The organism is Phreatobacter sp. AB_2022a, from assembly GCF_026847585.1.
GTDB lineage: Bacteria > Pseudomonadota > Alphaproteobacteria > Rhizobiales > Phreatobacteraceae > Phreatobacter.
Genome location: NZ_JAPSET010000020.1, coordinates 1 through 55,219 on the forward strand (window position 1 = coordinate 1; position 55,219 = coordinate 55,219).

The following is a 55,219-nucleotide window of genomic DNA, read 5'->3' on the forward strand; positions in this document are numbered from 1 at the left end:
TTGCGCACGAGGAGGATGGTGGCGGCGATGCCGAGCACGGCGGTGCCGACGAGGCCGGCGGCGACCGGCATCAACGCCGGCAGTCGCCGCGGTCGTCCGGCTTCGGGTCTGGTCTCGACCCCGAGCGGGGCATTGAGGTCATCGGTCATGGCGCGCCGGCTTGCGGCAAGGGTTTTGCGGCTCCACCTTCATCGGACGGCAAGTCTTAAGCGGCAGTTAACCAAAGCCTCCCAATGCGCGTATGTCGTCGCTGCGCGCGGAGATTTTGCGGCGCGGAAGCTGTCGTGTTAGGCAAGGCGCCCCCGGAGGACCGTCATCGTGTCGACGCAGACTGTGCTGGATCAGACATCGCCCCCGCTGGCGGCCGTCGACGCCGACGGCATCGCGCCGGCCATGATGGCGATCGGCACGGCCGCCAAGGCGGCGGCCCGGCGGCTGGCCCTGGCCTCGACGCAGCAGAAGAATGCCGCGCTCGATGCCATCGCCGAGGCGATCCGGGCTTCGGCCGGGTCCATTCTCGAGGCCAATGCCGAGGACCTCGCCGATGCCCGCCGCCAGGGCATGGCCGGCTCCTTCATCGACCGCCTGACATTGACCCCGGCGCGCATCGCGGCGATGGCCGAGGGCGTCGCGGTGGTGCGCGACCTCGACGATCCCGTCGGCACGGTCATCGCCGCCTGGGACCGGCCGAACGGCCTGCATTTCGAGCGCGTGCGCGTGCCGCTCGGGGTGATCGGCGTCATCTACGAAAGCCGCCCCAACGTGACGGCCGATGCTGGCGCCCTGGCGCTGAAGGCCGGCAATGCGGTGATCCTGCGCGGCGGTTCCGACAGCTTCCGCTCGTCGCGGGCGATCCATGCCGCGATCGTCGCGGGTCTCGAGGCGGCGGGCCTGCCGGCTGCGGCGGTCTCGCTGGTGCCGACCCGCGACCGCGCGGCGGTCGGTCTCATGCTCCAGGGCCTCGGCGGGACGATCGACGTCATCGTGCCGCGCGGCGGCAAGAGCCTCGTCGCCCGCGTCCAGACCGAGGCGCGCGTGCCGGTCTTCGCCCATCTCGACGGCAACTGCCACGTCTATGTCCACGCCGGAGCCGATCTCGCCATGGCCGAGGCGATCGCCGTCAACGCCAAGATGCGGCGCACCGGCGTCTGCGGCGCGGCCGAGACATTGCTGGTCGACCGGGCGGTGGCCGCGACCCATCTGAAGCCGCTGGTCGCGGCGCTGATCGCCGCCGGCTGCGCGGTTCGCGGCGATGCCGCGGCCCGCGCCGCCGACCCGCGGATCGAGGCGGCCGGCGAGGCCGACTGGGCGACCGAATTCCTCGATGCGATCATCGCGGTGAAGGTGGTCGACGGGCTCGATGCCGCCATCGCGCATATCGAGCGCTACGGTTCGCACCATACCGACGCCATCGTCACGGCGGATGCCGCGGCGGCCGAGCGTTTCATGGCCGAGGTCGACAGCGCCATCGTCCTGCACAATGCCTCGACCCAGTTCGCCGACGGCGGCGAATTCGGCTTCGGCGCGGAGATCGGCATCGCCACGGGCAAGATGCATGCCCGCGGGCCGGTCGGGGTCGAGCAGCTCACCTCGTTCAAATATCGCGTGCGCGGCAGCGGGCAACTGCGTCCGTGAGAGCCGCTCCGCTGATCGGGCCGCGGCCGCGGCGGGGCGACGCGCGCCTTGTCCTGCCGCCGCATGCGCCGGGACTGCGCATCGGCCTGTTCGGCGGCTCGTTCAACCCGCCGCACGAGGCGCATCGCATGGTCGCGCTGACGGCCCTGAAGCGGCTCGGCCTCGACGCCGTCTGGTGGCTGGTGACGCCGGGCAATCCCCTGAAGGCCCATGGCGGGCTCGCCCCGCTGGCCGAGCGCATCGCGGCGGCGCAGAGGCTGGCCGCGCATCCCGCCATCCATGTCACCGACATCGAGGCGCGGCTCGGCACGCGCTACACCTACGACACGCTCGCCGCGCTGACCGAGCGCTGCCGCGGCGTCCGTTTCGTCTGGATCATGGGCGCCGACAATCTCGCCCAGTTCCACCGCTGGCAGAACTGGCGCGGCATCGCCCGGCTGATGCCGATGGCGATCGTCGACCGGCCGGGCGCGAGCCTGCGCGCGGTCGCCGGCGTCGCCGGCACGACGCTGGCGCGCTATCGCCTCAGCGAGAGCGACGGCCTGCTTCTCGCCACCGCGCCGCCGCCGGCCTGGATCTTCCTGCATGGCCTGAAGTCACCGCTCTCCTCGACAGCGATCCGCGCCGGATCCGCTGCCCGGTGACCGGTTCCGGTCGATAAAATTAAGACTGTCCGTTTAAACGGCGTTCAAAGGCGCGGGCCTATCCTGTCACCGGAAGCGTGCAACAACTGAGGCGAACGGGATGAACGGTCTGATGTCTAAGAAGGTCGAGCAGCTCCTGTCGAGCGTCGACGTCTTGGTGGTCGACGACAATCAGTTCATGCGCAAGGTTGTCCGCAACCTCCTCAACAATATCGGCGTCAAGACCGTGCACGAGGCGGCCGACGGCCTCGCCGGCCTCGAATATATCCGCCTGCATGCCCCCGACATCGTCATTCTCGATTGGGAAATGCCGATGCTGAACGGCGCCGAGATGCTGCGCATCGTGCGCAATCCCAAGACCTTTCCGGTCCCCGACGTGCCGATCATCATGCTGACCTCGCATCTGGAGCGCTGGCGCGTGGTCGAGGCGAACAAGCTCGGCGTCAACGAGTTCTGCGCCAAGCCGATCTCCGGCAAGGCGCTGCTCGAACGCATCGTTTCGATCATCGCAAGGCCGCGGCCCATGGTGCAGCTCGACGGCTATTACGGGCCGGAGCCGCGCAAGCTCGTCACCGACCGCCTGCGCCTGCAGAAGCCGCCGGACGCCGCCAATCTGGCCTGATCCGCCGGTCCTGCCGCCTTCCGGCGGAGCGGATGCCGGCCGACGCGGGGACAACCGGTCAGGACGGGAGCCCGACCGGCACTGCCGACCGCTGCCGGTGGCGCGGGGCGCGCATGCGTCTCTCCCGCTTTGCGCTGCCGCCCGGCTGTGCTTTCCTGTCCGAGATTAAAGTCGTTCTAAGGAAGCAGCCCATGGCCGACGCCAATGCCCCCGCCCACATCAAGGGCCTGTCGATGATCGACAAGCGCCGGATCGAGGCCGAAATCCTCAAGCACGTCTACGACGAGCTGAAGGCGAGCCACGGCGTCGCGGTGGCCCAGCGCACCATCGGCGAGGCGGTGCGCCGCTCGGCGGTCGAGCAGGCCGAGCGCTTTGCCGCCCAGTCGCCGGAGGGCACGTCGCTCCAGGCCTTCATCGACATGCAGGCGCTGTGGACGCAGGACGGCGCGCTGGAGATCGAGGAGGTCGGCCGCAGCGCCGACACCTATGCCTTCAACGTCACCCGCTGCCGCTATTCGGAAATGTACAAGGCCATGGGCCTCGGCGAGATCGGCCATCTCCTGTCGTGCCAGCGCGACGGCACCTTCTGCGAAGGCTACGACAAGCGCCTGAAGCTCGACCGGACGCAAACCATCATGCAGGGCGCGAGCCACTGCGATTTCCGCTTCCGCTACGAGGACGGCAAGGCGGGCTGACGGCCCGCCGCCGCACGTTCCGTCAGGCCGGCAGCTTGCCGACGTAATCGCGCTTGCCGATGTCGAGGCCGTTCTCGCGCAGGATGGCGTAGGCCATGGTGACGTGGAAATAGAAGTTCGGCAGCGCCATATGGGCGAGATAGGCCTTGCCCTTGAAGGTCATCGGCTGGCCGCCGATCGTGATGGTGACGTCCTTGTCGTCGGCCGCGTCGATCACCGCCTTGTCGAGGCCGGTGACGAAGGCGATCGTCTTCGCGATCCGTCCCTTGAGCTCGGCAATGGTCGTCTCGACGTCCGGATATTTCGGCGGCTCCATGCCGGCGAGCCGGGCGCAGGGGCCCTTGGCGAAGTCGGTGGCGAGCTGCACCTGGCGGGTGAAGGGGAACATGTCGGGTGCGAGCCGGCTCTCCAGCAGCACCTTCGCATCGATCTTTTTCGCCTCCGCGAAGGTGGCGGCCTTGTCGAGCAGCGCCGAAAGGCTGGTCAGCATCTGCACGAAGATCGGCACGGAGAGGTCGGAGAGCTTCGTCGTCATCGGAGAACCTTTTTGGAGAATCAGGTGCCATCGGCAGCCCGCTGCACGACATGGATTTAGGCGCTGCGGTGCGGCCGCGCCAAGAGGCTGTCGAGCGACTATAAGGTGCGCATGCCTGCCGCGATTCTCGACCCAACCGACCCGACCGGACCCGTCCAGGGCCGCGTGACGCGGCTCGCGCTCTCGCGTTTCCGCAGCTATGCGGCCGCCGAGATCCGGCCGCAGGCGCCGCTCGTCGTGCTTGCCGGCTCCAATGGCGCCGGCAAGACCAATGTGCTGGAGGCCCTGTCGCTGCTGACGCCCGGCCGCGGGCTGCGCCGGGCGACGCTCGGCGAGATCGCGCTCGACCGCGGCGATGGCGGCTGGGCGATCAGCGCCGGCGTCGAGGGTGCCTATGGCGAGGCGCAGCTCGGCACCGGCATCGAGGCGGGCGAGACCGAGGCGCGCACGCGGCTCTGCCGCATCGATCGCGTGCCGGTCGGATCCGCCGCGGCTTTCGCCGAACATGTCAGGGTGGTCTGGCTGACGCCGGCCATGGACGGGCTGTTCCTCGGCTCGGGCGGCGAGCGCCGCCGCTTCCTCGACCGGCTGGTGCTGGCCGTCGATGCCGAGCACGGCACCAGGGTCAACGCTCTGGAGCGCTCGCTGCGCGCGCGCAACCGCCTGCTCGAGGAGATGGCTCCCGATCCGGCCTGGCTGGAGGCGGTCGAGCACGAGACGGCCGAGCTCGCGGTCGCGGTCGCGGCCGCGCGCGCCGAGACGGTGCGGCGGCTCGCCGGCCTGATCGAGGCGACCAAGGATCCGGCTTCGCCCTTCCCCTGGGCGGCGCTGGCGCTCGACGGTGCGGTCGAGGCGGCGGTGCTGACGCAGCCGGCGGTCGAGGTCGAGGACGACTATCGCGCCGTGCTGCGTGACTATCGCGCCCGCGACCGGGCGGCCGGCCGCACGACGCAGGGGCCGCATCTGACCGATCTCCTGGCCGTGCACGGGCCATCGGGAGCACCTGCCGAGCGCTGTTCCACCGGCCAGCAGAAGGCCCTGCTCATCGGCCTCGTGCTGGCCCATGCGCGCCTTGTCGCGGAGATGGCCGGCTTCACGCCCATCGTGCTGCTCGACGAGGTCGCCGCCCATCTCGATCCGGAGCGGCGGGCGGCGCTCTACGATGCCCTCGCGAAACTCGGCGCCCAGGTCTGGATGACCGGCGCCGATCCCGCGGCGTTCGACGCCTTGAAGGGCCGCGCCGATCTCTATGCGGTCACTCCGGGAGCGATCGCCCCGGCGTGACCGCCCGCCGGTTCAGGCGTGCTCGGCCTTCGTGTGGTTGCGGCGCAGCAGGAGGCCGACCAGGATCACGCCGACGGCGCCGACGATCGCCGCGACATAGTGCGGCCAGGGGCCAGCCTTGATGCCGATCGCCGGGTTGGGATCGGTCACGATGAAGGCCGGGTTCCAGGCGGCGAGCTGCTTCAGGACGACGGGGTCGTTGACCAGCATGTCGCCGGCGATCCAGCCGAGCAGCGCGGCGCCCGCCCAGACGAAGATCGGGAAGCGCTGGATCAGTGCCAGCACCATGCCCGAGCCGGCGACGATCAGCGGGATGGTGAGGGCAAGGCCGAAGATGAACAGCCAGACATTGCCGTGCGAGGCGGCGGCGATCGCCAGGACGTTGTCGAGGCTCATCACCGCGTCGGCGATCGCGATGGTCCTGACCGCCCGCCAGAGATTGTCGGTCTCCTCGAGATCGGCGTGTTCGTCGCCGCCCTCGTCGGCGGCGAGCTTCACCGCGACCCACAGCAGCAGGAGGCCGCCGACCAGCTTCAGGAAGGGGATGGCGAGCAGATAGGTGATGATCAGGGCGAACAGGATGCGCAGGCCGACGGCGGCACCGGCGCCGAGGATGATGCCGATCTTGCGCTGTCTTTCAGGAAGGCCGCGGCAGGCCAGGGCGATGACCACGGCGTTGTCGCCGGACAGAAGGAGGTCGATCCAGATGATCTGGAGCAGGCCGATCCAGAATGTGCTGTCCATTGATGTCCCGTTCCCCTGGCGCTCGTCATGCTGCGGCGCGTCAACTGACACGGCCACATAGTACGCATTTGGACGTATGCCAGGGGGGGCTTGCGCTTTTTTGCCGGGTGTTGCGCTCAGGCCGCAGCCTGAGCTTCCCTGCGCTTCAGCAGATAGGCGATGGCCAGCACCAGCACCGCGCCGACCACTTCGGCCGGCAATTCGAGCCGGTGGGCGAAGTCGCTGCCCAGGAACTTGATGGTCATCGGGTCGTGCAGCATCATGTCGCCGGCGAGCCAGCCGAGCAGCGCGGCGCCGGCCCAGACCAGGATCGGCAGCTTTTCGAGCAGCTTCATGATCAGCGAGGCGCCGGCGACGATCAGCGGGATCGAGATGACGAGGCCGATGACCAGCATGGCGGTGTTGCTCTTGGCCACCGCAGCGATCGCCAGCACGTTGTCGAGGCTCATCACGGCGTCGGCGATCGCGACGGTGCGGACCGCGTACCAGAGCTGGTCGGAGGCCTTGATCTCGTCGCCGCCGTGACCGTCGTCGGTGATCAGCTTGACCGCGATCCAGAGCAGCAGCAGGCCGCCGACGAGCCGCAGGAACGGCATGTCGAGCAGACTGGCGACGAACAGCGTGAAGACGACGCGCAGCAGGATGGCGACGCCGGCGCCCAGCACCATGCCGATCAGCCGCTGCCGTTCGGGCAGGCCGCGGCAGGCGAGCGCGATGACCACCGCGTTGTCGCCCGACAGGATGATGTTGATCCAGATCACCTGGATGATGCCGACAAGGCTCAGCGAGCTGAAGTCCATCGCGGTGCGGCCCTTTGGGGGTTCTGTGGTTGGTCGGGAAGAACGATGCTGTCTGCGCGTCGGGCGCGGCGCGAACCCTAAGGTCCGCGCCTATAGGCCGATATTGGTGTTTTTGCGTAAGATGCACGCCCGCAGCCAGCCGTGGCGGGCATGAGAGCCATGAGCCAGGGTCAGGCCACGGCGTCGGCGATGGCCTGACCGCAGGCCACCGTATTCGCCTTGCCGCCGAGATCACCGGTCCGGTACTCGGCCTTTGCCAGCACCTCCTCGATGGCGCGCACGATCGCGGCCGCGGCCTCGGTCTCGCCGAGGTGGTCGAGCATCATCGCCGCCGACCAGATCTGGCCGACGGGATTGGCGATGCCCTTGCCGGCAATGTCGGGCGCCGAGCCGTGCACCGGCTCGAACAGCGAGGGGAATTTGCGGTCCGGATTGATGTTGCCCGACGGTGCGATGCCGATCGTGCCGGTGCAGGCCGGCCCGAGATCGGACAGGATGTCGCCGAACAGGTTGGAGGCCACCACCACGTCGAACCGGTCGGGGTTGAGCACGAAATGGGCGGTGAGAATGTCGATGTGATACTGGTCGACGCTCACCTCCGGATAGGCCTTCTTCATTTCGGCCACCCGCTCGTCCCAGTAGGGCATGGTGATGGCGATGCCGTTCGACTTGGTGGCGCTGGTCACCTTCTTGCGCGGCCGGCGTTTGGCGAGCTCGAAGGCATATTTCAGGATGCGGTCGACGCCGACGCGTGTCATCACCGTTTCCTGCACCACGAATTCGCGCTCTGTGCCGGGGAACATGCGGCCGCCGATCGAGGAATATTCACCCTCGGTGTTCTCGCGCACCACGAAGAAGTCGATGTCGCCGGGCTTGCGGTTGGCGAGCGGCGCCGGCACGCCGGGCATCAGCTTCACCGGCCTGAGATTGACGTACTGGTCGAACTCCCGGCGCATCAGGAGAAGTGAACCCCAGAGCGAGATGTGGTCGGGGATCTTGGCGGGCAGGCCGACCGCGCCGAAGAAGATTGCGTCGTGGCTGCCGATGCGCTCCTTCCAGTCCTCCGGCATCATCCGTCCGTGCTTCTCGTAGTAGTCGTAGGACGAGAAGTCGAAATGGTCGAGCGCGACCGAGAACTTGTATTTCCGCGCCGCAGCCTCCAGCACGCGCACGCCTTCGGGCATGACCTCCTTGCCGATGCCGTCGCCGGGAATGACGGCGAGCCTGTAGGTGTTCGAGCGGGCCATGGATCGTCTCCTCGTGAACGCGTTGCGCCTTCGATAGGCCTTCAGCGGTGCCTGTCGCAACCGGGCCGGCCGGCATGGCCTCCATGATCGTATCGGCAGACCGCGCCGACCGCTCTCAATTGTTGTCGGCGGCGATCGCCGCGATCACCGCGTCGGTGACGGCGCGGGTCGTCGCCGTGCCGCCGAGATCGGGCGTATGCAGCGCCGGATCGGCGGTCGCCCGCTCGATCGCCCGCATCAGGCGGTCGGCGGCCGGCCGCTCGCCGAGATGATCGAGCATCAGCGTCGCCGTCCAGAAGGTGCCGATCGGATTGGCGATGCCCTTGCTGGCAATGTCGAAGGCCGAGCCGTGGATCGGCTCGAACATGGAGGGGAACTGCCGCTCCGGATTGAGATTGGCGGTCGGCGCGATGCCGATGGAGCCGGCGAGCGCGGCGGCGAGATCGGACAGGATGTCGGCGTGCAGGTTGGTCGCCACCACCGTGTCGATCGTCTCCGGCTTCATGGTCATGCGCATGGTCATGGCGTCGACCAGCATCTTGTCCCAGGTCACGTCGGGATAGTCGGCCGCGACCTCCGCCGCGATCTCGTCCCACATCACCATGGCATGGCGCTGGGCGTTCGACTTGGTGACGACGGTCAAGAGGCGGCGCGGCCGCGACCGGGCGAGCCGGAAGGCGAAATGCATGATGCGCCGCACTCCGCTGCGGGTCATCATCGATACGTCGGTCGCCACCTCCTCGGGCAGGCCGCGATGCACGCGGCCGCCGACCCCGGCATATTCGCCTTCGGAATTCTCGCGCACGATGACCCAGTCGAGCTCCGGCCCGGAGACGTGGCGCAGCGGGCTGACGATGCCCGGCAGCACCCGGGTCGGCCGGACGTTGGCATACTGGTCGAAGGGCTGGCAGATCGCCAGTCTCAGGCCCCAGAGCGAGACATGATCGGGCACGTCGGGCGCCCCGACCGCGCCGAAAAAGATCGCGTCGTGGCCGCGGATCTCAGCGCGCCCGTTTTCCGGCATCATCACGCCGTGGCGCTTGTAATAGTCCGAGCCCCAGTCGAAATGGTCGAAGGCGAGGCCGAAGCCGCCGTCGCGGCGGCAGAGCGCCTGCAGCACCTCGATGCCGGCCGCGATCACTTCCTTGCCGATGCCGTCGCCCGGAATCGCCGCGATCCGGTAGGTCTTCATGGCCTGCATCCTTTTCAAAAACGGTCCCGTCCGGCATGCGTGACGCGCGCCTTTGCGGCTGTCCGTCGGCATTGGCCCCGGATTCGTCGCGGTGTCAATAATCCATTGCAGCTTCCATGGAAGATGATATGCCTGTTGCAGCCACGAGGAGAAACGCGATGGCCAGGAGCGCCAAGGCCGCGGCCGCCGCCGGCGAGCGACGTCCGTCGCTGGTCGACGATGCCTATGCCGCGATGAAGGAGGCGATCCGCGAGAGCACCTTCGCGCCCGGTTACCAGGCCTCCGAGCAGGAGATCGCACTGCGCCTCGGCATGAGCCGCACGCCCGTGCACGAAGCCTCCATCCGGCTGCAGGAGGAGGGGCTCGTCCGCATCGTGCCGAAGCGCGGCATCGTCATCTGCGCCCTCGTCCCCGACGACATCAGGGAGATCTACGAGGTCATCATCGCGCTCGAGGCGAGCGCCGCCGAGCTTCTGGCGCAGCGGTCGGCCGAGGAGCGCGCGGCGGTCGCGGCCGAGCTTTCCGAGGCGACCGACCGGATGGAGGCGGCCCATGCCGCCGGCATCCTGAAGGACTGGGGCAAGGCCGACGAAGCCTTCCACCGCATCCTGGTCGAGCGCTGCGGCAACCGGCGCATTCAGCGCATCATCCAGACGGTCAACGACCAGTCGCACCGGGCGCGCATGCTGACCTTGAAGCTGCGCCGGCAATTGCCGGCCTCGGTCGCCGAGCATCGCGCCCTCGTCGCGGCGATCGGTGCGGGCGAGGCGGCGGCAGCCCACGCGGCGGCGCGCGCCCATCGGAGCCATGCCCGAGACGAGCTGGTGCCGCTGCTGCAGGAGTTCGGCCTGAAACATTTCTGACGGCGCCGGCGGCCGCGCGGCCGCCGGCCTCCCGAGACCCGCGAACAATGCGGCCGGGACCGATGGTGGGAGGAGACCATGCGACGACTTCTGATGGGCCTTGCGGCCCTGTTCACGCTCGCGCCGGCGGCGGCGCCGGCCCAGCCCTATCCGAACCGCGCGATCACCATGGTCGTGCCCTTCGCGGCCGGTGGCACCACCGACATCATCGCCCGCATCATGGCCGAGCACATGTCGCGCACGCTCGGCCAGTCGATCGTCGTGGAAAACGTCGCCGGGGCCGGCGGCACCACGGGGTCGCTGCGCGTGGCCCGCGCGGCGCCGGACGGCTATACGGTGATCATGGGCAATATGGGCACGCATTCGGCTTCGGTCGGGCTCTATCCCAATCTGGGCTATGACCCGCGCACCGACTTCGAGCCGGTCATGAACGCGGCCGGCACGCCGATGATGATCGCCGCGCGCAAGGACTTTCCGGCCCGCACGCTCGCCGAGTTCATCGCGCTCCTGAAGGCGGAGCCCGCGCGCTACAATTACGGCCATGGCGGCGTCGGCTCGACCTCCCACCTGACCTGCGTATTCTTCCATCACCTGATCGGCGCGCCGGTCCAGCACGTGCCGTTCCGCGGTTCGGGGCCGGCGCTCGCGGCGCTGCTCGGCAAGCAGCTTGACTATGTCTGCGACCAGACCGTGACCATCATCCCGCAGCTGACCAGCCTCAACACCCTGGTCATCGCGACGCCAGCCCGCTCGCCGGCCGCCCCCGACGTGCCGACCGCCGCCGAAGCCGGCCTGCCGGTGTTCCAGGTGGTCGGCTGGAACGCCATGTTCGCGCCGAAGGGCACGCCGCGCGACATCGTCCAGCGGCTCAATGCCGCCGGCCGGGCCGCGCTCGCCGACGACACTGTGCGCAGGCGCCTGCTCGAGCTCGGCTGCGAGATTCCCGACGCGGCCGGCCAGACGGCCGAGGCCCTGGGCGCGCATGTCCGCGCCGAGGTCGACAAATGGACGCCGGTCATCAAGGCGGCCGGCGTGACCGCGGGCAACTGACGGCCGGCCTCAGGCGGTCCGGAAGAACTGCTCGAGCTCGTGGGCGACGAGGTCGGGCAGTTCCTCGGCCAGATAGTGCCCGCCGGGCAGGGCATGGCCGCGCACGTCGCTCGCCCGCTGGCGCCAGAGCGCCAGGGCGTCGAAGCACTTTTCGATGACGCCGTTGCGCCCCCACAGCACGAGCAGCGGCGCCGACAGCTTGCGGCCGGCATCGCCGTCGTCGTGGGCGATGTCGATCGAGGCCGCGGCGCGATAGTCCTCGCAGCTCGCGTGAATGGTGGCGGGATCGCGGAAGCAGCGCAGGTAGTGATCGAGGGCCGCCGGCGCGAAAGGCGCGAGCCCGGCCGATCCGGAACCGCATTTCTTCAGCCAGTAGGCATCCGGATCGGCGCCGATCATGCGCTCCGGGAACGGCGCCGGCGTGATCAGGAAGAACCAGTGCCAATAGGCGCGGGCGAAGGCTTCCGTCGTGTTGCGGTACATTTCGCGGGTCGGGGCGATGTCCAGCACGGCGATCTTCGTGACGCGCTCGGCATGGTCGAGGGCCAGGCGATGGGCGACCCGCCCGCCGCGGTCATGGCCGCAGACGAAGAAGCGGTCGTGGCCGAGCGCCGTCATCACCTCCGCCATGTCCAGCGCCATGGCGCGCTTGGAATAGGGAGAATGGTCTTCCGTGGTTTCCGGCTTGCCGCTGTCGCCATAGCCGCGCAGGTCGGCCGCCACCACGGTGAAGCGTCGGGCAAGCCGCGGCGCGACCTTGTGCCAGAGCGCATGGGTTTGCGGATAGCCGTGCAGCAGCAGCAGCGGCGGGCCCGAACCGCCCGTGCGCAGGCGGATGGTGGTGCCCGACGTCGCGACGTCGAGCATGCGGAAGCCTTCGAACAGCGTGTCGGTGGCCGGCAACTCCGCGATCATGATGGACCTCTTGCGGTGTTCTGACGTTGCGCTATGTGCAGGCCATAGCCCGGGCGCGAAATTCGGGCTAGGTAGGACAAAGCAAGTTGAACCTGCGAATTTTCTCGATGCGAAACGCGGGTCATCACCGGAGGACGGACATGAACAGACGTAACCTGCTCGCCGCGGCCGCGGCGGCCCTGGTTGCCGGGGCGAGCCCCGTCGCCGCCCAGACCTATCCCACGCGGCCGATCACCATGATCATCCCGTTCGCGGCTGGCGGGCCTACCGACGTGGTGGCGCGGATCGTCGCCGAGTCCATGAGCCGCAATCTCGGCCAGGCCATCGTGATCGAAAACGTCTCGGGCGCCGGCGGCACCACGGGCTCGACCCGGCTGACCACGCAGGCCGCCGACGGCTATTCCATCATGATCGGCCATACCGGCACCCATGCCGCCTCGGTCGCACTCTATCCGAACCTGCGCTACCACCCGGTGAACGATTTCGCGCCGATCGGCCTCGTCAACACCAACGCCATCCTGATCACCGCCAAGAACGCGCTGCCGGCCAACAATCTCGCCGAATTCGTCGCCTGGCTGAAGGCCAACGAGCGCAACGCCAACAACGCCCATGCCGGCATCGGCTCGGTGAGTCACACGACCTGCCTGCTGCTCAACTCGATCATCGGCGTCAATCCGCAGACCGTGCCCTATCGCGGCACGGGCCCGGCCATGAACGACCTCGTCGCCGGCCAGGTCGACTATCTCTGCGACCAGGTGGTCAATGTCGCGCCGCAGGTCCGCGCCGGCACGATCAAGGCCTTCGCCGTTGCCCAGCAGCAGCGCAACCCGGCGCTGCCCAACGTGCCGACCACCGTCGAGGCGGGCCTGCCCGGCTATCAGGTGGTGGTCTGGAACGCCATGCTGGCGCCGAAGGGGACGCCGGAAGCGGTCGTCACGCGGCTGAACGAGGCGTTGCGCGCGGCCCTCGCCGATCCCAACGTCAAGTCCCGCCTCGCCGAGCTGGGCGCCGACCTGCCGACCGACGTCCAGGCGACGCCCGCGGGCCTGCGCGCCTTCCTGGAATCGGAGATCGCCCGCTGGACCCCGGTCATCAAGGCGGCCGGCGTCACCGCGACCAACTGACCCCGGACCGGCGCAACGGTCCCGTGCGACGCCCGGCCATCGGCCGGGCGTCGTCGTTTCCGGCTTCGGGCTCGCCGCGCCGCGGTCCAGATCAGGCCGGCCTCGCCAGGACGTCGAGAATGAAGGCCACGCGGCTTTCGACCGGCGCGCGCGGCAGCTCGACCAGCGCGTAGCCGTAGCGCCCATAGGTCCGCACCATCGCCTCGCAGGTGCGCGCGGCCTCGTCGAGATCCTGCCTGCGCTCGCCGTCATTGCGATAGATCTCGGGCCAGGGCGGCGCGATGAAGACGCGCCGGTTGTAGCGCAGGCGCCGCGCCGCCCGGTCCATGTGGTCGGGCACGGGAAGGCCGATGAGATCGAGGTAGCCGATCACGTCGGGTACGCCGCGGTCGAACAGGACCGGCCCGGGCCGCCGCGAGGCCGCCGCATGATGGGTCATTTCGAAGGCCAGCATCAGCTCGGCGAACAGGCCGCGGTCGCGCCAGGGCAAGGCCGGGCCGTCGACCGCCTGCTGGTCCTGGATGATGCGCCGGCCGACCTCGGGCGAAGTGTCGAGGCCGGCCGCGACCAGCGCTTCGATCAGGGTGGTCTTGCCGGAGCCCGGCCCGCCGGTGATGACGAAGAGGTGGTCGGAATCGGTTGTGGCTGTCGCGGTCATGGCATGTCCGGTGGGGTCTGGAGGGTGTGACGGCACGGTGCGCCGCGCCATGCGGCGGGACGATTGGCTGGGGAAGGCGAGGGGCGGCGGCCGGGCGTGCAAAGACAAGGCACGCCCCGGGGCGGGCGAGTGGCGATCGTCGGGCCGCGGCGGCGGCAATGATGGCGGCGGTAGCGCGGCCTGCTCAGGCGATCAGGATAGCCCTGAAATCATTGACATTGGTATGGGTCGGGCCGGTGACCACCAGGCCGTCGAGCTCGGCGAAGAAGCCGAAGCCGTCGTGACGGTCGAGAAAGGTCCGCGGATTGAGACCGCGCGCGGCGGCCGCGTCGAGCAGCGCCGGGGTCACCACGGCGCCGGCATTGGACTCGATGCCGTCGATGCCGTCGGTGTCGATGGCGAGGGCATGGACCCGCGCCCGCTGCTCGGCCGAAAAGCCCTGCAGCGCGACGGCGAGGGCCAGGGCGAATTCGGAATTGCGGCCGCCGCGGCCGGTCGGGCGGTCCTTCGGCAGGGTCACCGTCGTCTCCCCGCCCGACAGGATCAGCAGCGGCGGTCTTGCCGGCAGGCCGTGCTCCAGCGCCGAGCGGGCGAGCGCCGCATGGACCTGGGCGACGTCGCGGGCTTCCCCCTCGATCGTGTCGCCGAGCACCAGCGTCGGCAGGCCGGCCGCATCGGCGATCCGCATGGCGGCGGCCAGGCTCTCGATCGGCCGGGCGATCAGCCTGATGTCGCTGCCGGCGGCAAAGGCGGGGTGGTCGGGCTTCGGGCTTTCCGAGGCGGCATCCTCCAGGTGCCGCATCACCCGGTCCGGCAGCGCCATGCGGTAGCGGTCGACGATGGCGAGCGCATCCGCGCGCGTGGTCGGGTCCGGCACGGTCGGGCCCGAGGCGATCACCGCCGGGTCGTCGCCGGGGACGTCCGATATGGCGATGGTGACGACCTTGGCCGGATAGGCCGCGGCCGCGAGCCGGCCGCCGGCAATGGCCGAGACATGCTTGCGCACGCAGTTCATCGCGCCGATATCGGCTCCGGAGGCGAGCAGCGCGGCATTGACCGCCTTCAGGTCGTCGAGGCTGAGATCGCCGGCGGGAGCGGCGAGCAGGGCCGAGCCGCCGCCCGAAATGAGCGCCACCACCAGGTCGTCGGGGCCGAGGCCCTGGAGCCGCTCGAGAATGCGCCGGCTGGCCGCCGCGCCGGCCGCATCAGGCACCGGATGGGCCGCTTCCAGGACCTCGATCCGGCTCACCGGGACCGCGTGGCCGTAGCGCGTCACCACCGTGCCGCTCAGCGGCGCCGGCCAGACCTTCTCGAAGGCCGCCGCCATGGCCGCCGCCGCCTTGCCTGCGCCGACCACCACGGTGCGGCCGGTCGGCACCGACGGCAGATGCTCGGCGATGCGGTCGGGCAGGGCCGCGGCGATCGCGGCATGGCCGAGCGAGATCAGGAAGGCGCGGGGGTCTGAGCGATATGTCACGGGGGTCGTGCCTGTCGGGTGCGGCGGACACACAAGCAGGTCGCGGCGGCAACCGCAAGCGCGCCCGCGGGACGGCATGTCGCGGCGATCGGGCGGCAGTCATCCGGCCCGGCGCTATCGCCGCTCCCCGGCATGGCTTATGGCAGGGGTGTCATGTTGCACCCTTTCGACGATGCCTGCCGGGCCGAGATCGCGACGCGCGTCGCTGCCTTCCGCCGCCAGCCCGCGCCCGACGACGAGGCCGGGCTGAAGCGCGCCGCGGTGGCGCTCGTCGTCACCGACACGGCCGATGGCTCGGGCGAGGCGGCCTTCCTCCTGACCCGCCGCGCCAGCGGGCTCAGAGCCCATGCCAACCAATGGGCCCTGCCCGGTGGGCGCTGCGATGCCGGCGAGAGCCCGGTGGACGCGGCGCTGCGCGAGCTCGACGAGGAGCTGGGCCTGCGGCTCGGCGCCGGCGACGTGTTCGGCCTGCTTGACGATTATCCGACACGTTCCGGCTACCTGGTGACGCCGGTCGTCGCCTGGGCCGGCAGCGCGCCGGTGCTGCGGCCCAATCCGGCGGAGGTCGCCTCGGTCCATCGCATCCCGCTCGCCGAGATCATGCGCGAGGCGGCGATCGACTTCACCACCATTCCGGAAAGCCGGCGGCGGGTGGTCCGGCTGACCTTGTCGGGCGACGTCATCCACGCGCCGACCGCCGCGCTGATCTACCAGTTCCGCGAGGTGCTCGCCGGCCGGCCGACGCGGGTCGCCGATCTCGAGCAGCCGCTGTTCGCCTGGCGCTGAACCTGTGCCGGAAATGACGGCGGCGCCCTGCATTTTGGTGGATTGCGAGCCGGCAGGCGCTCTCTTAAGAGATGGGACCCGTCCGTCGGGCGTCATGCGATCCGCCGCCGCCCGCCGCCGGTCGTGGGTGCGGCCGCCGCCGGCAAGGCCCCGCGGGCGCGCGGATTTCCTGGGAGCGTGAGATGTTGTTCGAACTCAGCGAAGAAGAAGTGCTGATCCGCGACACCGCCCGCCGGATCGCCGCCGACCGGGTCCGGCCGCTTGCCGAGACGCTCGACCAGGGCGGCGGGCGCGCCGAATTCCTGGCCAATCTCAAGGCGCTCGCCGAGGCCGGCTTCATGGCGGTCAATATCCGGTCCGACCATGGCGGCACGGATGCCGGCTCGGTCGCCTTCGCCCTCACCGTGGAGGAGCTGGGTTATGCCTGCGCCTCCACCGGCGTGACCACCTCGGTCACCAACATGGTCGCCGAGGTGATCCAGGCGGTCGGCTCGGCGGAGCAGAAGCAGCGCTATCTGCCGAAGCTCGCCGACGGCACCTATCCGGCCGGCGCCTTCTGCCTGACCGAGGCCGGCGCCGGCTCGGATCCGGCCGGCATGCAGGCGCGTGCACGCCGCGACGGCGATCATTTCGTGCTCGACGGCCAGAAGCTCTACATCACCTCGGCCGAATATGCCGGGCTGTTCGTCGTCTGGGCGGTGACCAACCCCGAGGCGCGCAAGGGCAAGGGCATTTCCTGCTTCCTGGTCGAGGCCGGCACGCCCGGCCTGACCATCGGCAAGGCGGAGAAGAAGCTCGGCCAGCATGGCTCGGCCACCAATGTCGTGCATTTCGACAATTGCCGGGTGCCGGCGAGCGCGCTGATGGGCAAGCTCGACGACGGCTTCCGCATCGCGGTGGGCGAGCTTGCCGGTGGGCGCATCGGCATTGCCGCGCTGTCGCTTGGCATCGCCCGCGCGGCCATGGATGCCGCCAAGGCCTATGTCCTCGAGCGCCGGCAGTTCGGCCAGGCGATTGCCGAATTCCAGGGCATCCAGTGGATGATCGCCGACCGCGAGACGGATATCGAGGCCGCGCGTCTCCTGATCCTCAACGCCGCGGCGAAGAAGGATCGCGGCGAGCCGTTCGGCCGCGAGGCCTCGATGGCCAAGCTGTTCGCGTCCGAGGCGGCGCTGCGCGCCACCGACACCGCGCTGCAGCTCCACGGCGGTGCCGGCTATTGTGCCGACTTTCCGGTGGAGCGGCATTTCCGCGACGCCCGCATCACCCGCATCTACGAGGGCACGAGCGAGGTTCAGCGCCTGATCATCGCCCGCGAAGCCCTGCGTCAATAACCCGTCCCAACCGGACTCACGCTCAGCCGAGGAAGCCCGAAGCATGACCACCCGACCGATAAGCCGCACCGGCGGCCAGATTCTCGTCGATCAGCTGATCATCCAGGGCGCGACCGACGTCTTCTGCGTGCCTGGCGAAAGCTACCTGGCCGTGCTCGACGCGCTGCACGATGCCGATACCAAGGTCACCATCTGCCGCCAGGAAGGTGGTGCGGCGATGATGGCGGAAGCCTATGGCAAGCTTACCGGCCGGCCCGGCATCTGCATGGTGACGCGCGGGCCCGGCGCCACCAATGCCTCGCCCGGCCTGCACATCGCCCAGCAGGATTCGAGCCCGATGATCCTGTTCGTCGGCCAGATCGACCGCTCGATGCGCGGCCGCGACGCCTTCCAGGAGGTCGATTACGGCAAGCTGTTCGGCGGCATCGCCAAGTGGGTGGCCGAGATCGATGAGGCCGACCGCATTCCCGAGATGGTCGCCCGCGCCTATGCGACCGCCATGCAGGGCCGTCCAGGCCCGGTCGTGCTGGTGCTGCCCGAGGACATGCTCACCGACACGGCCGAGGTGCCGGACGCCCCGCGCGTCGAGGCGGTGGAGAGCTGGCCCGGCAACAGCGACATGATGAAGCTGCAGAAGCTGCTCTGGGCCGCCAAGAAGCCGGTCCTGGTGCTCGGCGGGTCGCGCTGGTCGGACAAGGCGGTCGGCGCGGTCACGCGCTTCGCCGAGCGCTTCGAACTGCCGGTGGTCTGCCAGTTCCGGCGCCAGATGCTGTTCGATCACGGCCATGCCAACTATGCCGGCGATCTCGGCCTCGGCTGCAATCCCGCGATCATCGCCATGATCAAGGACAGCGACCTGATCATCGCCCTCGGCGGCCGCCTCTCCGAGATCGCCTCGCAGAGCTACACGCTGATCGACATTCCCCAGCCGAGCCAGACGCTCGTCCACATTCATCCCGGCCCCGAGGAGCTCGGCCGCGTCTACCAGGCGCATCTGCCGATCCAGGCGAGCCCGACCGCCTTCGCCGCCGCGGTCGAGGGCCTGCAGCCGCCGCAGGACATCGCCTGGAAGGGCAGCGCCGCCAAGGCGCACGAAAGCTATCTCGGCTGGACCGGCAATCCCGCCCGCCTGCCAGGTGCGCTCCAGTACGGCGAGATCATGGCCTGGCTGCGCGACCGCCTGCCCGACGATGCCATCGTCTGCAACGGCGCCGGCAACTATGCCATCTGGGTCCACCGCTTCCTGCGCTTCAGGCGCTACGGTTCGCAGCTCGCCCCGACCTGCGGTTCGATGGGCTACGGCACGCCGGCCGCGGTCGGCGCCAAGCGCATGTATCCGGAGAAGACCGTCGTCGCCTTCGCCGGCGACGGCTGCTTCATGATGAACGGCCAGGAATTCGCCACCGCCTGCCAGTACGACCTGCCGATCGTCGTCATCGTCGTCGACAACGGCATGTACGGCACGATCCGCATGCACCAGGAGCGCGACTATCCCGGCCGGGTCGTCGCGACCGCGCTGAAGAACCCCGACTTCGCCGCGCTCGCGCGCGCCTATGGCGGCCATGGCGAGACGGTGCGCGAAACGAGCGAGTTCGCTCCCGCCTTCGAGCGGGCGGTCGCTTCGGGCAAGCCGGCCATCCTGCATCTCTTCCTCGACCAGCAGGCGATCACGCCGGCGACCACGATCGACCAGATCCGCGCGAAGGCGCAGGGCAAGGGCTGACTGGGCGCAAGTGCCGCCAGGCGGCACCGCTGTGGCAATAGCTGGTTCCATCGAAGACCCTGGTCGCCGCCTCGGCGGCCAGGAATAGACTTGGCCGCCGAGGCGACAGGTCACCCGGCTTCCGCGGGCGCTGCGGTGTCAAAGCGGACTAACCGAGATAGCGGTTCTCGTTGTGCCAGCGTAGCAGCGCGGCGTCCGGCCGTTCGTGCTGGGCAAGCGGAGAGCGAATTTCCGATCCGTGCAGCTCGTAATAATGACGGCCGTTTTCGAACTCCTCGCGGATGCGACGACTTACTTCGAAGCGACGTTCCGGCGTGATCGTGACATATCCCTGATCGAACAGGCTGTGGATGTCTCGACGCATGAGAATTCCATTGGTGGGGGAGTGCTCCCCGCCGTCGGCATATGGGCGGATATGGGCGGCTTCGAGGGCCGGCAGCGTTCGTTCTTTGGTAATGGCGCATCGCCTCTCGTAGACTTGCGTCACGACGAGCCTGAAAGCGCCTTGGCCGAGCCGCGGCCGAATGAGTGTCGGCTCACCGTACCGGCGAGACGGCTCGGCGAAACCGACATTTTGAGAGAGCGCGGTTGTCGCGCCTTGCACACCTTGCCACAGTTCCAGCCCTTCACGGCTGTCGGTGTCGTAGGTTGCGAATGAGACGATATTCTTTGACCATGACGCTGGCGGCGGGAACCAGAGTTCTCTCGGCAAAAAGAATGGCTGCGTGAGTATCCGGCAGCCGATCTCGATCGGGCCGGTCGTCGAAGATGGCGGCTTTCGGTAGCGCAGAATGCGAGATCGCATGTCGGCGAGGCTGGCGACGCCGTTTGCAGTACCGAAGGCTTCCCACGCCAGTGACAATGGCATGATCGTCGAGGACGCATAGACACCGCCGCCCACGATCATGTTCGTCGGTGCATGAAGCTTGAACAGAAACAATTCGCCCGGCTGGAGTGCGCGAAATGGCTTTGGCGATGGCGACCAGAAATTCACTTCGGTCAGACCGGGTTGGCGACGCAGATGGTCGAACCAGTCGCCATCCGTGACCGCCACCACAATCTTCACCGCCATCCAAGCCCCCCTGCTCCGTTCCGATCTCCGAACAGAAACTTGCCGCGTGGTTTCAGGCTATCCTTTCCGCTTGCCGTTTGTCATCGAGCGAATGCCGGGGGGCGGCGAAAATGCCCGCGATCGGCGATCGCCACCTGACCTTCATATCGCCCCGCGGCGCATCGCCTCAGCCGTTCAGATGACAGGCCGAGAAACGGCCCGGCGCGATCTCCTTGAACGCCGGCACCTCCGTCCTGCAGCGCGCGCTCGCCATCGGGCAGCGCGGATGGAAATGGCAGCCGGGCGGCGGCACGAGCGGCGAGGGGATCTCGCCTTCGATCGGCTTGAACCGGCGCTTGCCGGTATCGACCCGCGGCACCTCGGCGAGCAGCGCCTGGGTATAGGGATGGTTCGGCGCGGCGAACAGCTCCTCGGCCGGCGCCAGCTCGACGATGCGGCCGAGATAGAGGATGGCGACCCGGTCGGCGACGTGGCGCACGACGCCGAGATCGTGGCTGATGAAGAGGTAGGTCAGGCCGAAATCGGCGCGCAGCTGCATGAACAGGTTGAGCACCTGCGCCTGGATCGAGACGTCGAGGGCCGCGACGCTTTCGTCGGCGACGATCAATTTCGGCCGCACCGCCAGCGCCCTGGCGATGCCGATGCGCGCCCGCTGGCCGCCCGAGAACTGGTGCGGATAGCGCTTGGCATAGGCCGGATCGAGGCCGACCTTGCGCATGAGATCGGCGAGATAGTCGGCCGCCCCGGCCTTGTCGACGATGCCGTGATAGACGGGGGCCTCGCTGACGATGTCCTCGATCCGCATGCGCGGATTGAGCGAGGACATCGGGTCCTGGAACACCATCTGCACCGCGAGGGCGGCGGCGCGGCGGTCGGTTCCGGCCAGGGTCGTCCGGTCGCGGCCTTCGTAGTAGACCTTGCCGCCCGACTGCTGCCAGATGCCGGCGATGATGCGGCCGAGCGTCGACTTGCCCGATCCGGATTCGCCGACGAGGCCCATGACCTCGCCCGGCCGGATGGCGAGGTCGACCGTGTCGAGCGCGTGGACCACCTCGCGTTTCGGCCCCGCGCCGACGAGCCCGGCGAGCTTCGCGGCAAGGTCCGGCTCCTTGGCGAACCGTTTCGAGACGCCTTCGACTGATATGATCGGTGTCGTCATGCCGCGGCCTCGTCGAGCACCGGATGGAAGCAGCGCAGCCGCCGTTCGGTGAGCGGCCGGGTCTCCGGCGGCGGCTCGGCCTGGCAATCGGCCTTGACGGCTATGCAGCGCGGCGCGAAGGGGCAGCCCTTGGGCAGCCGCAGCAGATTGGGTGTCATGCCCGGTATCTGGGCGAGCGGCTGGCCGCGCGGATTGCGGCTCGGCAGGCTTTCCAGGAGGCCGCGTGTATAGGGGTGGCCGGGCCGTGCGAGCACCTCCGTGGTCGGCCCTTCCTCCACCACCCGGCCGGCATACATCACCGCCACGCGGTCGGCGAGGCCGGACACGATGGCGAGGTCGTGGGTGATCCAGACGAGGGCCGTGCCGGTATCGGCGGCCAGCTTCTGCACCTCGGCCAGGATCTGCGCCTGGATGGTGACGTCGAGCGCGGTCGTCGGCTCGTCGGCGATGATCACGGCCGGCTTGTGCAGCAGCGCGATGGCGATCGCCACGCGCTGGCGCATGCCGCCGGAAAACTGGTGCGGATAGCTTTCCAGCCGCTGGTCGGGCGAGGCGATGCCGACCTGGGCGAGCGCCTCGCGGCAGCGTTCGCGCGCGGCTTCGCTGGAAATGTCGACATGCGCCTTCAGCGTCTCGATCATCTGCGTGTCGACGCGCAGGACCGGGTTGAGCGTCATCATCGGGTCCTGGAAGATCATCGCGATGCGCCGGCCGCGAATGTCGCGCCAGGCCTTCTCGCCGAGCCCGGTGAGTTCCTGACCCATCAGCCGGATCGAGCCGGAGACGACCCGGCCGGGCGGATCGATCAGGCCGAGGGTCGAGAAGCCGGTGATCGACTTGCCCGATCCGGATTCGCCGACGAGGCCGAGAACCTGGCCGCGCGCAACCTTGAAGGAGACGCCGTCGACCGCCTTCACCACGCCGGCACGGGTGAAGAAATGGGTCTTGAGGTCGGTGACTTCGAGGACATCCGTCATGCCGCGCGCCTCGCGCTGATCCGCCCTGGTCCGGTCATGCCGCCGCTCATTTCTTCAGTCGCGGGTTCAATTGGTCGCGCAGGTGGTCGCCGACCAGGTTGATCAGGAGAATGGTGATGAGCAGCGCGACGCCGGGCAGCACGCTGACCCAATATTTGCCCGAGAGGATGTATTTGTAGCCGTTGGAGATGAGCAGGCCGAGGGAGGGCTCGGTGATCGGCACGCCGACGCCGAGATAGGACAAGACCGCCTCCAGCGAGATGGCATGGGCGACCTGCACGGTCGCCACCACGATCAGCGGCGGCAGGCAGTTGGGCAGAAGGTGACGGAAGATGATCCGGTGCTTGGGCAGGGCCAGGCAGTGGGCGGCCTCGATATATTCGCGCCGCCGCTCGACCAGCGCGCCGCCGCGCACGGTACGGGCATAATAGGCCCATTGGGTGGTGACGAGCGCGATGATCACCTTGTCGATGCCGGTGCCGAGCAGCGAGAGCAGGATCAGCGCGATCAGGATCGCCGGGAAGGACAGCTGCAGGTCGACCACCCGCATGATCACGCTGTCGATCCGCCCGCCGAAATAGGCGGCGGCGACGCCGACGCTGAGCCCCACCACCAGTGCGATGACGGTGGCGCTCGCCGCGACGAACAGCGACAGGCGCAGGCCGTAGATGATCGCCGAGAGCATGTCGCGGCCCTGGTCGTCGGTGCCGAGCAGGTAGAGCCGGCCGTCGAGCGAGCGCTCCCCGGGCGCCAGCATGTTGTCCAGGATCGAGATCTGCGTCATGTCGTAGGGGTTCTGCGGCGTCAGCCAGGGCGCGAGGATCGAGACCAGCGCCAGCAGCACGACGAGGATCAGCGCGCCGACCGCGACCCGGCTTTCGCAGAATTCGGCGACGAAACGGGCAAGGGGGGTCTCGACCGGTTCGGCCGAAACCGGCGGCACGGGCAGGGCTGCGTCGGTCATGATCGGGCCTCCCGCGTCAGGCTTCCACGTCCTGCAGGCGCACCCGCGGATCGAGGATCGAATAGAGGATGTCGACCACCAGATTGATGATCACGAACATGACCACGACGATCATCAGGTAGGCGACGATGACCGGCCGGTCGAGGCGATAGATGCTGTCGATCAGGAGCTTGCCCATGCCCGGCCAGGAGAACACCTGCTCGGTGACGACGGCGAAGGCGATCATGGCGCCGAGCTCGAGGCCGAGCACGGTGACGACCGGGATCAGGATGTTCTTCATCAGGTGCACGCCGATGATGCGCGCCGGCGACAGGCCCTTGGCGCGGGCGAAGCGCACATAGTCCTGCAGCATGGCCTCGCGCGTGCCGGCATAGGCGAGCCGGATCACCAGCGAGGTCTTGTAGATGGCGAGCGTCAGCGCCGGCATGATCAGGTTGGGCCAGCCCGCCGGGTTCAGCAGCGACAGTTCGACGCCGAACAGCGTGCCGGTCGGGCCGCGGCCGCCGGCCGGCAGCCATTGCAGCGTCACCGCGAACAGCAGGATCAGCATGATGCCGAACCAGAAGTTCGGCAGCGAGAAGCCGACCACCGAGCCGGTCATGATGCTGCGGCCGACGACCGTGTCGTGCTTCAGCCCGGCAATGACGCCGAGCGGCACGCCGATCAGCGCGGTGAGGCCGAGCGCCACCACGGCGAGTTCGAGCGTCGCCGGCATGCGCGAGACGATGAGGCCGAGCGCATCGACGCCGTGGACGAAGCTCTTGCCGAAATCGCCGTGCAGCAGGTTCCAGGCGAACATGCCGAACTGGACATAGAGCGGCTTGTCGAGGCCGAGCCGGGCCACCGCCGCATCGCGTTCGGCCTGATCTGCATCGGGCGCGAGCAGGATGTCGATCGGATTGCCGATCGCATAGACGCCGAGGAACACCAGCACCGCCATGGCGGTGACCACGAATGCGCTCTGGCCGAGGCGGCGAAGGATGAAGACGAGCATCGTTCAGGTCTCCCTGCGGCTCGGGGCGAGGCTGTGAAGGCGGCCTGCAAGGGCGCCCGCGACCGGTCGGCCGGCCGCGGGAACCATGGTCAGCGCGACGCGGGCGCCTGCTGCACGAGCTCGGCGCGGGTATACTGGTTCATTTGCGCCGTATAGGTCAGTCCGCGCTTGAAGGCCCAGACCGAGACCTCGAAATGCAGCGGGATCAGGCCGAAATCGCTCATCGCCATGCGCGAGGCCTCGGCGAGCAGCGCGTTGCGGCGGGCATCATCCACCACGGTCAGCGCCTCGAACAGCTTGGCGTCCATGGCCGGGTTGGAATAGCCGCCCGGATTGGTCGTGCCCATGCCGCGATTGCGGTCGGGCGTTGCCGCCAGCGCGCGCAGCGGGTTGGACATTTCCGCCGTGTCGGCGGCCCAGCCGGACAGCCAGAAGCCGAACTCGGCGCGGTTGCGGCGGGCGAAGAAGGTCGAGGCGGTCATCGCATCGATCTGCGTCTTGATGCCGATGCGGGTCAGCATCTGGGCGACCGCCTGGGCGACCTGCCCGTCATTGATGTAGCGGTCGTTGGGGGTCGCCAGGACGAGCCCGAAGCCGTTGGGATAGCCGGCCTCGGCGAGCAGCTTGCGCGCCCGCTCGATATTCGGCCGCTCCGGCTTGATGCCGGCATTGGTGCCGGGCAGCGGGTTCGGCAGCAGTTCGGCCGCGGCGACGGCGACGCCGCCCATGATGCGGGCGACGATCGCGTCGCGGTCGATGGCCAGGCTGATCGCCTCGCGCACGCGCCGGTCGCGGAACGGGTTCCTGCCGCCCGTATCGGTGACCCCGGGAGGCGCGGTTTCGGTCAGATAGTTGAAGTGCAGGTAGATGATCCGGCTGGACAGGGCTTCCGCCGTGACGAATTGCGGGTTCTGCTTGATCCGCGGCAGGTCCTGGATCGGCGGGTTCTCGATGAAGTCGACATCGCCGGCGAGCAGGGCGGCGACGCGCGCCGCGGCCTGGGTGATCGGCCGGAAGGTGACGCGCTGCCAGGCCGGCTTGTCGCCCCAATAGGCGTCGTTGCGCTCCAGCACGATGCGGTCGCCGCGGGTGAACGAGACATAGCGGAACGGCCCGGTGCCGACGGCAAGCTTGAGGTTGTTGAAGTCCTCGGTCTTCGGCCAGGCCTCCATGCCGGTGCAGCCGGCCCGGTTGAAGGCGAGGTTTTCCGGCGCCCCGGCGGCTTTCGCCGAGATGATCGCAATGTTCGACAATTCGTTGGCGAGCACCGGGTGCGGCTGTGTGGTGGTGACGATGATCGTATAGGGATCGGGCGCCGTCATGGTGGCGATCGCGCGCATGCTGACGACGAGCGAGGAGGGAGAGTTCTCCACCTTCGGCACGCGGCAATAGGAGAAGATCACGTCGCGGGCGGTGAATTCGGTCCCGTCGGTGAACTTGACGCCGCGCCGCAGCTTGAACTCCCAGGTGGTCGGATCGACCGCCCGGACGCTTTCGGCGAGCTTGGGGATCGGCTGCTGGTTCTTGTCCTGGTCGGTCAGCGATTCGAAGACATGCGAGCGCAGCTGGTGGTTCGGCGTCAGATTGTGGAAATGCGGATCGACCGAGCTCGGCTCGGCCGAGAGCCCGACGCGCAGCTCCTGCGCGGCGGCCGGCAGCGCCGGCGCCCAGATGGAAAGGGCCATTGCAGCCGCGGCCGCGCCCAAGATCGTGCGATAGCGATACATCCCGCTCTTCCCCTTGCCTCGCGCCGGACGGGAACTTGCCGTTCCTCTGGGCGCCGACCATGCCGCCGCATTGAACTTCGGAAAAGCCCTTATAGGAAGCCCCCTCCGCGCCTCGGCCCACAGATCGCTCCGCCCGCGATGGAAGCGAACACCGATCAATTGCCCCTCGCACCTCGCTTTTCCTTGTTTTCGCCTGATATTTCGGGCTAGGAACCCCTCCCGCCATGTCCGGCGGCGCGTGGGCGGAACATGAAGTTTCTCGATCAGGCCAAGGTCTATGTGAAATCGGGTGCCGGCGGCGCCGGCTGCGTCTCGTTTCATCGGGCCAAGTTCATCGAGTTCGGCGGGCCAGACGGCGGCGACGGCGGCCGTGGCGGCGATGTCGTGATCGAATGCGTGCAGGGCCTCAACACGCTGATCGACTACCGCTACCAGCAGCATTTCAAGGCCAAGATCGGCGTCCACGGCATGGGCCGCAACCGCACCGGTGCGCGCGGCGCCGACGTCGTGCTGAAAGTGCCGGCGGGCACCCAGGTCTTCGACGAGAGCGGCGAGACGCTGCTCGCCGACCTCACCAAGGTGGGCGACCGCGTCGTCCTGCTCGAAGGCGGCAATGGCGGCTTCGGCAACGCCCATTTCAAGAGCTCGACCAACCAGGCGCCGCGCCATGCCAATCCGGGCCAGCCGGCGCAGGAGGCCTGGATCATCCTGCGCCTCAAGCTGATCGCCGATGCCGGTCTCGTCGGCATGCCCAATGCCGGCAAGTCGACCTTCCTCGCCGCCACCACCGCGGCCAAGCCGAAAATCGCCGATTATCCGTTCACCACGCTGCATCCCGGCCTCGGTGTGGTGCGCGTGGTCGGCCGCGAATTCGTGCTCGCCGACATTCCCGGCCTGATCGAAGGTGCCCATGACGGCCATGGCCTCGGCGACCGCTTCCTCGGCCATGTCGAGCGCTGCCGCGTGCTGCTGCATCTCGTCGACGGCACCAGCGAGCATGCCGGCAAGGCCTACAAGCTCGTCCGCACCGAGATCGAGGCCTATGGCGAAGGGCTTGCCGAGAAGCCCGAGATCGTCGCCCTGTCCAAGGCCGACGCGCTCGATCCGGAGACCCGCAAGGAACAGCTCGCGCGGCTGAAGCGGGCCGCGAAGGGTGCGGTCAACAAGACGCCGCTGGTCTTGTCCGCGGCGTCGGGCGAAGGGGTGGAGGCGGCCCTTCGCGAGCTGATGAAGATCATCGACGCGGCCCGTGCCGCCGAGCCGGCGCCGTCGGCACCGGATGCCGACGAGCCCGTGGCGACCGGCTGGCGCCCCTGACCACGACGGCCGGACGCGGCCGGTGTCGCCTCGCCGCCGTCTCGCGTCCGGTCTGGCGAATGCCTGTCCGTCGATCGGCCCTGCTGCGTGCGCCCCTCGATCTCGGCTAAGCTGCCGGGCCTCAGGACCCCACCGCTGCAAGGCAGGCGATCATGGCTCTCGACCGGCGTATCCAGGACCTTTTCGGCATTGCGCTGCCGATCCTCCAGGCCCCCATGGCCGGGGCGCAGGGCGCGGAGCTGGCGGTGGCTGTGGCCGAGGCCGGCGGGCTCGGCGCCGTGCCCGGCGCGCTGCTTTCGCCCGAGCAGCTGCGCAACGAGATCGGCCTCGTCAGGCAGCGCACGGCGCGGCCGCTCAACGTCAACTTTTTCTGCCACACGCCGCCTGCCGCCGATGCGGCGCGCGAGGCCGGCTGGAAGCAGCGCCTGGCGCCCTTCTACCGTGAATTCGGCCTCGACCCGGCCATGCCGACGCCGGCCGGCAGCCGGGCGCCCTTCGACGATGCCTATTGCGCCGTCGTGGAGGAGTTGAAGCCGGAGGTCGTCAGCTTCCATTTCGGCCTGCCGGCGCCCGCGCTGGTCGATCGCGTGCGCGCGGCCGGCGCCCGGATCGTCTCCTCGGCGACCACTGCCGACGAGGCGCGCTGGCTGGAGGACCATGGCTGCGACGCGATCATCGCGCAGGGCGCCGAAGCCGGGGGCCATCGCGGCATCTTCCTCACCGACCACGTCGCGAGCCAGGCGGGCACGATGGCGCTGGTGCCGCAGGTGGTCGATGCCGTGGCCCTGCCGGTCATCGCCGCCGGCGGCATCGCCGATGGCCGCGGCATTACGGCGGCCTTCGCGCTCGGCGCATCCGCGGTGCAGATCGGCACCGCCTATCTGTTCACGCCGGAAGCCAAGGTCACGGCCATGCACCGGGCGGCCCTGAAGACCGCCAAGGACGATTCGACCGCGCTGACCAACCTGTTCACCGGCCGGCCGGCGCGCGGCATCGTCAACCGCGTCATGCGCGAGATCGGTCCGCTCTCCGCCGATGCGCCAGCCTTCCCGACCGCCGGCGGCGCGCTGGCGCCGCTCAAGGCCAAGGCCGAAGCCGCAGGCTCGGGCGATTTCTCATCGCTCTGGTCCGGTCAGGCCGCTGCCCTCGGCCGCGAGATCGGCGCCGGCGAACTCACCCGGCGGCTGGCCGTCGAGACGCAGGAGCAGTTGGCAAGGCTGGGCAGGGGATAGCGAGTGGCGAATAGCGAGTAGGGCCATGCAGCCGTCCGCGGCCGAGCTCGACGTCGATGGCTGCATCCCCACTCGCCACTCGCTATTCGCCAGCCTCACTCATTGCCGGTGCTGCGGCTGAAGCGCTTGCGGATGTTGGACAGCAGCATGTCGCGCACGCCGCGATAGGCATCGAGCCGCTGCTCGCGCGAGCCCTGGGCCAGCGTCGGATCGGGCGTCGGCCAGTATTCGACCTCCATGTCGAGCGTCCGCGTCAGGTCGAGCGCCCGGTGATGAGCCTCGGGCGCGAGCGTCACGACGAGATCGAAATTGAGCCCTTCCCATTCCTCGAGCTCCTCGATGGTCTTCGGGCGGCTTTTGTGGGTGTCGATGCCGATCTCGTCCATGACGGCATCGACGAAGGGATCGTGCTCGCCCTTGCGCACCCCGGCGCTGTCGACGAAGATCGACCTGCCGAAGAAATGCTGCATGATCGCCGCCGCCATGGGTGAGCGCACCTGGTTCATGCCACAGGCGAACAGGACGGCCTGGGGGTTACGGCGGCGGTCCGACAAAGCCGGCTAACCTTTCCAGTGCAGCACTGAAATCAGCGTGAACAGCCGCCGCGCCGTGTCGAAATCCAGGTCGAGCTTGTCCTTCAGGCGCTCCTTCAGCGTCTCCGAACCTTCGTTGTGCAGGCCGCGCCGGGCCATGTCGATGGTCTCGATCTGCGCCGGCGTCGCGTGGCGGATCGCCTCGTAATAGCTGTCGCAGATCATGAAATAGTCCTTCACGATCCGCCGGAACGGCGTCATCGACAGCATGTGGGTCACCACCTGCCGGCCGTCTTCGTGCTTGATGTCGAAGGCCAGCTTGCCCTCGGCGAGCGAGATGTGCAGCGTGAAGGGGCCGCCGTCGACGCCCTTGGGACCGAACGAGTTCTCCTCGATCAGGTCGTAGATCGCGACCGCCCGCTCGTGCTCGACATCGGGCGAGGATCGCCCGATCGAGGCCTCGTCCAGGGTCACGGCCACCAGCCGGCGCAAGGGCTTCGGATCGGTCACGACAGGCCTCTTCTTGGCATTCTCGGCAGGTCCCGGTTCGGACTGTGACAATGCCGGCTGGAGCGGCGTCTGTCGACCGTGTCGTGACGCCGCCGGGCCGAGCGCATCAGCCCCGGTTCATGCGGATGGCGACCGAGCGGGCGTGGGCGGCCAGGCCCTCGGCCTGGCCGAGCGCGATGGCCGCCGGGCCGAGCGCGGCGAGCTGATCCGGTCCGCATTTCAGGATCGAGGTGCGCTTCATGAAGTCGAGCACGCCGAGACCGGAGGAAAAGCGCGCCGAGCGGGCCGTCGGCAGCACGTGATTGGAGCCGCCGACATAGTCGCCGATCGCCTCCGGCGTATGGCCGCCGAGGAAGATGGCGCCGGCATTGCGGATGCGGCCGGCGAGCGCCTCGGCGTCGTCGGCGATGATTTCGAGATGTTCGGCGGCGATGCGGTCGGCCAGCGGCACGGCCTCGTCGAGACTGGCGACCTCGATCACCGCGCCGTAGTCGCGCCAGCTCGCGCCGGCAATGTCGGCACGCGGCAGGCTCTTGAGCTGGCCTTCCACCGCGGCGATCACCGCGTCGGCGAGCGCTCCGTCGTCGGTGATCAGCAGCGACTGGGCGGCGGTGTCGTGCTCGGCCTGGGCGAGGAGGTCGGCGGCGATCCATTCGGCATTGGCTGAACCGTCGGCGATGACCAGCACTTCCGACGGGCCGGCGATCATGTCGATGCCGACCGTGCCGAAGACCTGGCGCTTGGCCGCCGCGACGAAGGCATTGCCGGGGCCCATGATCTTGGCCACCGGGGCGATGGTTTCGGTGCCGAGGGCCAGGGCGAAGATCGCCTGCGCGCCGCCGATGCGGTAGATCTCGTCGACGCCGGCAAGGTCGGCGGCGGCGAGCACCAGCGGGTTCAGCACGCCGTCGGGCGCCGGCACCACCATGACGACGCGCGGGCAGCCGGCGACCTTGGCCGGCACCGCGTTCATCAGCACCGAGGATGGATACGCGGCGGTGCCGCCGGGCACATAGAGCCCGACCGCCTCGATCGCCGTCCAGCGATAGCCGAGTTCGACGCCGAGCGCGTCGGTGAAGCGGTCGTCGCTCGGCTTCTGCCTGACATGGTAGCTCTCGATCCGCTCGGCGGCGAGCTTCAGGGCATCGAGCGTCGCCGGGTCGCAGGCGGCGCGCGCGGCGGCGATCTCCTGGCCCGTGACGCGCATGGTGGCGGGCGTCAGGTCGAGGCGGTCGAACCGGGCCGTCAGCGCGATCAGCGCGGCGTCGCCGCGGGCGGCGATATCGGCGCCGATCGCCTTGACGGTCTGGCCGACCTCCTCCGACACTTCGCGCTTCATCGCCAGGAGATCGGCGAAGCGGGCGGCAAAATCATCCTGGGCGGTCGACAGGCGAAGGGGCATGGGCTCGGTCCTCTTGAGCGGGACCCATGCGGGAGGTGCCGGCGGGCGTCAAGCCCCGTGGCCGGCCGTGTCGGGGCTTGCCTCGGCGCCGCGGCGCGGCCATGGTCCCGCGCGAAAAGCGGAGAATGACCATGGACATCAAGACCCAGCCCGGGGCCATGCCGGCAAATCCGAACGAAAACGCGCCGCAACCGGCCGATTTCAAGCCGGTCGAATGGGCCAAGGACCTGCTGCGCTCGGTGCGCGTCGCGGCCCTCGGCACGCTGGACCGCAATACCGGCCATCCGGTGACGACGCTGGTGACGGTTGCGACCGATTTCGACGGCGCGCCGCTGATCATGATCTCCAATCTGTCCAGCCACACCGCCAATCTGAAGGCCGATCCGCGCGCTTCCGTCCTGCTCGCCCGTGGCGGCAAGGGTGATCCGCTCGCCCATCCGCGCCTCACCGTGCTCGGCCGCTTCGAGCGGATCGAGGACGAGGCGGCGCGCGCCCGCGCCAAGGCGCGGTTCGTCGCCCGCAATCCGAAATCGGCGCTCTATGCCGACTTTCCGGATTTCAGCCTGTGGCGGCTCGCGGTTGCGGCCGGCCATCTCAATGGCGGCTTCGCGCGGGCGGCCGACCTGCCGGGCGCCGATCTCAAGACCGAAATCGGCGATGCCGAGGGCCTGATCGCCGCCGAGGCAGGCGCGATCGACCACATGAACGACGACCACGCCGACGCCGTCCAGGTCTACGCTACGGTGCTGGCCGGCGAGGAGCCGGGCCCGTGGAAGATGACCGGCGCGGATCCCGAGGGCTTCGATCTCGCGGCCGGGGAGCGCACCGCGCGCGTGCTCTTCGCCGAACGGGTGACGACGGGCGAAGCCCTGCACAAGACCCTGGTCAAGATGGTGCGCGAGGCCCGTGCCCGGGCAGGCTGAGGCCGACTGATACCAACGGGCATCGCAGATGACCGTTGGTTCCGTCTCGCGAATTGCTGTTCTCGTTCAGCAATTTGCGAGGCCCTCAACGGCCCGACGCGTCAGCGTCCTGGGCCGTTGGTATGATATCGCGGATATCAGTTGGTGGCGTCTCCCAAATTGCTGCTCTCGTTCCGCCGTTTGGGAGGCCCTCTGCGACCCGACGCATCAGCGTCCTTGGCCGTTCGCACCGGGCTTTAGCCGAGATCGGTCCGGGCGAAGTCGTCGCCCCTGTAGAGGAGGCCGACCTTCTGCTGACGGGCGCAGGCATAGCTGAAGCAGTCGCCAAAATTGAGGTCGGCCGCGTGGCCTACCGCTTTGCCATAGGTCTTCGCGGCCTCGACAGCTCCTGTGCCGATCATCGGAGATATGTCGATCATCCGCGCATCGATCGCCTCGATGAACGCGTCGACCAGGGCACAGCCTTCGTCGATGAGAGCGGCGCGCGCCGCAGGCGCGGCGCCGCCCGTCGGGGTTTTCGCCCGTGCGATCGCCAGAGCTGCTTCGAAACGAACGAGCGGCGAGACGTAGCGCGCCTCACGCGTCTCCTCGATCCGCCGGATCAGGGCATCGGCATCAGCCTCGGCGAGCAGGATCGCAACGATAGCCGAAGTATCGATGAACATCACCGGCCGTCCCACATCTCGTCGGAAAAGGCCTTGCTGTCGAAGGCCGGGTTGGTTGGGCCGAGCGCTGCCACGCGGTGCTGCAGCGCAGATATCCGCGCGGCGAGCGGCAGCCGCCGCTTCTGGCGGTCGATTTCATTCTGCAGCGCCTGGCGTACCGCGTCCGTTTTCGAGCGTGCGTTGATCAGGCTCTGCAGTTCGGCGGCCATAGCCGCGACATCATCGTCCCGGACATAGAGCGGCATCGGCTCGTCCTCTCCATGAATATTCATTTTTATCATATATGGATATCCATCGAGTGCACCAGACCGACCGTCAATCGGGCGCCGGCGGCCGTGACGGGCGGCACCATGATAGGATCTTCAACCCAGCCTTCAGGCCTGCCGATTCGGGGCAGGCTTGAGAAATACCCGCTGAAAGACCGGAAACCGCCATGACCCGTTTGCGCATCGCCGTCCTGTTCGGCGGCCGTTCCGCCGAGCACGACGTCTCCATCATGTCCGCCCGCAACGTCGTCGAGGCGCTCGATGCGGACCGCTTCGAGGTGATCCCGGTCTTCGTGACGCGTGACGGCCGCTGGCTCGGGCAGGAGCTGGCCGAGGGCCGTCTGCCCGAGACGATCGCCGAAGGCGGAGCGGAGCTTGCCTTCCTGCCCGGCGGCCGCGGCCGCCTCCTGGCGGTGACCGGCGCGGGTGCGCCGCGCGAGCTGCCGGCGATCGACCTGATCTTTCCCGTGCTCCATGGCCTGCACGGCGAGGACGGCTCGGTGCAGGGCTTTGCCGAAGTGCTCGGTGTGCCGCTCGTCGGCTGCGGCATCCTGGGATCGGCGACCGCCATCGACAAGGACGTGACCAAGCGCCTGCTGGCCGCCGCGGGCCTGCCGGTGGCACGGTTCGTCACCGTGCAGCAGGGCGAGACGCCGTCGTTCGAGACCGTCAGCGCCGCGCTCGGGCTGCCGCTCTTCGTCAAGCCGGCGCGCCAGGGCTCGTCGGTCGGCGTCAGCAAGGTGACGACGCCGGACGGCTTCGCCGCCGCGCTCGCGGAGGCCTTCCGGCACGACCGCAAGGTGCTGGTCGAGGAATTCGTGCAAGGCCGCGAGATCGAGCTGAGCGTGCTCGAACGGCCCGACGGCGAGCTGTTCGTCTCGCTGCCCGGCGAGATCGCCGCCGCCGACAGCCACGGCTTCTACAGCTACGACGCCAAATATATCGATGCCGACGGGGCGGTGCTGAGCGTGCCCGCGCAGCTTCCAGAGGACGACATCGCGCGGTTGCAGCGCATGGCGCGCGAGGCCTTTCTTTGCCTCGGCTGCGACGGCATGGCGCGGGTCGACTTCTTCCTGCGCGGTGACGGCAGCCTCGTCGTCAACGAGATCAACACCATTCCGGGCTTCACCGACATTTCGATGTACGCCAAGGCGCTGGATGCGAGCGGCATCCGCTATGCGCAGGTGATCGAGGCGCTGGTCGCCCATGGGCTTGCGCGCGCCGGGCGAACCACGGCCTGATCGTCGCGCCTCACCCGGCGCGGATCTGCGCGGGATGCCCCGGTGTCTGGGGGATGTCGGGATCGACATGACCCCAGCTCGGCGCCGAGCCGGTCCAGATCACGCTTTGCGGCTTGCCGATCTCGCGGTCGTCGAGGGCGCCGACCCTGACGACCATATAGTCCGGCAGGGCGCGATCGTCGCTGAACAGCGGCGTGCCGCAGCGCGGGCAGAACCGGCGACGGATCCGGTTGCCGCTGTCGGCGGCGCTTTCGTAGGCTCCGAGCTCGCCCGATACGGTGAAGGTCTCCGTTGAGAAGATCGCGGTCATCGCGGCATTGCCCGAGGCGAGATATTGGCAGTCGCGGCACCAGCAGGCGCGCGTCATGACCGGCGCCGCGTCGAAGCCGAAGGTCACGGCGCCGCAGAGGCAGCGCCCGGTCACACGTTTCGCCATGGCCTGGCCTTTCCCGGTGACATTTGCGGCGGTCAGCGCCGGGCGCGGTAGCCGCCGAGCACGGTTTCGACGATCTCGTCGGCAAGGCGTTCGCGATGGGCGCGTGTCTCGCCCGGGCGCGGCGTGTACCACACCGCCACCCAGTTGAGCGCGCCGAGCAGGGTGCGCATGGCGAGCGAAGGATCGGAAACCTCGAGCGTGCCGTCGGCAAGGCCGGCCGCGAATGTGTCGCGGTAGAGGTCCTCGTAGACGAAGCGCAGGCTCATCAGCTCCTCGAGCGCCGCCTTGTGCTCGGGCCCGGTATGGCCGAAGCGGTAGAGATCGACGCCAAGCGTCAGGCTGCGCTGGAACGAGCGCGTTTCCATCATCGCCAGGGTATGCGCCCTGGCCATGCCGCCCAGGCGCTCGCCGGCGCTGCCGCCGCGCCGGGTGATCGGCTCGACGGCATGCATCAGGATCGCCATGGCACGGCGATAGACCTCGAAGAACAGTTCGGGCTTGGAGCGGAAATGGTGGTAGACGCGGCCCTTGGTCGCGCCGAGCATGTCCGCGACATCGTCCATCGAGGTCTGTTCGTAGCCGCGGCGCATGAAGCACTCGGCCGCCGCCGCGAGCACTTCCTCGCGGCGATCCTGGGGGACGACGTCTTCGATTGTCAGCGACATGGTGGCCGGTCGTCCGCGGTCGGTCGGTCAGCCGGCATCCGGCAGCGGATGGTCGGCGAACTGCTTGCGCAGCGTCAGTTTCGACACCTTGCCGGTGGCCGTCAGCGGCAACTGCTCGACGAACACGACGTCGTCGGGCATCTGCCACTTGGCGATGGCCTTTTCCAGTGTCGCGAAGATCTCTTCCTTCTTCGGCTCGGCGCCGGCCGACTTGACCACCACCATGAGCGGCCGCTCCTGCCATTTGGGATGCGGCACCCCGATGACCGCGCAGGCGGCGATGCCGGGATGGGCCATGGCCGCGTTCTCGACATCGATCGAGGAGATCCACTCGCCGCCGGATTTGACGAGGTCCTTGGTGCGGTCGACGATGATGAGATAGCCGTCGGGTGTGATCTTCGCGACGTCGCCGGTGCCGAACCAGCCGTCCTTGTCGAGCGCCCGGGCCGTGGCCTCGGCATTCTCGTAATAGCCCGAGACGATGGCCGGCCCGCGCACGAAGAGCTCGCCGGAGGCCTCGCCGTCATGGGGCAGGCGCCGGCCTTCCTCGTCGACGATCTTCAGCTCGACGCCGAACATGCGCCGGCCCTGCCGTCCCTTCAGGTCGATGCGCTCCTGCAGCGGCTTCGCCCTGTCCTTCATCGCGAGGACGCCGAGCGTGCCGACCGGGCTCATCTCGGTCATGCCCCAGCCGTGGACGACGCTGACGCCCATGGTCTCGAAGCTCTCGATCATGGCGCGGGGCGCGGCCGAGCCGCCGATGATCACCTCCGACAGCGCCGAGGGCTTGGCGCCGCGCTTGGCGATCTCGGCGAGCAGGCCGAGCCAGACCGTCGGCACGCCCCAGGACGAGGTGGCCTTTTCCGTCTCCAGGAGGTCGTAGAGATTGGGGCCGTCGAGCTTGACCCCTGGCATGACCAGGTTGATGCCGACGATCGGCGCGGTATAGGGCAGGCCCCAGGCATTGACGTGGAACAGCGGGACGACCGGCAGGATGGTCGCGCCGGAGCCGAGGCTCGACATGCCCGAGGTGAGCGTGAACAGCGCGTGCAGCATGACCGAGCGCTGGCTGTAGAGCGCGCCCTTCGGCTCGCCCGTCGTGCCGGACGTGTAGCAGAGCGAGCAGGCGGCGTTCTCGTCGATCCGCGGCCAGGCGAATGTCGAGGGCTGGCCGGCGATGAGGTCCTCGTAGACGAGCACGTCCTCCAGGCCTTCGCCGGTCGGCTTGTGCGCGGCATCGGTCATCGCGACGTAGATCAGGTCCTTCGGCCAGTGCGCGCGCATCTTGGCGACCAGCGGCGCGAGATTGATGTCGAAGAACAGCACCCGGTCCTTGGCGTGATTGACGATATAGACGAGCTGTTCCGGGAACAGCCGCGGATTGATCGTATGGGTGACCGCGCCGATGCCGCCGATGGCATAATAGAGCTCGAAATGGCGGTAGCCGTTCCAGGCCAGCGTCGCCACCCGGTCGCCTTCCTTCACGCCGAGCGCGGTCAGCGCATGGGCGAGCTTGGCGACGCGCGGCAGCGTTTCGGCATAGGTCGTTCGATGGATGCCGCCCTCGATCGTGGCCGATACGATCGCGGCATCGGGGTGCATTTCCGCGCCATATTCGATCGCAGCCGAAACATTCAGCGGCGTATCCATCATCATACCGCGCAACATGCGGCATCCTCCCGTGTCTCGATCGCGCCTCTGTCCGGCGCGTGATCATCTCGTCTTTTCTTGTCCTTGGCGGGCGCCGCGGCGGCCCCCGCAGGCCGGGCCTCCCCGCCTGTGCGAAAAAGTTTCGCAGCCGCAGCACGAAACCTCTCGACAAGCCATTTCGGCCCGAACATACTCCCGAGTATGTCCCCGCCCCGGCGGGCGCGTCAATGAACGAAAGCAGCGCCGGGTTCAAAAAGATCACCGGCCGCGAGGGAGACGCCGATGGATGCGCTGGAGGCCTTTCGGCTGGAGACGCGCGCTTGGCTCGACGCCAACTGCCCCCCGGAAATGCGGACCCCGACGCATGGCGACGAGGACATCTGCTGGGGCGGCCGCAACTGGGTTTTCCAATCCGAGGCGCAGCGCGTCTGGATGGAGCGCATGGCCGCGCGCGGCTGGACCGTGCCGGCCTGGCCCAAGGCCTATGGCGGCGGCGGCCTCGACCATGAACAGGTGAAGGTGCTGAAGCAGGAGATGGCGGCGATCGGCGCGCGCTCGCCGCTCGAGAGCTTCGGCATCTGGATGCTGGGGCCGGCCCTTCTCGCCTTCGGCAGCGAAGAGCAGAAGAAGGAACATCTGCCGCGCATCGCGCGCGGCGAGATCCGCTGGTGCCAGGGCTATTCGGAGCCGAATGCCGGCTCCGACCTTGCCTCGCTGCAGACCCGCGCCGAGGATGCCGGCGACCATTTCGTCGTCACCGGCTCGAAGATCTGGACGAGCTATGCCGACAAGGCCGACATGATCTTCTGCCTGGTGCGCACCGATCCGGCGGCGCCCAAGCATCTCGGCATTTCCTTCGTCCTGTTCGACATGACCTGGCCGGGCGTCTCGACCAAGCCGATCACGCTGATCTCCGGCAAGTCGCCGTTCTGCGAGACCTTCTTCGACGGCGTGAAGGTGCCGAAGGCCAATCTCGTCGGCACGCTCAACCGCGGCTGGGACATCGCCAAATATCTGCTCACGCACGAGCGCGAGATGATCGGCGGCGGCACCGGCGGCCTTACCACCGGCCGGTCGCCCGGACAGCTTGCCGCCGAGGAGGTCGGGCTTGATGCCGGCGGCCGGCTGGCGGATGCCTTCCTGCGCACCGATGCCGCGCGCGCCGAGGTCGACGCGCTCGCCTTCGCCGCCACCATGGCGCGCTACAAGGACGAGGCGGCGGCTGGCGGCCGCGGCGTCGGCGACAAGTCGGCCGTGCTCAAATATTACGGCACCGAGCTGAACAAGCGCCGCTACGAGCTGATCATGCGGCTCGCCGGTCATGACGGGTTGGAATGGGAAGGCCAGCGCTCCAACGACGGCGATCTGCCCCGGTCCTGGCTGCGCACCAAGGCCAATTCGATCGAAGGCGGCACGTCGGAGGTGATGCTCGACATCGTCGCCAAGCGCCTGCTCGACCTGCCCTCCGCCTGAGCCCGAGCGGGAGTTCATTATGCTCGTTCTGAATGAAGACCAGCGCCTGCTCCAGGATGCCGCCCGCGGTTTCGTGAGCGAGAAGTCGCCGGTGGCGGCACTCCGGCGCCTGCGCGACGAACGCGTCGCCGACGGTTTCGACCGTGCGCTCTGGCGCGACATGGCGGAGATGGGTTGGACCGGCATTCTGGTGCCGGAAGAGGCCGGGGGGCTCGGCTTCGGTTTTGTCGGCGCCGGCCTCGTCTGCGAGGAGATGGGCCGCACGCTCGCCGCCTCGCCCTTCCTCTCGACCGCCGTCATGGCGGCGACGGCATTGTCGCGCGGCGGCAGCGCCGCCCAGAAGGAGCGCTGGCTGCCGGCGATCGCGCGCGGCGAGGCGATCATCGCGACCGCCGTCGACGAAGGCCGGCGCCATGCGCCGGCGGCAACCGCGCTCACGGCGGAGGCCTCGGGCAACGGCTTCAAGCTGAACGGCGTCAAGACCATGGTGGCCGACGGCCATGTCGCCGATGCGGTGCTGGTCGCGGCGCGCACGGCCGGCAGCGCCGGCGAGGACAAGGGCATCAGCCTGTTCCTCGTCGATGCCAGGGCGAAGGGCCTCGAGACCGAGCGGATCGCGACGCTCGATGCCCGCGGCGCGGCCAGGCTCGGCTTCGACGATGTCCAGGTGACCGGCGCGGATGTCGTCGGCGAGGTCGACGACGGCCTCGGCCTGCTCGAGGTCGTGCTCGGCGCGGGCCGCGCCGGCCTTGCCGCGGAGCTCTCGGGCAATGCCCAGGAGACCTTCGGCCGCACGGTCGCCTATCTCCGCGAGCGCAAGCAGTTCGGCCGCACCATCGGATCGTTCCAGGCGCTGCAGCACCGCGCCGCCCAGCTCTTCTGCGAGATCGAGATCGTCAAGTCGGCCGTGCTCGCCGCGCTGCAGGCGCTCGACGACGACCCGGCCGGCGCCGCGCTCGCCGTCTCGGTCGCCAAGGCCAAGGCCGCGTCCGTCGCCCGCCTCGCGGCCCAGGAGGCGATCCAGATGCACGGGGGCATCGGCATGACCGATGCCATCGACATCGGTCTTTTCGCCAAGCGCATGCAGGTCGCCTCCGAACTCTATGGCGACGCCGACTTCCATGCCGACCGGGTGGCGCTGGCGCGCGGCTTCTGATCGGGACGGCGCAACGAGCGGAGCCCCCGCACGGTCGGGGGCTCGATTTCTTGAGGAATGAATAGGCTGGCCATGGCTTTTCTCGACGATCTCTTCGGTCTCAAGGGCAAGACCGCCTTGGTCACCGGCGGCGCCACCGGCATCGGCCGCATGGGGGCCGAAGCCCTGGTCATGGCGGGCGCCCGCGTGCTCATCGCCTCGCGCAAGGGCGATGCCTGCGAGGCGGTCGCTGCCGAGCTCAACGGCCTCGGCGGACCGGGCCGGGCGGAAGGCTTTGCCGGCGATGTCGGCACGGAAGCCGGCGTCGTCGCGCTCGCCGATGCGGTCAGGGCGCGCACCGACCGGCTCGACATTCTCTGGAACAATGCCGGCAAGACCTGGGGCGAGCCGCTGGAACGCTTCCCGTTCAAGGCCTGGGACGGCGTCATGTCGGTCAATGTCGCCGGCCTGTTCACGCTGACCCGCGAACTCCTGCCGCTGCTCGACAAGGCCGCCAGCCCCGACGATCCGGCGCGTGTCGTCAATGTCGGCTCGGTCATGGGCACGCAGCCGGTCGGCGCCGGCGCCTATTCCTATGCGGCCTCCAAGGCGGCCGTGCACCATCTCACCAAGATCCTGGCCATCGAGCTCGCGCACCGGCAGATTACCGTCAACGCCATCGCGCCCGGCCCGTTCATGAGCCGCATGACCGCGTTCGCGCTGTCGAGCGAGGCGGGCAAGGCGCGCGCCGAGCAGGACAGCCCCCTCGGCCGCATCGGCCGGCCGAGCGACATCATGGGCTGTCTCCTGTTCCTGTGCGGCCGCGGCGGCGCCTATACGACCGGCGCGATCCTGCCGGTCGACGGCGGCATCGGCGTCGATAGCGGCCACAAGCTGTTCGGAGGAGAGTGACGACCATGGCCAAGCACGTGACCATCGATGACCTGAAGGGCCAGATCGGCCAGGAGATCGGCGTCTCCAAATGGTTCGAGATCAGCCAGGGCACCATCGATGCCTTCGCCGACATCACCCTCGACCACCAGTTCATCCATATCGATCCGGTCAAGGCCAAGCAGACGCCGTTCGGCGGCACCATCGCGCACGGCTTCCTGACCGTCTCGATGTTCTCGGCCTTCGCCATCGACGCGCTGCCGGAGATCGCCGGCCGCGCCATGGGCGTCAATTACGGCTTCGACAAGCTGCGCATGGTCTCGCCGGTCCGCTCCGGCGCGCGGGTGCGCGGCCGCTTCACCCTGAAGGCGCTGGAATCGAAGAATCCCAAGCAGCATCAGCTGACCTATGGCGTGACCGTGGAGGTCGACGGCAGCGACAAGCCGGCGGTCGTCGCCGACTGGGTCACGCTCACCTATCTGGCATGAGGATCTGAACAATGACCATTCGTTTCGACGGGCGCGTCGCCATCGTCACCGGGGCCGGCAACGGCCTCGGCCGTTCCCATGCACTCGGCCTTGCCGCGCGCGGCGCCAAGGTGGTCGTCGTCGATTTCGGCGGCGCCCGTGACGGCACCGGCGGCTCGTCGGAAGCCGCCGACAAGGTGGTGGCCGAGATCGTCGCCGCCGGCGGCGAGGCGATCGCCCACGGCGCCAATGTCGCCGATCCCGTGCAGGTCCAGGACATGGTGGCCAAGACCATGGCCAAGTGGGGCCGCATCGACATTCTCGTCAACAATGCCGGCATCCTGCGCGACAAGACCTTCGTGAAGATGGAGCTCGCCGATTTCGAGGCGGTGGTCGCGGTGCACCTGATGGGCACGGTCAACTGCACCAAGGCGGTGTGGGAGATCATGCGCAACCAGAACTATGGCCGCATCGTCTTCACCTCGTCCTCGTCGGGCCTCTACGGCAATTTCGGCCAGTCCAACTACGGCGCCGCCAAGGCCGCCATGGTCGGCCTGATGAACGTGCTGCACCTGGAAGGCGCCAAGAACGACATCCGCGTCAACACGCTGGCGCCGACCGCCGCGACGCGCATGACCGAAGACCTGATGTCGAAGGAGGCGCTCGCCCTGCTGACCCCGGAATCGATCACGCCCGGCGTCCTGTTCCTGGTCAGCGAGAAGGCGCCGTCGCGGGTCATCCTGTGCGCCGGCGCGGGCGCCTATGCCCGCACCATGATCTACGAGACCGACGGCATCTATCTCGACGAGGCCGAGCGGACGCCCGAAACCATCGCCGCCCGCTTCGAGGACATCTCGGACGCGTCCGGCCAGAAAGCGCTGCAGGGCGCCTTCGAGCAGACCACCAAATTCGCAATGAAAGCCGCCGCGGCCAAGGGCATCACCCTGCCGCCGCGCGGCTGATCGCGACCCGACACGAGGAGAGAGCCATGCGTGAAGCCGTCATCGTCTCCACCGCCCGCACGGGCCTTGCCAAGTCCTGGAAGGGCGCGCTCAACAACACCCATGGCGCGGCCATGGGCGGGCACGCCACCAAGCACGCCATCCAGCGCGCCAAGATCGATCCGGGCGAGGTCGAGGACGTGATCGTCGGCTGCGCCAATCCGGAAGGCGCCACCGGTTCCAACATCGCCCGCCAGATCGCGATCTCGGCCGGCTGCCCGGTCAGCGTCTCCGGCCTGACGGTGAACCGCTTCTGCTCGTCCGGCCTGCAGACGATCGCCACCGCCGCCCAGCGGATCATCGCCGGCGAAGGCGACATCTTCGCCGCCGGCGGCGTCGAGTCGATCTCGCTGGTGCAGAACCAGGCCAACCGGTCGAACCTGATCGATCCCTGGCTGAAGCAGCACAAGCCGGAAATCTACTGGCCCATGCTGCAGACCGCCGAGACGGTGGCCAAGCGCTACAACATCTCGCGGCAGCTGCAGGACGAATATGGCGTCGAGAGCCAGCGCCGCGCCGCCGCCGCCCGCCAGGGCCGCAAGTTCGACGACGAGATCGTGCCGTTCACCACCTCCATGACCATGACGGAGATGAACGAGAAGAAGGAGGTCGTGCGCACCTGGCAGCAGGAGGTGACGCTGACCGAGGACGAGGGCATCCGCGCCGACACCACCTATGAGGGCGTCGCCAAGATCCGCCCGGCCATCGAGGGCGGCGTGATCGCCGCCGGCAATGCCAGCCAGTTCTCCGACGGTGCCTCCATGGCGATCGTCATGGACGGCAAGCTCGCCGAGCAGCGCGGCCTCGCTCCGCTCGGCATCTTCAAGGGCTTCGCGGTCGCCGGCTGCGAGCCCGACGAAATGGGCATCGGCCCGGTCTTCGCCGTGCCGAAGCTCCTGAAGCGCGCCGGGCTGAAGGTCGAGGACATCGACCTCTGGGAGCTCAACGAGGCTTTCGCCGTGCAGGTCATCTACTGCCGCGACAAGCTCGGCATTCCGAACGACCGGCTGAACGTCGACGGTGGCGCCATCGCGGTCGGCCACCCCTATGGCGTGTCGGGCGCGCGCCTCGTCGGCCATGCCCTCATCGAGGGCAAGCGGCGCGGCGCCAAGCACGTGGTCGTGACCATGTGCATCGGCGGCGGCATGGGCGCCGCAGGGTTGTTCGAGGTCGCCTGACCTGATTGACTGGAAAGGGAAGGCGGCCGCTCGAGGCCGCCTTCCGCTCAATCGCGAAGAGCCGCAGCAAGCGGCCTTGACGTTCAGAGGAAACCGGGCGGCGCGTGCCGCCGATTGCGGCCTGGTCGCCGCGCCAATGGAGGAAAACATGTCTCACGTCACCCGCCGCCAGGTCGTCGGTTCGGGCCTTGCCGCCGCCGCGCTGTCGAGCCTGCCGGCCTCGGCTCAGTCCGGTCCGGTGCGCATCGCCTTCATCGATCCCCTGTCGGGCTTCATGGCGCCCGTCGGCGACGGCGGGTTGAAGCAGTTCGAATTCGAGGCCGAGAGGATCAACGCGGCCGGCGGGGTCGCCGGCGGGCGCAAGCTCGAAGTCGTCGGTTTCGACAACAAGCTCAATCCGCAGGAAGCGATCGTCCAGCTCGAAAAGGCGATCGACCAGGGCATCCGCTTCGTGTCGCAGGGCAACGGCTCGTCGGTGGCCTCGGCGCTGATCGATGCGATCGAGAAGCACAATGCGCGCAATCCGCGCCAGTCGGTGATGTACCTGAACTATGCGGCGGTCGAGCCGATCTTCACCAACGACAAGTGCTCGTTCTGGCATTTCCGCTTCGACGCCGATTCCGACATGAAGATGTCGGCGCTGACCGACTACATCAAGGGCCAGCCGGACCTGAAGCGCATCTACATCATCGGCCAGGACTATTCCTTCGGCAAGGCGCTGGCCGAGAGCGCGGTGAAGATGCTGGCGGCCAAGCGCCCCGACATCCAGATCGTCGGCAACGAGCTGCACCCGCTGGCGCGCGTCCGCGACTTCTCGCCCTACATCACCAAGATCCGCTCGGCGGGCGCCCAGGCCGTGATCACCGGCAACTGGGGCAACGACATGCAGCTGCTGATCAAGGCCTCGTCGGATGCCGGCTTCAACGTGCCCTATTTCACCTATTACGGTGGCGGCCTCGGCGCGGTCGCCGGCATCGGCCGCGGTGGCGTCGGGCTCGTCCGCCAGGTCACCGAATGGCATTCGAACATTCCCGATATCGGGATGGACGACATCGTCCGCGCGTTCAAGGCCAAGCACCGCAACCTCGACTACTACTACTATCGGGTGAAGGTGATGTTCGACATGCTGGCCAAGGCGATGAACGACACCAAGTCGGCGGAGCCGCGCGAGGTGGCGCTGGCGCTGGAAGGCATGGACATCCCGATCGAGACCGGCCGCGCCCAGATGCGCAAGGACAACCACCAGCTGATCCAGCCGCTGTTCATCTCGACGCTGTCGGACAACGTGAGGTTCGACATCGACAATACCGGCTTCGGCTTCAAGACCGACGTCAAGATCGAGGGGCAGGCGACGGCCATGCCGACCACCTGCCAGATGCGCCGCCCGGGCGCCTGATCGGAACGTCGCGGCGGGCCGGTCGTCCGGCCCGCCGTGCCCCCGTCCTGTCCGGCTCCGGAGGCTGATGCGCATGGAGACGATCGTCTTCTCCACGCTGAATGGCGTGCTCTACGGTTTGTTGCTGTTCATGCTCGCGAGCGGGCTGACGCTGATCTTTTCGATGATGGGCGTGCTCAATTTCGCCCATGCCAGCTTCTACATGCTGGGTGCCTATTTCGCCTATACGGTCGGTGCCCAGACCGGCTTCTGGATCGCGCTCCTGCTCGCGCCGCTGCTGGTGGGGCTCATCGGCGCGCTCGTCGAGCGCTTCGGCCTGCGCCACGTGCATCGCAACGGCCATGTCGCCGAGCTCCTGTTCACCTTCGGCATCGCCTATCTGATCGAGGAGATCGTCAAGCTGATCTGGGGCAAGAACCCCTTGCCCTACACGCCGCCGCCGATCCTCCAGCAGCCGCTGTTCACGCTCTGGGGCACGCAATATCCGGCCTTCCGCATCTTCATGATGGTCGTGGCCATCGCCATGTTCGTGGCGCTCTGGATGCTGCTGAAGCGCACGCGCGTCGGCCTCATCGTGCAGGCCTCGCTCTCCAACCCGCACATGGTCGGCCATCTCGGCCACAACGTACCGCTGGTCTTCATGGGCGTATTCGCGGTCGGCTGCGCCATGGCCGGCCTCGCCGGCGTCATCGGCGGCGCGCTGCTTGTCACCGATCCGGCCATGGCCCTGACGCTCGGGCCGATCGTCTTTGTCGTCGTCGTGGTCGGCGGCATGGGGTCGCTCGGCGGCGCCTTCGTCGCCTCCCTGCTCATCGGCCTCATCCAGACCTTCGCGGTGGCGGTCGACGCCTCGCTCTCCGACCTGCTCGCACGGTTCGGCGTCGTCGTCTCCAACCGCTCCGATCTCGGCCGCATCACGCTGTCGCAGGTCGCGCCGATGCTGCCCTTCCTCATCCTCGTCCTGGTGTTGATCTTCCGGCCGCGCGGCCTGATGGGAGCTCGCGAGACATGACCGGATCCTCGACCCTCAAGACCGCCGCGGTCTGGCTCGGCTTCGCCGTGCTGCTGATCGTCCTGCCGAACATCTTCCCCTCGCGCACCTCTCTCACCCTCATGAACATCATGGGCGTGTGGATCGTCTTCGCGCTCGCCTACAACATGCTGCTCGGCCAGTCCGGCATGCTCTCCTTCGGCCATGCCGTCTATTTCGGGCTCGGCGGCTATGCCGCCATCCATCTGATGGCGGCGATCAAGTCGCAGCGCCTCGGCATTCCCGTGGCCCTGCTGCCGCTGGTCGGCTTCGCCGCCGGCATGGCGGCGGGCGCCGTCATCGGCTGGTTCTCCTGTCGACGGTCGGGCACGCCGTTTGCCATGATCTCGCTCGGCGTCGGCGAACTGATCGCCGCCTCGGGCCTGATGTTCGTTTCGATCTTCGGCGGCGAGGAAGGCATTTCCGGCGACCGCTCGGCAGGCCCGGAACCGCTGGGCTTCTCGCTCGGCCCGCAGATCAACGTCTACTACTTCATCGCCTTCTGGGTGTTCGCGGCGTCCTTCGCCATGTGGGCCTTCACCCGCACGCCGCTCGGCCGGCTCGCCAATGCCGTGCGCGACAATCCGGACCGCGTCGCCTTCATCGGCTACGATCCGCAGCGCGTGCGCTATCTGGTCTTCCTGATCTCGGGCGGCTTCGCCGGTCTCGCCGGCTCGCTGTCGGCGGTCAATTTCGAGATCATCACGCCGGAGAAGCTCGGCGCGCTGAATTCCGGCGCGGTGCTGCTGATGACCTATATCGGTGGCATGGCGGTGTTCTACGGGCCGATCATCGGCGCCGTTCTGATCTCCTTCATGCAGTCCATGCTGTCCGACTTCACCAAGGTCTGGCAGCTCTATCTCGGTCTGCTGTTCGTGGTGGTCGTCATGTTCGCGCCCTATGGCATCGGCGGCATGGTGGCGCAGATCATCGGCGCCGTCAGGCGCGGCGAGCTCGCCGAGAAGCTGCCGGGCTGGCTGCTCGGCACGGCCGGCGCGGTGGTCGCCTTCGCCGGCACCGTGATGATCATCGAAATGGCCTATCGCCTGCGCGAGGACGGCCGGGTGCTGAGCGCGTTCGGGCTGAGCTTCCCGCACGAGGCGGTGGCGAGCTGGATCGTGGCGATCGCGCTCCTCGCCCTCGGCCTCGCCATCGTGACGGTCGCGGTGCGCTGGCGCCGGCGCGGCTCGCTCGGCGCCGCGCTGCGCCTGAAGGAGGTGGCGCCATGACCGGGCCAACCATGACCGGAGCGACCATGACCGGCACAGCCACGAACGCCCCGGCCAGCAGCATCCTGTCGCTGCGCAAGGTGGTGAAGCGCTTCGGCGCGGCCGAGATCATCCGCTCGGTCGATCTGGAGGTCGCGAGCGGCGAGCGCCATGCGGTGATCGGCCCGAACGGCGCCGGCAAGTCGACGCTGTTCAACCTGATCTCCGGCGCCTTCCCGCCGAGCTCAGGCGAGATCCTGATCGACGGGGCGCCGGTCGCCGGCGCGCCGGCCTATCAGATCAACCGGCGTGGCCTGTCGCGCTCGTTCCAGGTCACCAACATCTTCCACAATATGAGCGTCTACGAAAATATCCGCTGCGCGACGCTCTGGGCGCTCGGCCATCGCTACGTCTTCTGGCGCGCGATCGGCGGCATGCGCGACGTCAACGAGCGCGCCGAGGAGATCCTTGGGCTGATCGGTCTCGCCGGCGTGCGTCATTCGCCGGCCGGCCTCCTGTCCTATGCCGACCAGCGCGCGCTGGAGATCGGCGTCACCATTGCCGGCGGCGCCAAGGTCATCCTGCTCGACGAGCCGACCGCCGGCATGAGCGCCCATGAGACCGAGCGTGCCGTGGCGCTGATCCGCAAGGTCACGGAGGGGCGGACGCTGCTCATCGTCGAGCACGACATGAGCGTGGTCTTCGGTCTCGCCGACCGCATCTCCGTGCTCGTCTACGGCCAGATCATCGCCTCCGGCACGCCGGCCGAGATCCGCGCCGACAGGCGTGTCAAGGAAGCCTATCTTGGCGAGGAGGCCGCCTGATGCTCGAGGTCTCCCGCCTTCACGCCTTCTACGGCAAGAGCCACATCCTGCAGGGCGTCGACCTGGCGATTGGCGCCGGCGAGGTGGTCAGCCTGCTCGGCCGCAACGGCGTCGGCCGCTCCACCACCGTCAAGGCGATCATGGGCGAGGTCGCGCCGCGCGGCTCGATCCGCTTCAAGGGCCGGGAGATCGCCGGCCTGCCGAGCTACCGCATCGCTCGCCTCGGCATCGGCTACGTGCCCGAGCATCGCGACATCTTCCCGGATCTCACCGTCCGGCAGAACCTGATGCTCGGCATGAAGGACCCGAAGGCCGAGGGGCGCTGGACCATCCAGGGCTCGCTCGACATGTTCCCCAATCTCGCCGCGCGCGCCGATGCGCCGGCGGGCGTCCTGTCCGGCGGCGAGAAGCAGATGCTCACCATGTGCCGGACCATGATGGGCGACCCCGACCTCGTCATGATCGACGAGCCGACCGAGGGCCTTGCCCCGCTCATCGTCCGCCAGGTCGGCGAGCTGATCGTCGAGATCGCGCGGCGCGGCGTCGCGATCCTGCTGGTCGAGCAGAAATTGTCGATCGCGCTCGACATTTCCCATCGCGTCTATGTCATGGGCCACGGGCAGATCGTGTTCGAAGGCACGCCCGCCGAACTCAAGGCCAGCGAGGCCGTCCGCAAGGAATGGCTCGAGGTGTGAGCGCGCCTGGTCAGAGATTGAACAGAGAAGGTGAAGGAGAAAGCCATGTTCCTCGGAATGTCCGACCGCGTGAAGCCGCTCGTCGACCAGGTCCGCGCCATGATCCGCGACGAGGTCGTTCCGCTGGAGCATGAATACGAGGCGGAGATCGGCAAGGCCGGCGACCGCTTCGTCATGACGCCGCGCCAGATCGAGATCCTCGAAGGGCTGAAGGCGAAGGCCCGGGAGAAGAAGCTCTGGAACTTCTGGCTCACCGGTTCCGACCAGGGCTACGGGCTGACGACGGTCGAATATGCCTATCTCGCCGAGGAGATGGGCCGCTCGCATCTCGCCGCCGAGACCTTCAACTGCTCGGCGCCCGACACCGGCAACATGGAGGTGATCGAGCGCTACGGCACGCCGGCGCAGAAGGAGAAGTGGCTGAAGCCGCTGCTCGCCGGCGAGATCCGCTCGGCCTATCTGATGACCGAGCCGCAGGTCGCCTCATCCGACGCCACCAACATCTCGCTGTCGGCCGTGCTCGACGGCGACGAATGGGTGATGAACGGCGAGAAATGGTGGGCGTCGGGCGCCGGCGATCCGCGCTGCAAGATCTACATCACCATGTGCGTCACCGATCCGGACGCCGACAAGCACAAGCGCCACAGCCAGATCCTGGTGCCGGCCGGCACCAAGGGCGTCACCATCCTGCGTCCGATGCAGGTCTTCGGCAATGACGATGCCCCGCATGGCCACATGCATATCCGCTTCGAGAATGTCCGGGTGCCGAAGGACAACCTCATTCTCGGCCGCGGCCGCGGCTTCGAGGTGGCGCAGGGCCGGCTCGGGCCGGGCCGCATCCATCACTGCATGCGTGCCATCGGCCAGGCCGAGCGGGCGCTGGAGCTGATGTGCAAGCGCGCCGCGGCGCGCGAGGCCTTCGGCAAGAAGCTGATGGATCTCGGCGCCAATTTCGACATCATCGCGGAATGCCGGATGGAGATCGAGATGGCCCGGCTGCTCTGCCTGAAGGCGGCCTGGATGATGGACAACGTCTCCAAGGTCGAGGCCGCCCACTGGATCTCGCAGATCAAGGTGGTGGCGCCGCGCATGGCGCTGAAGGTGGTCGACGAATCCATGCAGATGCACGGCGGCGCCGGCGTCAGCCAGGACACGCCGCTCGCCAAGATGTGGACCGGCCTGCGCACGCTGCGCTTCGCCGACGGCCCGGATGCGGTGCACCGCCGCCAGGTCGCCCGCACCGAGCTGAAGCGCTACGTCAACAGGGGAGCCTGAGCGTGACGGCGCCGGCGATGACCATCGACGAGGCGGCGCTCGGACGCTATCTCGAAGCGCATTGGCCGGGCTTCAAGGGCCCGGTCAAGGCCGAGAAGTTCTCCGGCGGCCAGTCGAACCCGACCTTCCTTCTCACCCATGCCGGCGGCAAGGCGGTGCTGCGCAAGAAGCCGCCTGGCCAGCTGCTGAAATCGGCCCATGCGGTCGACCGGGAATACCGGGTGATGAAGGCGCTCTGGAACACGGCCGTGCCGGTGCCGGAAATGTATGTGCTGTGCGAGGACGACGGCGTCATCGGCACCGCCTTCTTCGTCATGCAGTTCGTCGAGGGCCGGATCATCTGGGATCCGGCCATGCCGGACGCGACGGTTGCCGACCGTGCCGGCGTCTATGACGCGATGAACGCGGCGCTCGCCGCCCTGCACCGCGTCGATGTCGCCGCGGTCGGCCTGTCGGATTTCGGCAAGCCGGGCAACTATTTCGCGCGCCAGCTGTCGCGCTGGACCGAAAACTACCGGGCCTCCGAGACCGACCCGATCCCGGACATGGACCGGCTGATCGCCTGGCTGACCGAGAACCTGCCGGCCGACGACGGCCGGGCGAGCCTCGTCCATGGCGACTATCGCATCGACAACATGCTGTTCGCGCACGATGCGCCGAAGCTGCTGGCCATCGTCGACTGGGAGCTGTCGACGGTGGGCCATCCCTTTGCCGATCTCGCCTATCAGTGCATGCAGTGGCGCCTGCCGAACGAGGGCACGTTCCGCGGCCTCGCCGGGGTCGACCGCGCGGCGACCGGCATTCCGACCGAGGCCGACTATGTCGCGCTCTATGGCGAGCGCACCGGCTTCGGCCGGATTCCGGACTGGCAGTTCCATCTCGCCTTCGCCTTCTTCCGGCTGGCGGCGATCCTGCAGGGCGTCCTCAAGCGCGCCCTGTCGGGCAATGCCTCGAACCCCGAGCGGGCGCTCAAGGCACGCCGCAACGTGCCCATCCTCGCCCGGATGGCGCTCGACGTGATCGAAAAGGAATGACCATGGCATCGGCTGCGCGTTTCAAGGACAGCGTCGTTCTGATCACCGGCGCGGCGAGCGGCTTCGGTCGGCGCGCGGCGGAGCGCTTTGCCGGCGAAGGAGCAAGGCTCGTCCTCGGCGACATCAACCGCGACGGTCTCGATGCGACCGCCGAGCTCGTCCGCGAGGCCGGCGGCGAGGCCGTCACCGCGGTGACCGACGTGGCCAGCGGGGCGGCGGTCGCCGCCCTGGTCGAGACCGCGACCGGCCGCTTCGGCCGGCTCGACGTCGCGCTCAACAATGCCGGCGTCGCCCATGGCACGATCAAGCTCGCCGACAGCGACGAGGCGCTGATGCGGCGCATGTTCGACGTCAATGTCATGGGTGTCTTCCACGGGATGAAGGCTCAGATCCCGGTCATGGAGCGGCAGGGCCACGGCGTCATCCTCAACACCGCCTCGGTCGCCGGCGTCGTCGGCGCGCCGCTGCTCGGCGCCTATGCCGCGGCCAAGCACGCGGTCATCGGCCTCACCCGCACGGCAGCCGCCGAGACCGCGCGCAAGGGCCTGCGCATCAACGCGATCTGCCCGGCCTTCGCCGAGACGCCGATGTTGACCGACTCGCTGGTCAAGCAGGACGGCACGCGCGAGGATACCATCGCCCGCCTGGTCCAGGCCATGCCCATGCGGCGGCCGGGAACGGCCGACGAGATCGTCCAGGCCATGCTGTGGATCTGCTCGCCGGAAAACTCCTTCATGACCGGGCAGGCCCTGGTCATCGACGGCGGCCTGACCGCCGTCTGAGCCGCTCCATTGCCGGCTCGCTGAAGCGCCGCCTTCATTCCGTGCCCCGGTTCGTGCACGGCGGGCAAGCTCCCTCGGGGCTCGCCAGGCCGCGCCTTTGCCGTTATGACCTGGGGTTCATCGACGATATCGACACATGTTTTCCGCCGGCCGGGATCGCCCCGCCGGAGATCCAGGCTTTTTTCATGTCCGACACTTCCGCCCGCGAACCGGGATCGTCCGAAGCAAGTCCGCATCCCGGCCTCGGCTTCGGCCAGTTCGTCCTGCTCATGGCCGCGCTGATGGCGACCAATGCGCTCGCCATCGATTCCATGCTTCCGGCCCTGCCCGAGATCGGCGAGGCCCTGGGCATCGCCGTCGTCAGCGACCGGCAGTGGATCTTCACCGCCTATCTGCTCGGCTTCGGCGCGAGCCAGATCGTCTACGGCACGCTGGCCGACCGCTTCGGCCGGCGCACCGTGCTGCTGGCAGGGCTCTTCGTCTATGCCGCAGCGAGCGTGATGGCGACCTTTGCCGGCACGTTCCAGGCCATGATGATCGCCCGCGTCCTGCAGGGGATCGGCGCCGGCGGCACGCGCGTCCTGACGGTGTCGATCGTGCGCGACTGCTATTCCGGCCGGCAGATGGCGCGAGTGATGTCGCTCGCCATGATCGTTTTCTTGACGGCGCCGATCCTGGCGCCCTCGATCGGTCAGCTCATCGTGCTGTTCGCCGACTGGCGCTGGATCTTCGCCTTCCTCGCGCTGTTCGGCATCGTGGCGCTGGTCGTCGTCGCCTGGCGCCTGCCGGAGACGCTGCACGAGGAGAACCGGGTGCCCATCGCCGTCGGGCCGATCGCGCATGCCTTTGCCGAGAGCCTGACCAACCGCCTCGCCGTCGGCTACATGCTGGCCATGACCTTCATCATCGGCGGCCTGTTCGGCTTCATCAACACCGCCCAGCAGCTCTTCGTCGACGTGTTCAAGGCGGAGGCGACGTTCACCGTCATCTTCGCGGCGATCGCCGCCTTCATGGGGCTCGCCTCCTTCCTCAATTCCCGCATCGTCGGCCGGCTCGGCATGCGGCGCGTCTCGCACGCCGCGCTGATCGGCTTCATCGTGATCACCACGGCGCATGCCGCGATCGCGTTCAGCATGACCGAGCGGCTCTGGATCTTCGCGGTCATGCAGGCGGCGACCATGTTCTGCTTCGGCCTCGTCGCCTCCAATTTCGGCGCCATGGCGATGGATCCGCTCGGCCATGTCGCCGGCACGGCCTCTTCGGTGCAGGGCTTCGTCTCGACGGTCGGCGGCGCCCTGATCGGCTTCTTCATCGGCCAGCATTTCGACGGCACGTCGGTACCGAACACGCTGGGCTTCGCCGTCTGCGGCCTCATCGCGCTCGCCATGGTGCTGGTCGCCGAGCGCGGCCGGCTGTTCCGGCCGCATCAGCAGCCGGTCTGACCGTCGGCGAAGCGGTCAGTTCACCGTGCGGCGGGCATGCGGGCTGTCGAGCGAAAAGGCGGGAATCTCGGCCTGGAAGCTCTCGTTGCGGTCGGTCACCATCACATAGTGGCCGACCATGATGCCGGTCGGCGTCGACAGCGGGCAGCCGGACGTATATTCGAACGCGCCGCCGGGCTCGAGCACCGGCTGCTCGCCGACGACGCCCGCCCCGCGCACCTCCTGCACCTGCCCGACCTCGTCGGTGATGTGCCAGTAGCGCGTGCGCAGCTGCACCCGATCGGCCGACAGGTTGAGGATCTCGATGCGATAGGCCCAGAAATAGCGCCGCTCCTCGGGCGAGGAGCGCTCGGGAATGAATTGCGGGGTCACCGTGATCTGGATGCCGCGGGTGACAGCGCGATACATTGATACCCTCGATGGCTGGTGGGCTTCGGCGGGCACGGGCTCGCCCGGTGCCAGGCCCAGTGTGCGATCTGCCGGCGCGGTGTCAACGGCCGGTCGGTCAGTCCTCCATCGGCGGGAACACATGGCGCCCATCGGCGCCGAGCGGCAGGGGCCTTGCCCATTTCACCGCGCCCATGGCGAGGTCGGCGTAGAGATGCGGGAACAGCGCCCCGCCGCGCGAGGCTTCCCATCTGAGCGCGGCGCCGAGGGCGGCGGCGTCGATCGCCGCGAGGATCAGGCCGGTCCTGCCGGCGAAATGGCGCGCCGCCGTCTCCTGGACCTGGTCGGCCGTGGAAAAATGGATGTAGCCGTCGGCAAGATCCACCGGCGCGCCAGTGAACCGTCCGGCGGCCACCGCCGCATTCCAGGTTGCGGCGTCGGCGATCTTGTAGATTGTGGCGGTCATCGGCAGCCTCCGTTCGGGCGATCGGAGCGTTGTTTGACCGAGACGGCGGCGCCCGGCAAGGGCGCGGGACGACCGGCCCCATTGACGACGCACAGGTGAACAGTCCTATTAGAAGGACGGAGGTCCTTGTCCGGTGCCGTGATCGTCGGCCTCGCCCGCCGCAACGAGGCTCGGGGCGAATGCCGGGATCGGGCCGCGCCGGCCATGACAGGTACTCGTGCCCCGCATATCCGGCAGGCCGTTCGGAGGCGGGACACAAGGCCGCTTGACGAGGGTCGGCCGCCGGCCGGCGAAAGAGCGGGAGACGCCCATGTTCTCGCATGCCGACATCTGGTCTGCGATCGACAGGTTGGCACAGAGCCACGGGCTCAGCCCGTCGGGGCTCGCCAAGCGCGCGGGGCTCGATGCCACCACCTTCAACCGCTCCAAGCGGGTGATGAGCGACGGCCGCGAGCGCTGGCCCTCGACCGAGTCGGTCGCCAAGATCCTGGCCGCCACCCATACCGCCTTCGGCGATTTCGTCGGCCTGGTCGGCCGCACCGCGCCGAAGACCCGGATTCTGCCGATCATCGGCCTCGCCCAGGCCGGCGCCGGCGGCTTCTTCGACGAGGCCGGCTTTCCCGCGGGCGAGGGCTGGGATGAGGTCAGCTTTCCCGATTTCGGCGATGACAAGGTCTTCGCGCTGGAGATCCAGGGCGATTCGATGCTGCCGGCCTATCGGGACGGCGACCGCATCGTCGTGTCGCCGACGGCGGCGATCCGGCGCGGCGACCGCGTCGTGGTGCAGACCCGCGACGGCGAGATCATGGCCAAGGAGCTGAAGCGCCAGACCAACAAGACGGTCGAGCTCGCCTCCCTCAATCCGGACCATGCCGACCGGATCTTTCCGGTCGGCGACGTTGCCTGGATGGCGCGCATCATGTGGGTCAGCCAGTAGCTGGCAGCCCGGCGCCGACGGCTCGCCATACCGTCGATCAGGCCGCCGCGAACTCCCCGGCGAGCGCCTTGGCGATCAGGGCGCGCGTCTCGGCAAGGCCGTAAAGCACGGCAAACGAGCCGAAGCGCGGGCCGCGCTCCTGGCCGAGCAGGATCTTGTAGATGGCACCGAACCATTCCGAGGAGACGCCGGGCTTTTCCGGGGTCGCGCCCTTGGCCTTCAGGTCCTGGTAGCGCGGCACGGCGCGGCCGACGTCATAGGCCGCGGCCTGGACCTCCTCGGCGCTGACCCCGGCCGGCAGGGCGGCGAGCGCGGCGGACAGCGCTTCGAGCGCCTGCCGTTCCACCGCGTCGGGCGCCTTGTAGACCTTGGTCGGCTTCACGAAGTCGTGGAAATAGCGCACCGCATAGCCGGCGAGCTCGTCGAGCTTCGGGTTCTTCTCCGCACTCGCATCGGGCGCATAGCGACGGATGAAGCCCCAGAGCACGCCGCGATCCTCGGCATTCGACACCGAGACGAGGTTCATCAGCATGGAGA

56 protein-coding genes (1 of these 56 cut by a window edge) are annotated in these 55,219 nt (G+C 68.5%); 31 read left to right on the top strand and 25 right to left on the bottom strand.

Annotated elements, in window-relative coordinates:
* Positions 1-393 precede the first annotated feature (393 nt).
* From OZ671_RS15755 to OZ671_RS15770, 4 genes are all read left to right on the top strand, one after another.
* Entirely contained in the window at positions 394-1,635 is a 1,242-nt protein-coding gene (locus OZ671_RS15755) for a glutamate-5-semialdehyde dehydrogenase (protein WP_268861715.1), read from the top strand.
* Positions 1,632-2,279 carry a nicotinate-nucleotide adenylyltransferase gene (locus OZ671_RS15760; RefSeq protein ID WP_268861632.1) on the top strand — a complete coding sequence of 216 codons (648 nt, stop codon included), beginning with the start codon at positions 1,632-1,634 and terminating at the stop codon, positions 2,277-2,279. Before OZ671_RS15755 ends, OZ671_RS15760 begins: the two co-directional genes overlap by 4 nt.
* A 112-nt stretch (positions 2,280-2,391) precedes the next feature.
* Complete coding sequence (locus tag OZ671_RS15765) at positions 2,392-2,901, top strand: response regulator (RefSeq protein WP_268861633.1); 510 nt, start codon at positions 2,392-2,394, stop codon at positions 2,899-2,901.
* A 191-nt stretch (positions 2,902-3,092) separates the two neighbouring features.
* A complete protein-coding gene (locus tag OZ671_RS15770; RefSeq protein ID WP_268861634.1) occupies positions 3,093-3,596 on the top strand; it encodes an L-2-amino-thiazoline-4-carboxylic acid hydrolase in 504 nt (167 codons plus the stop codon).
* A 22-nt stretch (positions 3,597-3,618) separates the two neighbouring features.
* Here the strand turns inward: OZ671_RS15770 and OZ671_RS15775 are convergent, their stop codons facing one another.
* The gene (locus OZ671_RS15775; protein WP_268861635.1) at positions 3,619-4,131 is read right to left on the bottom strand and encodes a DUF1993 domain-containing protein; all 513 of its coding nucleotides are present in this window, start codon (positions 4,129-4,131) and stop codon (positions 3,619-3,621) included.
* A gap of 111 nt (positions 4,132-4,242) precedes the next feature.
* Here OZ671_RS15775 and recF point away from each other — a divergent pair, with 111 nt between their 5' ends.
* Positions 4,243-5,415 carry a DNA replication/repair protein RecF gene (gene recF, locus OZ671_RS15780; RefSeq protein WP_268861636.1) on the top strand — a complete coding sequence of 391 codons (1,173 nt, stop codon included), beginning with the start codon at positions 4,243-4,245 and terminating at the stop codon, positions 5,413-5,415.
* Between the two features lie 12 nt (positions 5,416-5,427).
* On the opposite strand, the gene OZ671_RS15785 is transcribed toward recF, so the two are convergent.
* The 4 genes from OZ671_RS15785 to OZ671_RS15800 all read right to left on the bottom strand — a co-directional run bounded on the left by OZ671_RS15785 (position 5,428) and on the right by OZ671_RS15800 (position 9,398).
* Positions 5,428-6,159, bottom strand: a complete 732-nt coding sequence (locus OZ671_RS15785) for a TerC family protein (protein WP_268861637.1) — start codon at positions 6,157-6,159, stop codon at positions 5,428-5,430.
* 116 nt (positions 6,160-6,275) lie between these two features.
* Positions 6,276-6,959, bottom strand: a complete 684-nt coding sequence (locus OZ671_RS15790) for a TerC family protein (RefSeq protein ID WP_268861638.1) — start codon at positions 6,957-6,959, stop codon at positions 6,276-6,278.
* Positions 6,960-7,129: 170 nt separating this feature from the next.
* A complete protein-coding gene (locus OZ671_RS15795; protein ID WP_268861639.1) occupies positions 7,130-8,206 on the bottom strand; it encodes a tartrate dehydrogenase in 1,077 nt (358 codons plus the stop codon).
* 115 nt (positions 8,207-8,321) lie between these two features.
* Positions 8,322-9,398 carry a tartrate dehydrogenase gene (locus OZ671_RS15800; RefSeq protein ID WP_268861640.1) on the bottom strand — a complete coding sequence of 359 codons (1,077 nt, stop codon included), beginning with the start codon at positions 9,396-9,398 and terminating at the stop codon, positions 8,322-8,324.
* Between the two features lie 158 nt (positions 9,399-9,556).
* On the opposite strand from OZ671_RS15800, the gene OZ671_RS15805 reads away from it, so the two are divergent.
* Together OZ671_RS15805 and OZ671_RS15810 are read left to right on the top strand one after the other, a co-directional pair.
* The gene (locus tag OZ671_RS15805; RefSeq protein ID WP_268861641.1) at positions 9,557-10,261 is read left to right on the top strand and encodes a GntR family transcriptional regulator; all 705 of its coding nucleotides are present in this window, start codon (positions 9,557-9,559) and stop codon (positions 10,259-10,261) included.
* 78 nt (positions 10,262-10,339) lie between these two features.
* On the top strand, positions 10,340-11,311 hold the full coding sequence (locus tag OZ671_RS15810) for a tripartite tricarboxylate transporter substrate-binding protein (protein WP_268861642.1): 972 nt from the start codon (positions 10,340-10,342) through the stop codon (positions 11,309-11,311).
* Positions 11,312-11,320: 9 nt separating this feature from the next.
* On the opposite strand, the gene OZ671_RS15815 is transcribed toward OZ671_RS15810, so the two are convergent.
* Positions 11,321-12,226 (bottom strand): alpha/beta fold hydrolase, encoded by a 906-nt coding sequence (locus OZ671_RS15815; protein ID WP_268861643.1) that lies wholly within the window; start codon positions 12,224-12,226, stop codon positions 11,321-11,323.
* 140 nt (positions 12,227-12,366) lie between these two features.
* Here OZ671_RS15815 and OZ671_RS15820 point away from each other — a divergent pair, with 140 nt between their 5' ends.
* Positions 12,367-13,350: a tripartite tricarboxylate transporter substrate-binding protein gene (locus OZ671_RS15820; protein ID WP_268861644.1), complete on the top strand. Its 984-nt coding sequence runs from the start codon at positions 12,367-12,369 to the stop codon at positions 13,348-13,350.
* A 91-nt stretch (positions 13,351-13,441) separates the two neighbouring features.
* Here OZ671_RS15820 and OZ671_RS15825 read toward each other — a convergent pair whose 3' ends face one another.
* The gene (locus tag OZ671_RS15825) at positions 13,442-14,008 is read right to left on the bottom strand and encodes an AAA family ATPase (protein WP_268861645.1); all 567 of its coding nucleotides are present in this window, start codon (positions 14,006-14,008) and stop codon (positions 13,442-13,444) included.
* 184 nt (positions 14,009-14,192) lie between these two features.
* Positions 14,193-15,485 (bottom strand): glycerate kinase type-2 family protein, encoded by a 1,293-nt coding sequence (locus tag OZ671_RS15830; protein ID WP_268861646.1) that lies wholly within the window; start codon positions 15,483-15,485, stop codon positions 14,193-14,195.
* 153 nt (positions 15,486-15,638) lie between these two features.
* Here OZ671_RS15830 and OZ671_RS15835 point away from each other — a divergent pair, with 153 nt between their 5' ends.
* The 3 genes from OZ671_RS15835 to OZ671_RS15845 all read left to right on the top strand — a co-directional run bounded on the left by OZ671_RS15835 (position 15,639) and on the right by OZ671_RS15845 (position 19,328).
* Entirely contained in the window at positions 15,639-16,271 is a 633-nt protein-coding gene (locus OZ671_RS15835) for an NUDIX hydrolase (protein ID WP_268861647.1), read from the top strand.
* Positions 16,272-16,453: 182 nt separating this feature from the next.
* Complete coding sequence (locus OZ671_RS15840) at positions 16,454-17,605, top strand: acyl-CoA dehydrogenase family protein (protein WP_268861648.1); 1,152 nt, start codon at positions 16,454-16,456, stop codon at positions 17,603-17,605.
* Positions 17,606-17,648: 43 nt separating this feature from the next.
* Positions 17,649-19,328, top strand: coding sequence for a thiamine pyrophosphate-binding protein (locus OZ671_RS15845; protein ID WP_268861649.1), 1,680 nt, complete (start codon positions 17,649-17,651; stop codon positions 19,326-19,328).
* Between the two features lie 148 nt (positions 19,329-19,476).
* On the opposite strand, the gene OZ671_RS15850 is transcribed toward OZ671_RS15845, so the two are convergent.
* The 6 genes from OZ671_RS15850 to OZ671_RS15875 all read right to left on the bottom strand — a co-directional run bounded on the left by OZ671_RS15850 (position 19,477) and on the right by OZ671_RS15875 (position 26,179).
* Complete coding sequence (locus OZ671_RS15850; RefSeq protein WP_268861650.1) at positions 19,477-20,400, bottom strand: HNH endonuclease; 924 nt, start codon at positions 20,398-20,400, stop codon at positions 19,477-19,479.
* 166 nt (positions 20,401-20,566) lie between these two features.
* A complete protein-coding gene (locus tag OZ671_RS15855) occupies positions 20,567-21,559 on the bottom strand; it encodes an ABC transporter ATP-binding protein (RefSeq protein WP_268861651.1) in 993 nt (330 codons plus the stop codon).
* Positions 21,556-22,536: an ABC transporter ATP-binding protein gene (locus tag OZ671_RS15860; RefSeq protein WP_268861652.1), complete on the bottom strand. Its 981-nt coding sequence runs from the start codon at positions 22,534-22,536 to the stop codon at positions 21,556-21,558. Before OZ671_RS15860 ends, OZ671_RS15855 begins: the two co-directional genes overlap by 4 nt.
* Before the next feature lie 46 nt (positions 22,537-22,582).
* Positions 22,583-23,500 carry an ABC transporter permease gene (locus OZ671_RS15865; protein ID WP_268861653.1) on the bottom strand — a complete coding sequence of 306 codons (918 nt, stop codon included), beginning with the start codon at positions 23,498-23,500 and terminating at the stop codon, positions 22,583-22,585.
* Positions 23,501-23,516: 16 nt separating this feature from the next.
* Positions 23,517-24,494 (bottom strand): ABC transporter permease, encoded by a 978-nt coding sequence (locus OZ671_RS15870; RefSeq protein WP_268861654.1) that lies wholly within the window; start codon positions 24,492-24,494, stop codon positions 23,517-23,519.
* Between the two features lie 89 nt (positions 24,495-24,583).
* Positions 24,584-26,179: an ABC transporter substrate-binding protein gene (locus OZ671_RS15875; RefSeq protein WP_268861655.1), complete on the bottom strand. Its 1,596-nt coding sequence runs from the start codon at positions 26,177-26,179 to the stop codon at positions 24,584-24,586.
* Positions 26,180-26,470: 291 nt separating this feature from the next.
* Between OZ671_RS15875 and obgE the strand changes: the two genes are divergently transcribed.
* Both obgE and OZ671_RS15885 read left to right on the top strand, forming a co-directional pair.
* The gene (gene obgE / locus OZ671_RS15880) at positions 26,471-27,538 is read left to right on the top strand and encodes a GTPase ObgE (protein ID WP_268861656.1); all 1,068 of its coding nucleotides are present in this window, start codon (positions 26,471-26,473) and stop codon (positions 27,536-27,538) included.
* Between the two features lie 152 nt (positions 27,539-27,690).
* Positions 27,691-28,770, top strand: a complete 1,080-nt coding sequence (locus OZ671_RS15885; protein ID WP_268861657.1) for an NAD(P)H-dependent flavin oxidoreductase — start codon at positions 27,691-27,693, stop codon at positions 28,768-28,770.
* A gap of 95 nt (positions 28,771-28,865) precedes the next feature.
* On the opposite strand, the gene OZ671_RS15890 is transcribed toward OZ671_RS15885, so the two are convergent.
* The 3 genes from OZ671_RS15890 to hisD form a co-directional block, all read right to left on the bottom strand.
* Complete coding sequence (locus tag OZ671_RS15890) at positions 28,866-29,324, bottom strand: arsenate-mycothiol transferase ArsC (RefSeq protein WP_268861658.1); 459 nt, start codon at positions 29,322-29,324, stop codon at positions 28,866-28,868.
* Between the two features lie 6 nt (positions 29,325-29,330).
* A complete protein-coding gene (locus OZ671_RS15895; protein ID WP_268861659.1) occupies positions 29,331-29,813 on the bottom strand; it encodes a UPF0262 family protein in 483 nt (160 codons plus the stop codon).
* Between the two features lie 106 nt (positions 29,814-29,919).
* Complete coding sequence (hisD, locus tag OZ671_RS15900) at positions 29,920-31,215, bottom strand: histidinol dehydrogenase (RefSeq protein WP_268861660.1); 1,296 nt, start codon at positions 31,213-31,215, stop codon at positions 29,920-29,922.
* Between the two features lie 131 nt (positions 31,216-31,346).
* On the opposite strand from hisD, the gene OZ671_RS15905 reads away from it, so the two are divergent.
* Positions 31,347-32,138: a HugZ family pyridoxamine 5'-phosphate oxidase gene (locus tag OZ671_RS15905; protein WP_268861661.1), complete on the top strand. Its 792-nt coding sequence runs from the start codon at positions 31,347-31,349 to the stop codon at positions 32,136-32,138.
* Between the two features lie 236 nt (positions 32,139-32,374).
* Here the strand turns inward: OZ671_RS15905 and OZ671_RS15910 are convergent, their stop codons facing one another.
* Positions 32,375-32,803 carry a type II toxin-antitoxin system VapC family toxin gene (locus OZ671_RS15910; RefSeq protein ID WP_268861662.1) on the bottom strand — a complete coding sequence of 143 codons (429 nt, stop codon included), beginning with the start codon at positions 32,801-32,803 and terminating at the stop codon, positions 32,375-32,377.
* Positions 32,803-33,048 carry a type II toxin-antitoxin system VapB family antitoxin gene (locus tag OZ671_RS15915; RefSeq protein ID WP_268861663.1) on the bottom strand — a complete coding sequence of 82 codons (246 nt, stop codon included), beginning with the start codon at positions 33,046-33,048 and terminating at the stop codon, positions 32,803-32,805. The genes OZ671_RS15910 and OZ671_RS15915 overlap by 1 nt, the downstream gene beginning before the upstream one ends.
* A gap of 188 nt (positions 33,049-33,236) precedes the next feature.
* On the opposite strand from OZ671_RS15915, the gene OZ671_RS15920 reads away from it, so the two are divergent.
* Positions 33,237-34,310 carry a D-alanine--D-alanine ligase family protein gene (locus tag OZ671_RS15920; protein WP_268861664.1) on the top strand — a complete coding sequence of 358 codons (1,074 nt, stop codon included), beginning with the start codon at positions 33,237-33,239 and terminating at the stop codon, positions 34,308-34,310.
* 10 nt (positions 34,311-34,320) lie between these two features.
* Here OZ671_RS15920 and OZ671_RS15925 read toward each other — a convergent pair whose 3' ends face one another.
* The 3 genes from OZ671_RS15925 to OZ671_RS15935 are packed head-to-tail and all read right to left on the bottom strand — an operon-like array spanning position 34,321 to position 37,079.
* Positions 34,321-34,746 (bottom strand): GFA family protein, encoded by a 426-nt coding sequence (locus OZ671_RS15925; RefSeq protein WP_268861665.1) that lies wholly within the window; start codon positions 34,744-34,746, stop codon positions 34,321-34,323.
* 32 nt (positions 34,747-34,778) lie between these two features.
* Positions 34,779-35,411, bottom strand: a complete 633-nt coding sequence (locus OZ671_RS15930) for a TetR/AcrR family transcriptional regulator (RefSeq protein WP_268861666.1) — start codon at positions 35,409-35,411, stop codon at positions 34,779-34,781.
* 27 nt (positions 35,412-35,438) lie between these two features.
* Positions 35,439-37,079, bottom strand: coding sequence for a long-chain-fatty-acid--CoA ligase (locus OZ671_RS15935; protein ID WP_268861667.1), 1,641 nt, complete (start codon positions 37,077-37,079; stop codon positions 35,439-35,441).
* A 264-nt stretch (positions 37,080-37,343) separates the two neighbouring features.
* Between OZ671_RS15935 and OZ671_RS15940 the strand changes: the two genes are divergently transcribed.
* The 15 genes from OZ671_RS15940 to OZ671_RS16010 all read left to right on the top strand — a co-directional run bounded on the left by OZ671_RS15940 (position 37,344) and on the right by OZ671_RS16010 (position 52,892).
* Positions 37,344-38,534 carry an acyl-CoA dehydrogenase family protein gene (locus OZ671_RS15940; RefSeq protein ID WP_268861668.1) on the top strand — a complete coding sequence of 397 codons (1,191 nt, stop codon included), beginning with the start codon at positions 37,344-37,346 and terminating at the stop codon, positions 38,532-38,534.
* A 16-nt stretch (positions 38,535-38,550) separates the two neighbouring features.
* Positions 38,551-39,690, top strand: coding sequence for an acyl-CoA dehydrogenase family protein (locus OZ671_RS15945; protein ID WP_268861716.1), 1,140 nt, complete (start codon positions 38,551-38,553; stop codon positions 39,688-39,690).
* Between the two features lie 72 nt (positions 39,691-39,762).
* Positions 39,763-40,581, top strand: coding sequence for an SDR family oxidoreductase (locus tag OZ671_RS15950; RefSeq protein WP_038305027.1), 819 nt, complete (start codon positions 39,763-39,765; stop codon positions 40,579-40,581).
* A gap of 5 nt (positions 40,582-40,586) precedes the next feature.
* Complete coding sequence (locus tag OZ671_RS15955; protein WP_038305025.1) at positions 40,587-41,048, top strand: MaoC family dehydratase; 462 nt, start codon at positions 40,587-40,589, stop codon at positions 41,046-41,048.
* Positions 41,049-41,059: 11 nt separating this feature from the next.
* Positions 41,060-41,989 (top strand): SDR family NAD(P)-dependent oxidoreductase, encoded by a 930-nt coding sequence (locus tag OZ671_RS15960; protein ID WP_038305023.1) that lies wholly within the window; start codon positions 41,060-41,062, stop codon positions 41,987-41,989.
* A gap of 26 nt (positions 41,990-42,015) precedes the next feature.
* A complete protein-coding gene (locus OZ671_RS15965) occupies positions 42,016-43,206 on the top strand; it encodes an acetyl-CoA C-acyltransferase (RefSeq protein WP_268861669.1) in 1,191 nt (396 codons plus the stop codon).
* Positions 43,207-43,354: 148 nt separating this feature from the next.
* The gene (locus tag OZ671_RS15970; RefSeq protein WP_268861670.1) at positions 43,355-44,602 is read left to right on the top strand and encodes a branched-chain amino acid ABC transporter substrate-binding protein; all 1,248 of its coding nucleotides are present in this window, start codon (positions 43,355-43,357) and stop codon (positions 44,600-44,602) included.
* 73 nt (positions 44,603-44,675) lie between these two features.
* Positions 44,676-45,614, top strand: a complete 939-nt coding sequence (locus OZ671_RS15975) for a branched-chain amino acid ABC transporter permease (RefSeq protein ID WP_268861671.1) — start codon at positions 44,676-44,678, stop codon at positions 45,612-45,614.
* Positions 45,611-46,861, top strand: a complete 1,251-nt coding sequence (locus OZ671_RS15980; protein WP_268861672.1) for a branched-chain amino acid ABC transporter permease — start codon at positions 45,611-45,613, stop codon at positions 46,859-46,861. Before OZ671_RS15975 ends, OZ671_RS15980 begins: the two co-directional genes overlap by 4 nt.
* 26 nt (positions 46,862-46,887) lie before the next feature.
* On the top strand, positions 46,888-47,664 hold the full coding sequence (locus OZ671_RS15985) for an ABC transporter ATP-binding protein (protein WP_268861717.1): 777 nt from the start codon (positions 46,888-46,890) through the stop codon (positions 47,662-47,664).
* Complete coding sequence (locus OZ671_RS15990; protein ID WP_268861673.1) at positions 47,664-48,359, top strand: ABC transporter ATP-binding protein; 696 nt, start codon at positions 47,664-47,666, stop codon at positions 48,357-48,359. The genes OZ671_RS15985 and OZ671_RS15990 overlap by 1 nt, the downstream gene beginning before the upstream one ends.
* Positions 48,360-48,404: 45 nt before the next feature.
* Complete coding sequence (locus OZ671_RS15995) at positions 48,405-49,634, top strand: acyl-CoA dehydrogenase family protein (RefSeq protein WP_038305013.1); 1,230 nt, start codon at positions 48,405-48,407, stop codon at positions 49,632-49,634.
* Positions 49,635-49,651: 17 nt separating this feature from the next.
* Positions 49,652-50,668, top strand: a complete 1,017-nt coding sequence (locus OZ671_RS16000) for a phosphotransferase family protein (RefSeq protein ID WP_268861718.1) — start codon at positions 49,652-49,654, stop codon at positions 50,666-50,668.
* Positions 50,669-50,670: 2 nt separating this feature from the next.
* Positions 50,671-51,450: an SDR family NAD(P)-dependent oxidoreductase gene (locus OZ671_RS16005; RefSeq protein ID WP_268861674.1), complete on the top strand. Its 780-nt coding sequence runs from the start codon at positions 50,671-50,673 to the stop codon at positions 51,448-51,450.
* Between the two features lie 185 nt (positions 51,451-51,635).
* A complete protein-coding gene (locus tag OZ671_RS16010) occupies positions 51,636-52,892 on the top strand; it encodes a multidrug effflux MFS transporter (RefSeq protein WP_103169650.1) in 1,257 nt (418 codons plus the stop codon).
* A gap of 15 nt (positions 52,893-52,907) precedes the next feature.
* Here OZ671_RS16010 and apaG read toward each other — a convergent pair whose 3' ends face one another.
* Together apaG and OZ671_RS16020 are read right to left on the bottom strand one after the other, a co-directional pair.
* Entirely contained in the window at positions 52,908-53,300 is a 393-nt protein-coding gene (gene apaG / locus OZ671_RS16015; protein WP_038305007.1) for a Co2+/Mg2+ efflux protein ApaG, read from the bottom strand.
* A 97-nt stretch (positions 53,301-53,397) separates the two neighbouring features.
* Complete coding sequence (locus OZ671_RS16020; RefSeq protein ID WP_268861675.1) at positions 53,398-53,745, bottom strand: DUF952 domain-containing protein; 348 nt, start codon at positions 53,743-53,745, stop codon at positions 53,398-53,400.
* Positions 53,746-54,055: 310 nt separating this feature from the next.
* Here OZ671_RS16020 and OZ671_RS16025 point away from each other — a divergent pair, with 310 nt between their 5' ends.
* Positions 54,056-54,682 carry a helix-turn-helix transcriptional regulator gene (locus OZ671_RS16025; protein WP_268861676.1) on the top strand — a complete coding sequence of 209 codons (627 nt, stop codon included), beginning with the start codon at positions 54,056-54,058 and terminating at the stop codon, positions 54,680-54,682.
* A 37-nt stretch (positions 54,683-54,719) separates the two neighbouring features.
* On the opposite strand, the gene OZ671_RS16030 is transcribed toward OZ671_RS16025, so the two are convergent.
* On the bottom strand, positions 54,720-55,219 hold the end of the coding sequence (locus tag OZ671_RS16030) for a lysine--tRNA ligase (RefSeq protein ID WP_268861677.1). The gene runs 1,156 nt beyond the window's last position; 500 of the gene's 1,656 nt are visible here — the last part of the coding sequence; the start codon falls outside the window, past its right edge; its stop codon occupies positions 54,720-54,722.

Coding starts and splice junctions, on each gene's coding strand:
- OZ671_RS15755 (WP_268861715.1), top strand. CDS start 394: ATGATGGCGATCGGCACGGCCGCCAAGGCGGCGGCCCGGCGGCTGGCC.
- OZ671_RS15765 (WP_268861633.1), top strand. CDS start 2,392: ATGTCTAAGAAGGTCGAGCAGCTCCTGTCGAGCGTCGACGTCTTGGTG.
- OZ671_RS15770 (WP_268861634.1), top strand. CDS start 3,093: ATGGCCGACGCCAATGCCCCCGCCCACATCAAGGGCCTGTCGATGATC.
- OZ671_RS15775 (WP_268861635.1), bottom strand. CDS start 4,131: ATGACGACGAAGCTCTCCGACCTCTCCGTGCCGATCTTCGTGCAGATG.
- recF (WP_268861636.1), top strand. CDS start 4,243: ATGCCTGCCGCGATTCTCGACCCAACCGACCCGACCGGACCCGTCCAG.
- OZ671_RS15785 (WP_268861637.1), bottom strand. CDS start 6,159: ATGGACAGCACATTCTGGATCGGCCTGCTCCAGATCATCTGGATCGAC.
- OZ671_RS15790 (WP_268861638.1), bottom strand. CDS start 6,959: ATGGACTTCAGCTCGCTGAGCCTTGTCGGCATCATCCAGGTGATCTGG.
- OZ671_RS15795 (WP_268861639.1), bottom strand. CDS start 8,206: ATGGCCCGCTCGAACACCTACAGGCTCGCCGTCATTCCCGGCGACGGC.
- OZ671_RS15800 (WP_268861640.1), bottom strand. CDS start 9,398: ATGAAGACCTACCGGATCGCGGCGATTCCGGGCGACGGCATCGGCAAG.
- OZ671_RS15805 (WP_268861641.1), top strand. CDS start 9,557: ATGGCCAGGAGCGCCAAGGCCGCGGCCGCCGCCGGCGAGCGACGTCCG.
- OZ671_RS15810 (WP_268861642.1), top strand. CDS start 10,340: ATGCGACGACTTCTGATGGGCCTTGCGGCCCTGTTCACGCTCGCGCCG.
- OZ671_RS15815 (WP_268861643.1), bottom strand. CDS start 12,226: ATGATCGCGGAGTTGCCGGCCACCGACACGCTGTTCGAAGGCTTCCGC.
- OZ671_RS15820 (WP_268861644.1), top strand. CDS start 12,367: ATGAACAGACGTAACCTGCTCGCCGCGGCCGCGGCGGCCCTGGTTGCC.
- OZ671_RS15825 (WP_268861645.1), bottom strand. CDS start 14,008: ATGACCGCGACAGCCACAACCGATTCCGACCACCTCTTCGTCATCACC.
- OZ671_RS15835 (WP_268861647.1), top strand. CDS start 15,639: ATGTTGCACCCTTTCGACGATGCCTGCCGGGCCGAGATCGCGACGCGC.
- OZ671_RS15840 (WP_268861648.1), top strand. CDS start 16,454: ATGTTGTTCGAACTCAGCGAAGAAGAAGTGCTGATCCGCGACACCGCC.
- OZ671_RS15845 (WP_268861649.1), top strand. CDS start 17,649: ATGACCACCCGACCGATAAGCCGCACCGGCGGCCAGATTCTCGTCGAT.
- OZ671_RS15850 (WP_268861650.1), bottom strand. CDS start 20,400: ATGGCGGTGAAGATTGTGGTGGCGGTCACGGATGGCGACTGGTTCGAC.
- OZ671_RS15855 (WP_268861651.1), bottom strand. CDS start 21,559: ATGACGACACCGATCATATCAGTCGAAGGCGTCTCGAAACGGTTCGCC.
- OZ671_RS15860 (WP_268861652.1), bottom strand. CDS start 22,536: ATGACGGATGTCCTCGAAGTCACCGACCTCAAGACCCATTTCTTCACC.
- OZ671_RS15865 (WP_268861653.1), bottom strand. CDS start 23,500: ATGACCGACGCAGCCCTGCCCGTGCCGCCGGTTTCGGCCGAACCGGTC.
- OZ671_RS15870 (WP_268861654.1), bottom strand. CDS start 24,494: ATGCTCGTCTTCATCCTTCGCCGCCTCGGCCAGAGCGCATTCGTGGTC.
- OZ671_RS15875 (WP_268861655.1), bottom strand. CDS start 26,179: ATGGCCCTTTCCATCTGGGCGCCGGCGCTGCCGGCCGCCGCGCAGGAG.
- obgE (WP_268861656.1), top strand. CDS start 26,471: ATGAAGTTTCTCGATCAGGCCAAGGTCTATGTGAAATCGGGTGCCGGC.
- OZ671_RS15885 (WP_268861657.1), top strand. CDS start 27,691: ATGGCTCTCGACCGGCGTATCCAGGACCTTTTCGGCATTGCGCTGCCG.
- hisD (WP_268861660.1), bottom strand. CDS start 31,215: ATGCCCCTTCGCCTGTCGACCGCCCAGGATGATTTTGCCGCCCGCTTC.
- OZ671_RS15905 (WP_268861661.1), top strand. CDS start 31,347: ATGGACATCAAGACCCAGCCCGGGGCCATGCCGGCAAATCCGAACGAA.
- OZ671_RS15910 (WP_268861662.1), bottom strand. CDS start 32,803: ATGTTCATCGATACTTCGGCTATCGTTGCGATCCTGCTCGCCGAGGCT.
- OZ671_RS15915 (WP_268861663.1), bottom strand. CDS start 33,048: ATGCCGCTCTATGTCCGGGACGATGATGTCGCGGCTATGGCCGCCGAA.
- OZ671_RS15920 (WP_268861664.1), top strand. CDS start 33,237: ATGACCCGTTTGCGCATCGCCGTCCTGTTCGGCGGCCGTTCCGCCGAG.
- OZ671_RS15925 (WP_268861665.1), bottom strand. CDS start 34,746: ATGGCGAAACGTGTGACCGGGCGCTGCCTCTGCGGCGCCGTGACCTTC.
- OZ671_RS15930 (WP_268861666.1), bottom strand. CDS start 35,411: ATGTCGCTGACAATCGAAGACGTCGTCCCCCAGGATCGCCGCGAGGAA.
- OZ671_RS15935 (WP_268861667.1), bottom strand. CDS start 37,079: ATGTTGCGCGGTATGATGATGGATACGCCGCTGAATGTTTCGGCTGCG.
- OZ671_RS15940 (WP_268861668.1), top strand. CDS start 37,344: ATGGATGCGCTGGAGGCCTTTCGGCTGGAGACGCGCGCTTGGCTCGAC.
- OZ671_RS15950 (WP_038305027.1), top strand. CDS start 39,763: ATGGCTTTTCTCGACGATCTCTTCGGTCTCAAGGGCAAGACCGCCTTG.
- OZ671_RS15955 (WP_038305025.1), top strand. CDS start 40,587: ATGGCCAAGCACGTGACCATCGATGACCTGAAGGGCCAGATCGGCCAG.
- OZ671_RS15960 (WP_038305023.1), top strand. CDS start 41,060: ATGACCATTCGTTTCGACGGGCGCGTCGCCATCGTCACCGGGGCCGGC.
- OZ671_RS15965 (WP_268861669.1), top strand. CDS start 42,016: ATGCGTGAAGCCGTCATCGTCTCCACCGCCCGCACGGGCCTTGCCAAG.
- OZ671_RS15970 (WP_268861670.1), top strand. CDS start 43,355: ATGTCTCACGTCACCCGCCGCCAGGTCGTCGGTTCGGGCCTTGCCGCC.
- OZ671_RS15975 (WP_268861671.1), top strand. CDS start 44,676: ATGGAGACGATCGTCTTCTCCACGCTGAATGGCGTGCTCTACGGTTTG.
- OZ671_RS15980 (WP_268861672.1), top strand. CDS start 45,611: ATGACCGGATCCTCGACCCTCAAGACCGCCGCGGTCTGGCTCGGCTTC.
- OZ671_RS15985 (WP_268861717.1), top strand. CDS start 46,888: ATGACCGGCACAGCCACGAACGCCCCGGCCAGCAGCATCCTGTCGCTG.
- OZ671_RS15990 (WP_268861673.1), top strand. CDS start 47,664: ATGCTCGAGGTCTCCCGCCTTCACGCCTTCTACGGCAAGAGCCACATC.
- OZ671_RS15995 (WP_038305013.1), top strand. CDS start 48,405: ATGTTCCTCGGAATGTCCGACCGCGTGAAGCCGCTCGTCGACCAGGTC.
- OZ671_RS16000 (WP_268861718.1), top strand. CDS start 49,652: ATGACCATCGACGAGGCGGCGCTCGGACGCTATCTCGAAGCGCATTGG.
- OZ671_RS16005 (WP_268861674.1), top strand. CDS start 50,671: ATGGCATCGGCTGCGCGTTTCAAGGACAGCGTCGTTCTGATCACCGGC.
- OZ671_RS16010 (WP_103169650.1), top strand. CDS start 51,636: ATGTCCGACACTTCCGCCCGCGAACCGGGATCGTCCGAAGCAAGTCCG.
- apaG (WP_038305007.1), bottom strand. CDS start 53,300: ATGTATCGCGCTGTCACCCGCGGCATCCAGATCACGGTGACCCCGCAA.
- OZ671_RS16020 (WP_268861675.1), bottom strand. CDS start 53,745: ATGACCGCCACAATCTACAAGATCGCCGACGCCGCAACCTGGAATGCG.
- OZ671_RS16025 (WP_268861676.1), top strand. CDS start 54,056: ATGTTCTCGCATGCCGACATCTGGTCTGCGATCGACAGGTTGGCACAG.